General features: G+C 62.4%; 55 protein-coding genes and 1 tRNA gene (2 of these 56 only partly in view). 23 read left to right on the top strand and 33 right to left on the bottom strand.

Annotated elements, in window-relative coordinates; translation table 11 throughout:
- From ygfZ to NKH02_RS05090, 3 genes are all read left to right on the top strand, one after another.
- A protein-coding gene (gene ygfZ, locus NKH02_RS05100) for a CAF17-like 4Fe-4S cluster assembly/insertion protein YgfZ (protein ID WP_352876831.1) crosses the window boundary here: on the top strand, nucleotides 1–697 show its 3' portion. The gene continues 164 nt to the left of window position 1, outside the view; only the last 697 of its 861 coding nucleotides appear in the window; its start codon lies off the left edge, out of view; the stop codon is at nucleotides 695–697.
- Nucleotides 697–1,332 (top strand): HD domain-containing protein, encoded by a 636-nt coding sequence (locus tag NKH02_RS05095; protein WP_352876828.1) that lies wholly within the window; start codon nucleotides 697–699, stop codon nucleotides 1,330–1,332. Before ygfZ ends, NKH02_RS05095 begins: the two co-directional genes overlap by 1 nt.
- A 61-nt stretch (nucleotides 1,333–1,393) precedes the next feature.
- Nucleotides 1,394–3,535 (top strand): putative bifunctional diguanylate cyclase/phosphodiesterase, encoded by a 2,142-nt coding sequence (locus NKH02_RS05090; RefSeq protein ID WP_352876826.1) that lies wholly within the window; start codon nucleotides 1,394–1,396, stop codon nucleotides 3,533–3,535.
- A 12-nt stretch (nucleotides 3,536–3,547) separates the two neighbouring features.
- On the opposite strand, the gene NKH02_RS05085 is transcribed toward NKH02_RS05090, so the two are convergent.
- From NKH02_RS05085 to rpoZ, 21 genes are all read right to left on the bottom strand, one after another.
- Entirely contained in the window at nucleotides 3,548–4,438 is an 891-nt protein-coding gene (locus NKH02_RS05085) for a fatty acid desaturase family protein (RefSeq protein ID WP_352876823.1), read from the bottom strand.
- Between the two features lie 215 nt (nucleotides 4,439–4,653).
- Nucleotides 4,654–6,117: a RimK family ATP-grasp domain-containing protein gene (locus tag NKH02_RS05080; RefSeq protein ID WP_352872680.1), complete on the bottom strand. Its 1,464-nt coding sequence runs from the start codon at nucleotides 6,115–6,117 to the stop codon at nucleotides 4,654–4,656.
- Nucleotides 6,118–6,122: 5 nt separating this feature from the next.
- The gene (locus NKH02_RS05075) at nucleotides 6,123–7,220 is read right to left on the bottom strand and encodes a peptidase C39 family protein (protein WP_352872681.1); all 1,098 of its coding nucleotides are present in this window, start codon (nucleotides 7,218–7,220) and stop codon (nucleotides 6,123–6,125) included.
- A 204-nt stretch (nucleotides 7,221–7,424) separates the two neighbouring features.
- Nucleotides 7,425–8,216, bottom strand: coding sequence for an anti-sigma factor family protein (locus NKH02_RS05070; RefSeq protein ID WP_352876821.1), 792 nt, complete (start codon nucleotides 8,214–8,216; stop codon nucleotides 7,425–7,427).
- On the bottom strand, nucleotides 8,213–8,731 hold the full coding sequence (locus NKH02_RS05065; protein ID WP_352876819.1) for a sigma-70 family RNA polymerase sigma factor: 519 nt from the start codon (nucleotides 8,729–8,731) through the stop codon (nucleotides 8,213–8,215). The genes NKH02_RS05070 and NKH02_RS05065 overlap by 4 nt, the downstream gene beginning before the upstream one ends.
- Before the next feature lie 161 nt (nucleotides 8,732–8,892).
- Complete coding sequence (locus NKH02_RS05060) at nucleotides 8,893–9,309, bottom strand: type II toxin-antitoxin system VapC family toxin (RefSeq protein WP_352876816.1); 417 nt, start codon at nucleotides 9,307–9,309, stop codon at nucleotides 8,893–8,895.
- Complete coding sequence (locus tag NKH02_RS05055; protein WP_352872685.1) at nucleotides 9,309–9,551, bottom strand: type II toxin-antitoxin system VapB family antitoxin; 243 nt, start codon at nucleotides 9,549–9,551, stop codon at nucleotides 9,309–9,311. Before NKH02_RS05055 ends, NKH02_RS05060 begins: the two co-directional genes overlap by 1 nt.
- Before the next feature lie 47 nt (nucleotides 9,552–9,598).
- Nucleotides 9,599–12,379 (bottom strand): DUF2339 domain-containing protein, encoded by a 2,781-nt coding sequence (locus NKH02_RS05050; RefSeq protein ID WP_352876814.1) that lies wholly within the window; start codon nucleotides 12,377–12,379, stop codon nucleotides 9,599–9,601.
- Between the two features lie 82 nt (nucleotides 12,380–12,461).
- A complete protein-coding gene (locus NKH02_RS05045) occupies nucleotides 12,462–12,980 on the bottom strand; it encodes a PaaI family thioesterase (RefSeq protein ID WP_352876812.1) in 519 nt (172 codons plus the stop codon).
- On the bottom strand, nucleotides 12,977–13,753 hold the full coding sequence (recO, locus tag NKH02_RS05040; protein ID WP_352876810.1) for a DNA repair protein RecO: 777 nt from the start codon (nucleotides 13,751–13,753) through the stop codon (nucleotides 12,977–12,979). Before recO ends, NKH02_RS05045 begins: the two co-directional genes overlap by 4 nt.
- Nucleotides 13,754–13,890: 137 nt before the next feature.
- Nucleotides 13,891–14,985, bottom strand: coding sequence for a porin (locus NKH02_RS05035; RefSeq protein WP_352876808.1), 1,095 nt, complete (start codon nucleotides 14,983–14,985; stop codon nucleotides 13,891–13,893).
- Nucleotides 14,986–15,664: 679 nt separating this feature from the next.
- The gene (locus NKH02_RS05030; RefSeq protein ID WP_352876807.1) at nucleotides 15,665–16,558 is read right to left on the bottom strand and encodes an aminoglycoside phosphotransferase family protein; all 894 of its coding nucleotides are present in this window, start codon (nucleotides 16,556–16,558) and stop codon (nucleotides 15,665–15,667) included.
- 52 nt (nucleotides 16,559–16,610) lie between these two features.
- Nucleotides 16,611–17,537: a GTPase Era gene (era, locus tag NKH02_RS05025; RefSeq protein ID WP_126068544.1), complete on the bottom strand. Its 927-nt coding sequence runs from the start codon at nucleotides 17,535–17,537 to the stop codon at nucleotides 16,611–16,613.
- Entirely contained in the window at nucleotides 17,534–18,289 is a 756-nt protein-coding gene (gene rnc, locus NKH02_RS05020) for a ribonuclease III (RefSeq protein ID WP_352876805.1), read from the bottom strand. Before rnc ends, era begins: the two co-directional genes overlap by 4 nt.
- Complete coding sequence (lepB, locus tag NKH02_RS05015; RefSeq protein ID WP_352876804.1) at nucleotides 18,289–19,038, bottom strand: signal peptidase I; 750 nt, start codon at nucleotides 19,036–19,038, stop codon at nucleotides 18,289–18,291. Before lepB ends, rnc begins: the two co-directional genes overlap by 1 nt.
- A 77-nt stretch (nucleotides 19,039–19,115) precedes the next feature.
- Nucleotides 19,116–19,529, bottom strand: coding sequence for a holo-ACP synthase (acpS, locus tag NKH02_RS05010; RefSeq protein WP_352872693.1), 414 nt, complete (start codon nucleotides 19,527–19,529; stop codon nucleotides 19,116–19,118).
- On the bottom strand, nucleotides 19,526–20,125 hold the full coding sequence (locus NKH02_RS05005; RefSeq protein WP_352872694.1) for a DUF2062 domain-containing protein: 600 nt from the start codon (nucleotides 20,123–20,125) through the stop codon (nucleotides 19,526–19,528). The genes acpS and NKH02_RS05005 overlap by 4 nt, the downstream gene beginning before the upstream one ends.
- A 257-nt stretch (nucleotides 20,126–20,382) precedes the next feature.
- Nucleotides 20,383–20,763 (bottom strand): VOC family protein, encoded by a 381-nt coding sequence (locus NKH02_RS05000; protein WP_352876802.1) that lies wholly within the window; start codon nucleotides 20,761–20,763, stop codon nucleotides 20,383–20,385.
- Nucleotides 20,764–20,828: 65 nt separating this feature from the next.
- Nucleotides 20,829–21,407 carry an orotate phosphoribosyltransferase gene (gene pyrE / locus NKH02_RS04995; protein WP_352876800.1) on the bottom strand — a complete coding sequence of 193 codons (579 nt, stop codon included), beginning with the start codon at nucleotides 21,405–21,407 and terminating at the stop codon, nucleotides 20,829–20,831.
- 103 nt (nucleotides 21,408–21,510) lie between these two features.
- Nucleotides 21,511–23,739 (bottom strand): RelA/SpoT family protein, encoded by a 2,229-nt coding sequence (locus tag NKH02_RS04990; RefSeq protein ID WP_352872700.1) that lies wholly within the window; start codon nucleotides 23,737–23,739, stop codon nucleotides 21,511–21,513.
- Nucleotides 23,740–23,953: 214 nt separating this feature from the next.
- The gene (gene rpoZ, locus NKH02_RS04985; protein ID WP_095086596.1) at nucleotides 23,954–24,355 is read right to left on the bottom strand and encodes a DNA-directed RNA polymerase subunit omega; all 402 of its coding nucleotides are present in this window, start codon (nucleotides 24,353–24,355) and stop codon (nucleotides 23,954–23,956) included.
- A 328-nt stretch (nucleotides 24,356–24,683) separates the two neighbouring features.
- On the opposite strand from rpoZ, the gene NKH02_RS04980 reads away from it, so the two are divergent.
- Nucleotides 24,684–25,265: a LabA-like NYN domain-containing protein gene (locus NKH02_RS04980; protein ID WP_352872701.1), complete on the top strand. Its 582-nt coding sequence runs from the start codon at nucleotides 24,684–24,686 to the stop codon at nucleotides 25,263–25,265.
- A gap of 11 nt (nucleotides 25,266–25,276) precedes the next feature.
- On the top strand, nucleotides 25,277–25,933 hold the full coding sequence (locus tag NKH02_RS04975) for a uracil-DNA glycosylase (protein ID WP_352876798.1): 657 nt from the start codon (nucleotides 25,277–25,279) through the stop codon (nucleotides 25,931–25,933).
- 41 nt (nucleotides 25,934–25,974) lie between these two features.
- Here NKH02_RS04975 and NKH02_RS04970 read toward each other — a convergent pair whose 3' ends face one another.
- Genes NKH02_RS04970 through dapA form a run of 3 tightly spaced genes read right to left on the bottom strand, consistent with a single transcriptional unit; the run spans nucleotide 25,975 to nucleotide 28,105 of the window.
- Entirely contained in the window at nucleotides 25,975–26,685 is a 711-nt protein-coding gene (locus NKH02_RS04970; protein WP_352876795.1) for a glycoside hydrolase family 25 protein, read from the bottom strand.
- A gap of 33 nt (nucleotides 26,686–26,718) precedes the next feature.
- On the bottom strand, nucleotides 26,719–27,198 hold the full coding sequence (gene smpB / locus NKH02_RS04965) for an SsrA-binding protein SmpB (RefSeq protein ID WP_013532594.1): 480 nt from the start codon (nucleotides 27,196–27,198) through the stop codon (nucleotides 26,719–26,721).
- 25 nt (nucleotides 27,199–27,223) lie between these two features.
- Nucleotides 27,224–28,105: a 4-hydroxy-tetrahydrodipicolinate synthase gene (dapA, locus tag NKH02_RS04960; protein WP_352876793.1), complete on the bottom strand. Its 882-nt coding sequence runs from the start codon at nucleotides 28,103–28,105 to the stop codon at nucleotides 27,224–27,226.
- A gap of 291 nt (nucleotides 28,106–28,396) precedes the next feature.
- Between dapA and NKH02_RS04955 the strand changes: the two genes are divergently transcribed.
- Nucleotides 28,397–30,448, top strand: a complete 2,052-nt coding sequence (locus NKH02_RS04955) for a lytic transglycosylase domain-containing protein (protein ID WP_352876792.1) — start codon at nucleotides 28,397–28,399, stop codon at nucleotides 30,446–30,448.
- Nucleotides 30,449–30,737: 289 nt separating this feature from the next.
- Entirely contained in the window at nucleotides 30,738–31,637 is a 900-nt protein-coding gene (locus NKH02_RS04950) for an alpha/beta fold hydrolase (RefSeq protein ID WP_352876790.1), read from the top strand.
- 58 nt (nucleotides 31,638–31,695) lie between these two features.
- Here NKH02_RS04950 and NKH02_RS04945 read toward each other — a convergent pair whose 3' ends face one another.
- From NKH02_RS04945 to NKH02_RS04935, 3 genes are all read right to left on the bottom strand, one after another.
- Nucleotides 31,696–32,784, bottom strand: a complete 1,089-nt coding sequence (locus NKH02_RS04945) for a tyrosine-type recombinase/integrase (RefSeq protein ID WP_352871941.1) — start codon at nucleotides 32,782–32,784, stop codon at nucleotides 31,696–31,698.
- A gap of 242 nt (nucleotides 32,785–33,026) precedes the next feature.
- Complete coding sequence (locus NKH02_RS04940) at nucleotides 33,027–34,142, bottom strand: porin (RefSeq protein WP_352871943.1); 1,116 nt, start codon at nucleotides 34,140–34,142, stop codon at nucleotides 33,027–33,029.
- Between the two features lie 148 nt (nucleotides 34,143–34,290).
- Nucleotides 34,291–34,381: transfer RNA gene (locus NKH02_RS04935), tRNA-Ser, on the bottom strand.
- Nucleotides 34,382–34,833: 452 nt separating this feature from the next.
- On the opposite strand from NKH02_RS04935, the gene NKH02_RS04930 reads away from it, so the two are divergent.
- Both NKH02_RS04930 and NKH02_RS04925 read left to right on the top strand, forming a co-directional pair.
- Nucleotides 34,834–35,997 carry a porin gene (locus NKH02_RS04930; protein ID WP_352871945.1) on the top strand — a complete coding sequence of 388 codons (1,164 nt, stop codon included), beginning with the start codon at nucleotides 34,834–34,836 and terminating at the stop codon, nucleotides 35,995–35,997.
- A gap of 137 nt (nucleotides 35,998–36,134) precedes the next feature.
- Nucleotides 36,135–37,247, top strand: a complete 1,113-nt coding sequence (locus NKH02_RS04925; protein ID WP_352871946.1) for a pyridoxal phosphate-dependent aminotransferase — start codon at nucleotides 36,135–36,137, stop codon at nucleotides 37,245–37,247.
- 38 nt (nucleotides 37,248–37,285) lie between these two features.
- Here the strand turns inward: NKH02_RS04925 and NKH02_RS04920 are convergent, their stop codons facing one another.
- Complete coding sequence (locus NKH02_RS04920) at nucleotides 37,286–38,278, bottom strand: bifunctional helix-turn-helix transcriptional regulator/GNAT family N-acetyltransferase (RefSeq protein ID WP_352871948.1); 993 nt, start codon at nucleotides 38,276–38,278, stop codon at nucleotides 37,286–37,288.
- A gap of 165 nt (nucleotides 38,279–38,443) precedes the next feature.
- Between NKH02_RS04920 and NKH02_RS04915 the strand changes: the two genes are divergently transcribed.
- The 6 genes from NKH02_RS04915 (at nucleotide 38,444) to NKH02_RS04890 (ending at nucleotide 44,984) form a co-directional block, all read left to right on the top strand.
- Complete coding sequence (locus NKH02_RS04915) at nucleotides 38,444–38,725, top strand: acylphosphatase (protein WP_352876787.1); 282 nt, start codon at nucleotides 38,444–38,446, stop codon at nucleotides 38,723–38,725.
- A gap of 71 nt (nucleotides 38,726–38,796) precedes the next feature.
- Entirely contained in the window at nucleotides 38,797–39,447 is a 651-nt protein-coding gene (locus NKH02_RS04910; protein WP_352871951.1) for a TetR/AcrR family transcriptional regulator, read from the top strand.
- A gap of 59 nt (nucleotides 39,448–39,506) precedes the next feature.
- Nucleotides 39,507–40,670: an isovaleryl-CoA dehydrogenase gene (locus NKH02_RS04905; RefSeq protein ID WP_352876784.1), complete on the top strand. Its 1,164-nt coding sequence runs from the start codon at nucleotides 39,507–39,509 to the stop codon at nucleotides 40,668–40,670.
- A gap of 1 nt (nucleotide 40,671) precedes the next feature.
- Entirely contained in the window at nucleotides 40,672–42,279 is a 1,608-nt protein-coding gene (locus NKH02_RS04900) for a carboxyl transferase domain-containing protein (protein WP_352876782.1), read from the top strand.
- A gap of 1 nt (nucleotide 42,280) precedes the next feature.
- On the top strand, nucleotides 42,281–42,808 hold the full coding sequence (locus NKH02_RS04895) for an O-acetyl-ADP-ribose deacetylase (RefSeq protein WP_352876780.1): 528 nt from the start codon (nucleotides 42,281–42,283) through the stop codon (nucleotides 42,806–42,808).
- A gap of 193 nt (nucleotides 42,809–43,001) precedes the next feature.
- The gene (locus tag NKH02_RS04890; RefSeq protein WP_352876778.1) at nucleotides 43,002–44,984 is read left to right on the top strand and encodes an acetyl/propionyl/methylcrotonyl-CoA carboxylase subunit alpha; all 1,983 of its coding nucleotides are present in this window, start codon (nucleotides 43,002–43,004) and stop codon (nucleotides 44,982–44,984) included.
- Between the two features lie 90 nt (nucleotides 44,985–45,074).
- Here the strand turns inward: NKH02_RS04890 and NKH02_RS04885 are convergent, their stop codons facing one another.
- On the bottom strand, nucleotides 45,075–46,196 hold the full coding sequence (locus NKH02_RS04885) for an ABC transporter substrate-binding protein (protein ID WP_352876775.1): 1,122 nt from the start codon (nucleotides 46,194–46,196) through the stop codon (nucleotides 45,075–45,077).
- A 458-nt stretch (nucleotides 46,197–46,654) separates the two neighbouring features.
- A complete protein-coding gene (locus NKH02_RS04880; RefSeq protein WP_123167916.1) occupies nucleotides 46,655–46,921 on the bottom strand; it encodes an SEL1-like repeat protein in 267 nt (88 codons plus the stop codon).
- 449 nt (nucleotides 46,922–47,370) lie between these two features.
- Between NKH02_RS04880 and NKH02_RS04875 the strand changes: the two genes are divergently transcribed.
- The 5 genes from NKH02_RS04875 to NKH02_RS04855 all read left to right on the top strand — a co-directional run bounded on the left by NKH02_RS04875 (nucleotide 47,371) and on the right by NKH02_RS04855 (nucleotide 51,071).
- Nucleotides 47,371–47,712, top strand: a complete 342-nt coding sequence (locus tag NKH02_RS04875) for a DUF2147 domain-containing protein (RefSeq protein ID WP_352871959.1) — start codon at nucleotides 47,371–47,373, stop codon at nucleotides 47,710–47,712.
- A gap of 205 nt (nucleotides 47,713–47,917) precedes the next feature.
- Nucleotides 47,918–48,076 (top strand): hypothetical protein, encoded by a 159-nt coding sequence (locus NKH02_RS04870; protein ID WP_352871960.1) that lies wholly within the window; start codon nucleotides 47,918–47,920, stop codon nucleotides 48,074–48,076.
- A gap of 40 nt (nucleotides 48,077–48,116) precedes the next feature.
- Nucleotides 48,117–48,311, top strand: coding sequence for a hypothetical protein (locus NKH02_RS04865; protein WP_352876773.1), 195 nt, complete (start codon nucleotides 48,117–48,119; stop codon nucleotides 48,309–48,311).
- 159 nt (nucleotides 48,312–48,470) lie between these two features.
- On the top strand, nucleotides 48,471–49,934 hold the full coding sequence (locus NKH02_RS04860; RefSeq protein WP_352876771.1) for an AMP nucleosidase: 1,464 nt from the start codon (nucleotides 48,471–48,473) through the stop codon (nucleotides 49,932–49,934).
- Nucleotides 49,935–50,036: 102 nt separating this feature from the next.
- Nucleotides 50,037–51,071 (top strand): endonuclease/exonuclease/phosphatase family protein, encoded by a 1,035-nt coding sequence (locus tag NKH02_RS04855; RefSeq protein ID WP_352876770.1) that lies wholly within the window; start codon nucleotides 50,037–50,039, stop codon nucleotides 51,069–51,071.
- 4 nt (nucleotides 51,072–51,075) lie between these two features.
- On the opposite strand, the gene NKH02_RS04850 is transcribed toward NKH02_RS04855, so the two are convergent.
- The 3 genes from NKH02_RS04850 to NKH02_RS04840 all read right to left on the bottom strand — a co-directional run bounded on the left by NKH02_RS04850 (nucleotide 51,076) and on the right by NKH02_RS04840 (nucleotide 53,706).
- Nucleotides 51,076–51,675 (bottom strand): DUF922 domain-containing Zn-dependent protease, encoded by a 600-nt coding sequence (locus tag NKH02_RS04850; RefSeq protein ID WP_352876767.1) that lies wholly within the window; start codon nucleotides 51,673–51,675, stop codon nucleotides 51,076–51,078.
- Nucleotides 51,676–51,816: 141 nt separating this feature from the next.
- Nucleotides 51,817–53,496 carry an electron transfer flavoprotein-ubiquinone oxidoreductase gene (locus NKH02_RS04845; protein WP_352876766.1) on the bottom strand — a complete coding sequence of 560 codons (1,680 nt, stop codon included), beginning with the start codon at nucleotides 53,494–53,496 and terminating at the stop codon, nucleotides 51,817–51,819.
- Nucleotides 53,497–53,559: 63 nt separating this feature from the next.
- Nucleotides 53,560–53,706 (bottom strand): hypothetical protein, encoded by a 147-nt coding sequence (locus NKH02_RS04840; RefSeq protein ID WP_352871968.1) that lies wholly within the window; start codon nucleotides 53,704–53,706, stop codon nucleotides 53,560–53,562.
- A gap of 10 nt (nucleotides 53,707–53,716) precedes the next feature.
- On the opposite strand from NKH02_RS04840, the gene NKH02_RS04835 reads away from it, so the two are divergent.
- The 3 genes in view from NKH02_RS04835 to NKH02_RS04825 are tightly spaced (at most 48 nt apart) and all read left to right on the top strand, a layout consistent with a single transcriptional unit that may run on beyond the window.
- Complete coding sequence (locus NKH02_RS04835) at nucleotides 53,717–54,361, top strand: hypothetical protein (RefSeq protein ID WP_352871969.1); 645 nt, start codon at nucleotides 53,717–53,719, stop codon at nucleotides 54,359–54,361.
- Between the two features lie 48 nt (nucleotides 54,362–54,409).
- Nucleotides 54,410–55,291 (top strand): uracil-DNA glycosylase, encoded by an 882-nt coding sequence (locus tag NKH02_RS04830; RefSeq protein ID WP_352876765.1) that lies wholly within the window; start codon nucleotides 54,410–54,412, stop codon nucleotides 55,289–55,291.
- Nucleotides 55,292–55,338: 47 nt separating this feature from the next.
- Nucleotides 55,339–55,882 carry the 5' portion of a helix-turn-helix domain-containing protein gene (locus NKH02_RS04825; RefSeq protein ID WP_352876763.1) on the top strand. 269 nt of this gene lie beyond the right edge of the window, so only the first 544 of its 813 coding nucleotides appear in the window; the start codon lies at nucleotides 55,339–55,341; its stop codon lies off the right edge, out of view.

The raw sequence follows: 55,882 nt of genomic DNA, 5'->3' as shown, positions 1-55,882 counted from the left end.
CCTCATCTTACGCGCCGGCGAGAATGCATTCCGGCTCGAATGCCGTGCCGATATCTCAGACGATTTCATGCGCCGGCTGACGCTCTACAAACTGCGCGCCAAGGTCGAGATTGCCAAATCCGATCAGGCGCTTGTCACCGTCGCGTGGGGACCTGAATCAACGCCCTCACAATCTGATTCAACGGCGGCCGTCGACACGCGCTTTCGCAACGGCGCCGTCACTCGTTCCTATGGCGAAACTGAAGAGCGCGGCGACCTTGCCGCGTGGCATGCATTCCGCATCGCCGCCGGCATTGCCGAAAGCGGCAGCGACTACCAGCTTGGAGAAGCCTTTCCGCATGACGTGCTGCTCGACGAAGCCGGTGGTGTCGGCTTCAAGAAGGGCTGCTATGTCGGCCAGGAGGTCGTCTCGCGCATGCAGCATCGCGGCACGGCCAGGCGGCGCGTGCTGATTGTTTCGGCCGACAGGCCCCTGCCCGCGCCGGGCACCGAGCTAACCGTCGCGGGACGGCCGGTTGGCACGCTCGGCTCGACCGCCGGCGCGACAGGCCTCGCCATTGCCCGCATCGACCGGGTCAAGGCGGCGCTCGACGCCGGCCGGGCGATCATGGCTGGGGACGCCACCGTTTCACTCGCCATCCCGGTCTGGGCAAAATTCGCTTTCCCGCGGGAAGCCGTCGGCGCGGAGGAGGCCTGATGGCGGCCGACCGCGTCGGCGCGCCGGCACGCGCCTGGCAGCGCATGCTGTCGGGCCGCCGGCTCGACCTGCTCGACCCTTCACCGCTCGACATAGAGATTTCAGACATTGCGCATGGGCTCGCTCGCGTTGCGCGCTGGAACGGCCAGACCAGCGGCGAACATGCCTTTTCGGTTGCCCAGCACTCGCTGCTGGTGGAGGCGCTGTTCTGCGACTTGGTGCCTGAGGCTTCGGCCGACGCCCGGCTGGCGGCGCTGCTGCACGACGCCCCCGAATATGTCATCGGCGACATGATCTCGCCGTTCAAATCGGTGATGGGCGGCAGCTATAAGGACTGTGAGTTGCGGTTGCAGCGCGCCATCCATCTGCGCTTCGCGCTGCCGCCCGAACCAGCTGCCGCGCTGCGCAAGGAGATCAAGCGCGCCGACCAGATCGCCGCCTATTTCGAGGCGACGCTGCTCGCTGGCTTTTCGACCGCCGAGGCGACCGAGTTCTTCGGCCGTCCGCGCGGCTTCAATGCCGACCGCTTCGATTTCACGCCACGCTCGGTGACCTGGGCGCAGAATGCGTTCCTGAAGCGGTTTTCCGCGATCGAGAGGTCGCGGCATCGGGCTTCGGCGCCCGTGGTCGGCTAAAACGCTAAATTAACCGGCCGCGACCACAGTAGCTCGTTCGATGACGATCCGCAGGCGCCTCATGCCCGTCGCTGATGCCAAGGGTGGTTCGGCCGTCCCTGAACGGGAGGCCGAAGGCATGGATCGCTCGCGCCATATGGAAGACGAACTGCGCCAACAGAACGAGCGTTTTTCGGCTGCGGTCGAGAACATGTCGCATGGCCTGTGCATGTTCGACGCCGACGAGCGGATGATCATCTGCAACGGCAATTATATCAACATTTTCTGTCTCGACGCCAAGGTGATACGGCCCGGCATCCGGTTTCTCGACATTCTGCGCCATAGCGTCGACATCGGCATCGCCTCGGAAAGCGCCGATGAACTCTACGCCATCCGCAAGCCCTATATCGACCAGGCGAAACCTTCGACCTATGAGGAGACGTTGTCGGATGGTCGTATCATCAACATCTCGCATCGCCCGCTGGCTCTGGGCGGCTGGGTCTCGATCTACGAGGACATCACCGAACAGCGGCGGGCCGAACAGGAGCTCAAGGAGCAGCACCGCCGCTTCGACGCCGCGCTCGCCAACATGTCGCAAGGCCTGCTGATGTACGACGCCGACGGCAAGATGATCGTGCGCAACGGGCGTTTCCTGGAGCTCTACAACGTCACCGCGGCGGACTTCCCGCTCGGAACGACGCACCGCGACGCACTCGAACGATTGCTGGAACTCGGCATCTATACGAAGATCGATGTCGACAGCGAAGTCGCCAAAACCGAAGCCTGCCTGGTGGCGGGAAAAATGCATTCGGCGTATCGGCATCTTTCCGACGGGAGGACGATTCTGGTCACACGCCAGCCGATGGGCGGCGGCGGCTGGGTTGCGACTTTCGACGACGTCACCGAACGCCGCCGCGCCGAAGAGCGCATGACGCATCTTGCGCATCACGACACGCTGACCGGGTTGCCCAACCGCCAGATGTTTCGCGAACGGCTCGAGCTTGCGTTGGAAGACCCGGCGGCCACGTCGCTGGCAATCTTCTCGCTCGACCTCGACCGCTTCAAGGCCATCAACGACACTTGGGGCCATCCGGCCGGCGACTGGCTGCTGAAGAGCGTGGCCGACAGGCTGCAGCGTTGCCTGCGCAATGACACAGACATCGTCGCCCGTTTCGGTGGCGACGAATTCGTCATCATCGAGTTCAATCTCAAGCGCATCGCCGATGCCGAGAAACTGGCAAAGCGGATCGTCGAGGCAATCGCAAAACCGTTCCGCTATAAGAACCGGGACATGCATGTCGGCATCAGCCTGGGCATCGCCGTCTTCCCCGACGATGGCAACGACGCCGATACGCTGTTGAAAAACGCCGATACGGCGCTCTACCGAGCGAAGAGCGAAGGGCGCAACCTGTATCGCTTCTTCGAGCCCGGAATGGACGCCATGGTGCTGGCACGACGCGCCCTCGAGACCGACCTCGAGGCAGCGCTGCCGCGTCAGGAATTCGATCTCGATTTCCAGCCCATCATGAACATCGCCTCCGGTGAGATCGTCGGTGCCGAAGCCTTGATGCGCTGGCATTCGCCGGAGCGGGGCACGGTGGCGCCGGACAAGTTCATTCCGGTCGCCGAAGAAACCGGACTGATCGTGCCGCTAGGCGAGTGGGCGTTGAGGAAGGCTTGCACCGCTGCGGCAAGCTGGCCCGCGGGCCTGCGCATCGCGGTCAATGTCTCGGCTGTGCAGCTCAAAAGCGGCGGCTTTGCCCGCAGCGTTATCTCGGCCCTCGCCTTTTCCAGCGTATCCGCCGGCCAGCTGGAACTGGAAATCACCGAAACCGTGCTGATGGACGAGAGTGAAGCCGTGCTGAGGACATTACGGCAGTTGCGCGGATTGGGCATTCGCATCGCACTGGACGATTTCGGCACCGGCTATTCCTCGCTCGGTTACCTCAGGCGTTTTCCCGTCGACAAGATCAAGATCGACCGTTCGTTCATCCACGACCTGGACAATCGCGATACCAAGGCGATCGTTCGCACCGTCATCGGGCTGGGTGCCGAGCTCGGCATCACCGTCACCGCCGAGGGCGTCGAGACCGAGGCGCAGCTCGACATCCTGCGCCGCGCTGGCTGTACCGAGGCGCAGGGCTATCTGATCGGCGTGCCGTCAAAGGCGGCGGATATTCAGCGTCTCTTGAAATCTCGTGCCTTGCACAGCCAGACCGGCTGAGGTCGGCCACCATCAACGCAGTGTCTCGATGTATTTGCCGTGGAAGCTGACATAGCCCGGCTCGACCACCTTCAAATGCCGCTCGATCAGCGCATGAAACCGCGGCAGTTGATGAAACGGCACGCCGGGATAGGCGTGATGCTCGGCATGGAACGGCATGTTCCACGCCAGCTTGCGGACCAGCCAGTTGGTCAGCGTGGTCCTGGTGTTTTCCAGCATGTTGGCGACGAACGGACAACGGCCGTGCTCGGCCAAGAGGTAAAGGCGCAGAAACGGCTGTCCCAATAGCGCGGGCAAGATCCAGACATAGAGAAGCACCGAGAGCCGGAAATAGACGGCCAACAGAATAACCACGGCATAAAAGGCAATCATGGCGCGCGCCTCGATGCGCACCTTGTCATAGCCTTTGGGCGGAACGTAGCTTTCCCGGCCACGCCCCATCGCGTTGGCATAGAGCGTCTTGAGATGGCCCCACCACAAAGGGATGCCGGATATGTGGACGAGGTACTGCCGCCATGTCTCCGGTTTGGGGAAGGCCAGTTCCGGGTCGTTCTGCGGGTCCTGCGTGTATCGATGGTGGGCGAAGTGGAAGTAGCGAAACCAGTCCGCCGGCAGCGCGATCGCCAGGCCGCATACCCGGGCCACGGCATCGTTCAGCCATTGCGTTTCGAAAGCCGTGCGATGAACCGTCTCGTGCAGCAGCGTGAACAGGAACACGATCAGGATACCCTGCGGCAGCATCAGCAGCGGCCAGAACGGCACCTTCGCCGCGATCAGCGATCCGATGATCACGATCGCACCCCAATGAGCGGCAAGCTGACCGAGGCCCGTGACATCAGACTTGGCGGTCAGGCGGTTGCGCTCTTCCTGCGTCAACGATGAAATTACGTCGCGATGATCCATGGTCTCGGTTCAGCCTGAGAATTCGATAACTCATCCTGGCAAAACCCTCTCCAAAAACCAGGATTTCTGCAATGGGTAAAGGTAGCCCTATGCGGCTTATGTGAGCGGCGATGTGGTGCACGAGAAGTTCGTCCGGCTTCAGGCGCCCCCGGCCGCGAAAGCGGCGGTAGATCTCCTTGCGATCGCAGCCGGCAAAATTCTCGACGCCCGGTTGACTACCGCCCCGGCCGATCCAGCCGCTCCAGGAACCACTGCGTCAGCCGCACCCAGACCTCGTCCTTCTCGCCGGAATCCTCCCAGCCATGGTCGAGGTTCGGGTTGTCGTTGACCTCGATGACGAAGACTCCGTCCTTGGTTTCCTTGAGGTCGACGCCATAGAGCCCGTCACCGATACAGCGCGCCGCCTTCACCGCCGTCTCGACGACATGCGCTGGCGTTTCCTTTAGCGTGAAGGTCTTGATGCCGCCCTGGTCGGGCTTGCCGTTGGCCTTGTGGTTGACGATCTGCCAGTGCTTCTTGGCCATCAGATAGTGCACGGCAAACAATGGCTGGCCGCCGAGCACGCCGACGCGCCAGTCATATTCGGTCGGAATGAATTTCTGCGCGATCAGAAGGTCGGAATCCTCCAGCCATTCGGTGGCGAGCGTCTTCAGTTCCTCGAAATTGGCGCATTTCTTGACGCCGCGCGAGAATGACGAATCCGGGATCTTCAGCACCAGCGGAAAGCTCAGTGTCTGCGCCGCCAGTTCGAGATCCGAAGTGCCGGCGATCATCACCGTCGGCGGCACCGGGACCTTGTTGTAGGCCATCAGCTCGTTGAGATAGACCTTGTTGGTGCAGCGGATCATCGACAGCGGATCGTCGATGACCGGCATGCCTTCCTGCTGAGCGCGGCGCGCGAAACGATAGGTGTGGTTGGAGATCGAGGTCGTCTCGCGGATGAACAGCGCGTCGTAATTGGCGAGCTTGGCGAGGTCCCGCTTGGTGATCGGCTCGATTTCGACGCCCATCTTCTCCGCGATCTTGGCCCAGTAGCGCAGCGACGAGATCTCCGAGGGCGGCAATTCCTCATGAGGATCGACCAGCGTGGCGAAGGTATAGCGTGCCGGCGTGCGGCCCTTGGTGTCGCGCCACTCGCGGTTGGTGTAAGTCTCCAGGCACTGGATGAAGCTTTTTTCCTCATCCTCGGTCATGCGCGCCAGCGGATGGAAGCCGATCTTGCGGATCGAGGCCCATTCGGCGCTGTCCTTGATGTGGACCTCGAGCGCCGGCGCGCGGAACCAGTCGAACAACAGCTTGGCGAAACGGTCCCAGATTTTCGACGGGCCGATGCCGAAGAAGATGCAGACTTTTTGCGGGAAGGCGCCGCCGAGGTCCTTGCGGCATTTGTTGAGCGCAAGCTCCAGTTCCGGCAGGGCGTGCTCATAGAGCTTGCGCTCCGACAGGTCGATCATCGTCTCGACGGTCGGGATCACCTTGTGGCCGCGCGAGCTTGCCAGCAGCGAGGCATAGTAGCCTCGGCTCTGGTAGGCGTAGTTGTTCGACAGGTTGATGACCTTCGGGCGCTGGCCGCGAAACAGCGAGGGATGCGCGAGATAGTCGCGATTGGTGATGATCTTGTGTGGTGTCGCCACCTGGTCGAGATCGCTCTGCCTGCCTGTAAGAATAACCCAGGTCATTGTTATCAGCGCTTTCCCAGAGTGATGGCGGCACGCAGTCCGTCGCGGCCAAACTGCGCCATGTTCATGAAGATGCCGTAAGGCACGGGAATGTTGGCGGCATCAAGGATGGTCTCCTGCCTTTCGTCCTCGACCCAGGGGTCGTGGATCAGGATATGGTCGCCGTCATCGCCGATCGCCAGCACCCAATGCGGCACCTTCTTTCCGAACATCAGGAAGCCGCTGATCAGCACCAGCACCAGTTTTCCCCCAGCGATCGCGGCCCTGATATCGTCGATGGTGAACGGACGGTAATTCACCGGGATGCCGTAAAGTTCCGCGCGCCGGCGAAAGTCGACCTGGGCCAGTTCCATCACCCGGCGCTTGTCCTCGCTGCGCACCGATTGCAGGAACAGCGCGCCGTAGAAGGAGACGTAGATCTCCGCCGCAAGCCCGCTTTCGTACCCCGAGACAGCAAGACCGAACGGCTCGCACCCGCCTGGCCCCGACATCATGAACACGGTCGTCGCCTCGCGCCACAGGCGAATTTCCATGACCGGATCCGGCACGAAGCCGCGATCGAAGTTGGCCATGGCCATCATCAGGCAGCACGGGCCGCAAGTGAATTCGCATGTCTGCTGATAGAATGGCACTTTGGTGGCGATCGGAACGTCGCCGCGCAAGGTCTTTTCGTAGCGCAGCGCCGTCTCGCCATCCTCATAGTAGCCGGGTTCGCGGCCGATCTTGCGATAGCCGGCCTGTTCGTAGATGCGGATCGCGCGGCTGTTGTCCTCGCGCACCTCGAGACGCAGCATCATGCGGCCATGCTCGAAAGCGCCCTCTTCGGCGGATCCGAGCAGCATGCGGCCCACACCAAGCCCACCGAAAAACGGACCGGTGGCGATCGAGTAGAGGCGCGCGACCCCACTGCCCTTGCGAAACAGCACGATCGCATAGCCGGCCACGCGGCCATCGACTTCGGCGACCAGCGTCTCGGCGGTTTCACGTTCGATGAACAGGCGGAAGGAGCGGCGGGAAATACGGTCGCTCGAGAAAACGGCTTTCTCTATGGCGGCGAGATCATCGACGTCAGACGCGCGGGCCGTGCGGATCTCGGCAGGCATGCGGCTTCAGAGAACCTCGATTGGTGGTGGGAAATGCCCTACTCGAAACGTTCAAGACATCAGTCGAAATACTGACGGTCAGGAAGCGCTATCGCACCTCGAATAGGGCCGAATTGTGACAGATTCGGCAACGTTCGGCGATGTAAAAACGCGTTGAACGAGATCACCGATATAGATCGGTGTCGCCATCAAAAGCGGCACCTTTCAACTGGCCAGGCCGGCCAGAAGCTGAACATAGGCGCTCTTTGCCACAATGGCCAATTGCTCGCGCGGAAGCGAGCCGACGACGGCGCAGCCATAGCCCTTGTCCAGCCAGTAGACGGCCTGGGGACCGTCCTGCGCCGATGCATAAGTTCCCTTGGCATTCTCCGCCGATTCCGCCGTAACGAAGAGAGATATGCGCTGGCCCTTGTCGTCCTCGTAGAGCAGCATCGCGGCCTTGCTTTCTCCGGCCGGCAGCAACCGGCCGCCGACCAACTGGAAACCGTTCGCGGTCAGGTCCGGCGCCACCAGCTTCAGCCCTACCCGGTTGGACAGCCAGGTCTCCAGATGATCCTTGTCGCTGGCCGGCACTTCGACCGCATGCTGCTTTTCAGCAGCGAAGACGACATGGGCCGCGATTGCCTGCTCGGCCAGCCGGTCTTCCGCCGGGTTCTCCTGCCCAATGCCATCGATGCCGGCAAGGTAGCCGCCAAGCCCGCCGGCGACCACAAACACGGCTGCGGCAGCGGCAAGCCACCAGCGCGAGCGTGGCACCGCGGCCTTGACCGGCGCCTCGCCGAGCACGACCTTACGCAATCGCGCAGGCACGGGTTCGTCCAGCACTCCGGCGAAGGCGGCCTGCAATGCCGTCCGATCGGCGGTGAAGCGGACGCTCTTGGCCTTCATCTCTGGATTGGCGTCGAGCCAGGCCTCGTAGGCGGCGCGCTCGTCGGCGGGCAGTTCGCCGTCGAGCGCCATGTGGATGTCACGTTCGGAAAAGTCGCGGCGGATCATTTCTCGACAATCCTTATCGCGCGGCGACGCGCCGTGTCGTCCAGCAGTCCGCGCAATTCCTCACGCCCGCGCGCGATGCGCGACATCAGCGTGCCGGCAGGGACGCCCAGAATGTTGGCGGCTTCGGCATAGGAGAAACCTTCGATGGCAACAATGACGAGGGCTGCACGGCGGTCGGGACTGATCGCCTGCAACGCGTCGATGATCTCGCGCGAGGCGATGCTCTCCATCTGCTCGGCCGGCTGGGCAACTGCCTCAGCGGCCTCTAATGGCAGCATCGCAGCCTCGCTGCGGCGGTTCACCTTGCGCATCTGGTCGATGAACAAATGATGCATGATCGTAAACAGCCACCTCCGGGGGCTTTCTCCTGTCTGCCAGTTTTCGAGCCGCACAAGCGCCCGCTCGAGGCAATCCTGGACGAGATCGTCGGCAGCGTCGCGGTCGCGCAAGAGCGAGCGTGCGTAGCGGCGCAGGCGCGGTATTTCGCCAAGGATTGCTGCCTTCTTTTCGTCCATGACCGCTGGTTTCGAGGTCGCCCTTGTTGATCCGATTGAACGCGCCTTCCGGGCGCGGCGCAAGCGGCCAGCGCGAAGCGGTCCGCCGCCCCGGTCACCCAAGCAATGAGATAACGACATGACCGGCTAAATTATTCCCACCGATCAAGGTGAAAGCCGAATTATCCCAAATCCGTCAGCAGGAAATCATTGCCCTTGTAGAGCAGCGGAACATCGAGTTTTTTTGCACAGGCATAGGCGAAACAGTCGCCGAAATTGAGATCGGCTTGATGACCAACGGCCTTGCCATAGCGAGCGCTGGCATTGATGGCGTGGAAACCGATCTCTTCGCCGATCACCACATTTTCTCCGCCAATTTCCACAATGAACTGATCGACCAGATCGCGAGCCTTAAGGAGGGCTTCAGCCGTAGGTTTGCGGGAGCCAGCGGCTGCGCGCGCCAGCGCCTGTGTCGCTTCAAAACGCACCAGTGGAGACACGTAGGACAGGCCGGCAAAACCAGAAAGCCGCTTGATCAGCTCCTCCCAACCCGGTTCCCGGTTGAGAATGGCGACAATCACCGACGCATCGACAAACATCAGTCCTCCCACATCTCGTCGGTGAATTTCTTCATGTCGAAATCTGGATTTGGCAGGCCCATCTTCGTCGCTTCCGCCTGCAGCCTCGCTAGCCGGTCGCGCAGCGGCACTTTGGCGCGATTGCGCTCGAGTTCGTGCACAAGTGCGGTCCTCACCGCCTCTGTCTTGCTCGGAGCGTTCGTCTCGCGCTGCAATTTGGCGGCCAGCGCATCCACTTCGTCGTCACGGATATAGAGCGGCATTGGATATCTCCTGGCGGATATCAAGATATCCTATGTTGAATATCCTTTCAAGAGGCTTCGACACCCTCCTTCGCCGCCCGCGTCAGCAGCCGCTGATAGAACAGACCGATGCCGATCAGCACGGCGCCGAGGCCGATGAAGGACAGTGCCCTGAGCACGCCTTCCAGCTCCGACATGTCGAAGATGAAGACCTTCAGCACGGCGATCGCGATCAGCGCGGCGGAGGCAATGCGCAGCACCTGCGACTTCAGCCATACGCCGGCGGTGAGCAGTGCGACGCCGATGATCAGCCAGAGCGCCGAATAGGTGTAGGTCTCCAACTGGCCGAGCCCGCTCCACAAGCCGATGAACTCGCCCTTGAACAGCCGCCTGACCGACAGTGTGGCATAGGCCAGGGCAAGGACGGCCGCCACCACGGCCAGCATCTGCGCATACCATTTCGGCCGCTTGTCCCTGGCATAGAGCGCTAGCCCGCCGGCAGCGATGGCCGGCAAGAGATAGGCGAGGAACAACAGGTTGAACACCGGGATCCGGCCGGTCGATTCGTCCGACAATAACGGGTTCAGCACCACGAAGTGCTGAATGACGATGAAAACGACCGAGGCCACACCGGCGGCCATCGAACCATAGCGCAGCACCGAGCTTGGCGAGCGCATGTCGATGGCGACCAGGATGGCGCCAGCGCCGATGGCGATCAGCGTGTAGATCGCCTGTTCGGCCAGCGTCATAGCACCCGTGTCGATGACGCCGCCATGCATGGCATGGCGCACCAGCATGGCGAGCGTGAGCAGCGCAAACAGCGCCGCCGCCGCTTCCATGGCGAGGCGCGGCCGGCCATTGCCAGCCCTTGGTAGTGTGGGAGTGGTGCGCGCGAGCTGCCAGGCGGCAAAGCCGAAGGCGAGCGCCGGCACGCCATAGCCCGGCAGCAGCCAATTGAACACCGGTGTCGTCGACAGAAACTCGGCGCCGACGATGGTCGGGTCAAAGGCGACGCGGCCAAGCACCGCGATCACCGCACCAACCGAAATCCAGCCTAGCACCGGATAGGAGCGCCAGCGCGTGGCTAGCGCCGGCACGATGGCCGCCGCACCGAGCAGGATGGTGGTCCAGCCGGAATCGAAAGCCATATGCAGCAGCAGCAGGCCGGCGATGGCCGCGCCGCCCAAGGCAAACGACACCGCGATACCGCCGGTGAGCGGCGGCCCTTCGGCCCGTGCGATCCACTCGCCGCCGGCGGCGAAAACGACGACCAGCAGGGCTGCGACGGCGGCATAGACAAAGTCGCGGTCGAGATTGCCGAAGGTGAACCAGAGCGCCAGCAGGATGACCAGCGGAACGATGACGCCCCATGCCGCCCATGAGGCGGCGCGGATCTGCGTCCCGGGGGCGAATCTGCGCGCGGCCCAGAAGCCGGCGCCGATGAAGACTAGGCCAAGTGCGATGCCGATGCGCACTGTCAGCGCATTGGACGTGGCCACAGGCAGCCCATCGACGCCCAGCGCTCCGCCCGAAAGGTCGGAAACGATCGATGTTGGCGGGATGATGCCGAGATAGATCAGCACCGTGACCAGTCCGGCGGCATAAAGCAGCGGCAACGCCAGCGGGAGATAGAGCGCGACGGCCACCATTGCGGCGATCACCACCGCGCCCTGCAAGGCATAGCCGGCGGCGGCAAAGGCGGGGTCGACCGACAGGCCCAGCGCCGAGAATGCGACGAGCAGGCCAGGCACGATGGACGGCCAGTCGAAAACCGTGGCTGGCCCGGTTTCATCGCCACGGCGGGCGAGCCAGACAAGGGCGAGCACGGCCAGCGTGACCGCGTCGATGAACAGGATGGCGGAGAGGTTCGCCCCCGGCGCATCGGTCATGTAAAGGATGGTCCAGACACCGGTGCCGAAAAAGGCCGCCGCCATCAGCGCCTTCCAGTCGCGCATGCGGGCGATGACGCCGGTGGCGGCGAGCACGATCGCGAGGTAGCCGAACAGCGCCCAGGGGTTGGGCGCCTGCGAGGCGATCAGCACCGGCGTCACCATGGCGCCGACGAGGCCGATGCCGGCCAGCGCCTGGCCATGGACCAGGGCTGCCGCGATCGTCGCCACGCCGATGGCGCCGAGCAGCGTGAAGGCGAGTGCCGGGCCGATGAAGCCGTAAATGCCATGCGCGGCATAGACGGTGCCGAACAGGATGAAGGCACCGGCAGCCGTCAGGATAGCTGGAATATAGGCGCCGGCAGCGCCTTGCACCGGCACTTTGAAGCCGGTGCGGCGGATGAACTCGCCGCCGGCGACCAGCACTAGGCCGAGTACCGCGGCCATGGTCAGCCGTACGCCGGGGCCGAAAATACCGGCCTCTATGGTGTAGCGGATCAGGAACAGGCCGCCCAGCGCCAGCGCGATGCCGCCGACCCAGACCGCCCAGCGGGTGCCGAGTGCCGTTTCGACATCTGACTGGCGGGCGGCTTTCGGCGGAGCGGTTGGCTCCGCAGGTTCCGCTGGCTTCGGTGCCGCCTCGCTTGGCGCCCATGGCCCGGACACGACCTCACTTATCGGGGCTTCCGCTTCTGTAGCTGGCGCCTGTGCGGCGCCCGGTTCGCTTATCGCTGGCGAGGGAATGTCGGCCGCGACTGCCGCGGCCGGAGCCACATCGGCGGGCGCGCCATCGGGCGCCGCCTGTTCGGACGGCTTGGCCACAGGCGGCACGGCGCCGGAAAGGACCAGGCTGCGCAGCGCGCCAAGCTCACGCTCGATAAGGCCAATGCGGCTCTGCTGACGCGAAATGATGACGAACAAGGCGATGATGGCGACAAGGCCGATCAGGCTTTCAAACATGGCGGTTCCCCCAAACCAGGCCAGTTTTCACTGACGTTCAGTCTCACTGACACTCAAATGCGGCGGCCAAACGGCCACAAACTCAACGCGCCGCCAGATTGGCGGCCGGAAAGATCGAGCATGTTTCGGTGCCGAAAGCCAGCAGCTTGCCGCCGGCATCCTTCAGCGTCGCTTCCGACACGGCCAACGTGCGGCCTTTGTGGACGACCTTGCCCTCGCAGACCACCTCGCCGGTCTTCGGCGTGATGGGCCGCGTCAAATTCACCTTGAACTCCGCCGTCGTATAGGCCTCGCCCTTTTTGAGCAGCGTCTGCACGGCGCAGACCAGTGCCGAATCGAGCAGCGTGGCCGCCCAGCCGCCATGCACGCTGCCCAGCGGGTTGAGGTGGCGCTCGTTGGGCACGCCGCGGAACACGGCTCGGCCTTCCGACACTTCAGTCAGCGCGAAGCTGAGCTGAAAGGAGATTGGCGGCGCCGGGTACTTGCCGTCGACGATGCGCTGCAGCAATTCCAAGCCGGTATATTTCAGGATGTCGGCATGCGGAACGGTGCCGAGGCCGAGCGGCGAGACCCGGCCCGGATAAAGCTCGACCTCGCTCATGTGATGATTTCTCTGGCCGCATCCTCGCCGGCTATGGTCTTGTCGCGCGCGTGATGCTTGCGCAATGCGGCGAGGAAGCCGGCGCGGGCGTCGGGCGGCTCGATGCCGCGCGGCTCATAGACGTGGCGGGTGAAGAAGAAACCGGTCAGCCGGAAGGCGTCCTCGACCGCCGCCGCATCCGCGCGCAGGCCGGAGCCGCGCTGCAGGAAGGCCGGCAGCGCCAGCATCTTGTCGCGCCATGGTGCGCCTGCTTCACGCGATACCGCGCGACCCGATTTTGGCGAGACATAGACTAGGTCCTGCCGCGTGCCGGTTGCGGCGCATTGACTGAGATCGAGGCCAAAGCCGAGTTCGTCCAGCACCAGAAGCTCGAAGCGCGCCACCAGTTCGCCGGCGGCATCTGCATCGTCGAGATGGACGATCATCACGGCAAGCGTTTCGTAGAGACCCTCATGCGCGTCGCGCTCGGGCAACAGCCGCAGATGCGCGGCCATGGTCTGCAGCCCATAGACGGCGACGGCGCTGTCCATCAGGCGGGCCGCGTTCATCTCGATCGCCTCGGCCTGGAACGTGCCGAGATGCTCGTCGAGCCGCGCCCGCCACAACAGATCGACGCGATTGCCCGGCTGGAGCACAGGCTGCCGCTTGCGCGAACGGCCGCCACGAACGAGGCCTAGATGACGGCCATGCGCACGCGTCATCACCTCGAGAATGGCGCTGGTTTCGCCATGCTTGCGGGTGCCGAGAATGATTCCCTCGTCGCGCCATTCCATGCCTTAAGCATTTCACCGGTTGGGTGGCGAAATCAAGGGTTGGGTTTGGTGCCCGGCAGGTCGATATCTCACGTCAGCATACAAAAAGCCGCCCGCAGCGATGTGCCGCGGGCGGTCTGGTAAGGTCGGTCGATGCGTTAGAACGAGCGCTGGAAGCGAACGATGCCGCCGACGCCATCCTCGAACTTGTCGTCGAAATTCTTGAAGTAATCGACTTCGGCCGTGATCGTGTAGCCGGGGACGATGGTGTAGGCGACGTTCGCGGCAACCGCGAAGTCCTGGAAGTCCGTGTAGGAGACCTGGGCGTTGAGCTGGACCTTCTTGTTGACGGTGTAGGTACCGCCGCCCCAGACGGCGAAGTTGCCGGTCCATGGCTTGTAGAAGTTCGTCGCCTTGTTGTCGTCGGTCCCGTAGCCCACCATGGCGAACAGGGTCAGGTCCGAGGTCGCCTTGATGTCGAGGCGAGCCTTGCCGGCCCATTCTTCCCAGTTGCTGTTGTAAGCGCCGACCGCGGTGATCGCACCCCAGTCGCCCTTGTACTTCACACCGCCGACGATATGCGGAACGTAGCTGTCGATGGTATCGGCGCCCGAACCTTCTTCGAGTGAGGCCACCGCCGAGAAGCCGTTGCCTGCATCGAAGTAGTAGCTGATCAGGTTGGTGTCCTTGAGGCCGTAGGGAATGATCGTATCCTGGACGACGTTGCCGGCATAGCCGATGAAGGAGTCATAGGCCGTTTCGTCCTTACCGACGCGCAGCCCGCCAAGCTGGATCCAGGCGAAATGCAGATCGGCGGCCTTGTTGCCGGCCTCGCTGTCGATCGGGAAACCATCGGCGCCCTTGGCCGTGGTAACGCTACCGAAGTTGAAGCGCGTCTCGGTGTAGGTCTTCAACGTGCCGAGTTCGGTTTCCTGGCCCGTCCAGGTCTTCAGCGTGAAGCGCGCGTTCTTGTTCCAGGTGTCGTTGATGCCGCCATCCTGGGAATCGATGGCTTTGGTGCCGTCCAGCACGCGATTACCGTCGCCGAAGCTGGCGTCATAGCGAACGTAGCCGCCGATGCGCAGGCAGGTCTCGGTGCCCGGAATGTAGAAGTAGCCGGCGCCGTAGACGTCGCAGATCTTGACGTATTCGGCCGGTTCCGGTTCGGCGACGACGACAGCGTCCGCGGCGCGAGCGCCGGATACCGCGATCAGCGCCGCGGCTGAGCCGAGAAGGAGCCTCTTGATGTTCATTTTCTGACCTCTCCAGTCATAATTTTTAAAATGGCTTCGGATTTGTGGTTGGCGGCAATGTTTTCCCGCCTCACCCCCACACTGAAAAAGGCTCGCACCGCTCCCCCGTTTCGGTGGCGAACATACCCATCGATCTTCTGCCTTCAATGACGATTTTTGAAATAACTCCGATTCCACCAACAGAATAATGCTGTGTTGCACAAATAACACTTATGCACACTTCGAATGGCACAATCGGCACAACGTCATATATTCAATATATACCCGGATCTTTCGCGGCTAAGTATACTTTCAACGCATCACATTTCTGCCATGGCGGTCAAAATTCGCAATATCTACCTCGTTTTCATGGAAATCGGACCGATTCCTGCCGCTGCTCTCCATCACCAGATGACATTCATCTGAATGATCGCGCTCTGTCGTCGTGATAAAGCATCGATAGTGCCCGCCAGGCCGGCCGGCATTTTGCCGAGGCGATCGAAACTCCCAAAGTGCTGTCGCGTCGCCGATTGTGACAGCGGCCAAGCGCCGAATACGATCTACGTGAGTTGGTTGCGCGCCAATGGAAACAGATCGTACCCGCAACGGCGAGGCCGCCGAACAATATCGGCCGCCCTATGGAGATATCGGAAATCTTTCAGAAACCGCTCGGGGTTTTTGGCCGCATCGCCCCGGCGCCTCAGGCCCGCTGAGCGTGATCGGCAAGCACTTCATCGATCACATGCCGGGATTTTTCAACCTCGACCGGGTTGACGTCTATCCGCCCGGCGGCGGTGATCAACGCCTTCCACAGCGTCCAGCCACGACCGCGCGCCCACATCGCCTCATCGGCCGGAACGCCGGCGCGAAACGATTCCCGGCTTTTGCCTTCGAAAAGCGTCCACGCGATCGCCAGATCGCAGGCGGGATCGCCGACGCCCGAGGTTCCGAAGTCGATCACCGCGCTCAACCGGCCTTGCCTGACCAGCAGGTTTCCCCAACTGACGTCACCGTGGAACCAGACCGGGGCGCCGTGCCATGTTGCGGCAAGCGCTGCTTCCCAGACCGCGCTGGCTGCGTCGGTATCGATCTTGCCGTTGAGGGCAGCAATCGCTTGCCGCGCTTCGTTGTCATAGACGGTCAGCGGTCCGCCGCGAAAGAAGTTGTGCTGTCCAGGCGCCGGTCCGCCAGTGGGATCGATACGCTGCAAGGCAACCAGGAACCCGGCCAAATCCGTCGCGAATTGCGGCAGGCTGGCGATACGCTCCCGCTTTGCCGTCTCGCCTTCGATCCAACGGTAGATGGACCAAGGCCAGGGATAGTTTTCAGCCGGAACTCCCATCGCCAGCGGCACGGGGATCGGCAGCGGCAGCAATGGCGCCAGGCTTGGCAGCCAGCGGTGCTCCTTTTCCACTTGCAGGGAATAGGCCGCGGCGCTCGGCAACCGCACGGTCATCTCGTCGCCAAGATGGAAGGTCCTGTTGTCCCAGCCGCCAAATTCAACCGGCATGACGGCAAGATCCTTCCAGCGGGGAAATTGCGTGGCGACCAGCCGGCTGACAAGCGCTGTGTCGATGCTCAGCCTGCTGTCCATGGACCGGGAGCGGATTTGTTGAGCATAGTCTGTTCCGGGTCGGGATCTTGCTTTAGCGCGGAAACTCGAGCCCCATCTCGCGGTAGCGTTCGGGGTCGTCGCCCCAGTTCTCGCGCACCTTGACGAACAGGAACAGGTGCACCTTCTGTTCGAGGATACCGGCTATCTCCATGCGCGCCGCTTGGCCAATGGCGCGGATGGTCTCGCCCTTGTGGCCGAGCACGATCTTCTTCTGGCTGTCGCGCTCGACATAGATAGTCTGGTCGATGCGCACCGAGCCGTCCGGCTTCTCTTCCCATTTCTCGGTTTCGATATGCGAGGAATAGGGCAGTTCCTGATGCAGCCTGAGATAAAGTTTTTCGCGGGTGATCTCGGCGGCGAGCTGGCGCATCGGCAGATCCGAGATCTGGTCTTCCGGATAATACCAGGGGCCGGCCGGCAGAGCCTCGGCCAGATAATCGAGCACGTCCTTGCAACCGGAACCGGTCAGCGCCGAAACCATGAAGGTGCGCTTGAACGGCACCCTTTCGTTCGCCGCCGCCGACAAGGCCAGCAGCGCCTCGTGCTTGACGCGGTCGACCTTGTTGAGGATCAGCACCATCGGCTGGCGCACATCCTTCAGCCGTTCGAGGATGGCGTCCGCGTCGCCCCGTATACCGCGCTCGGCGTCGATCAAAAGCAGCACGATATCGGCGTCCTTGGCGCCACCCCAGGCGGTGGTCACCATCGCCGTATCGAGCCGCCGCTTCGGCTTGAAGATGCCGGGGGTGTCGACGAAAACGATCTGCGCATTGTCATGCGTGGCGATGCCACGCACGATGGCGCGGGTCGTCTGCACCTTGTGCGTGACGATCGACACCTTGGCGCCGACCAGCTGGTTGACCAGCGTCGACTTGCCCGCATTGGGCGCGCCGATCAGGGCGACGAAGCCGGAATGCGTGGGGGCAGCTTCCGTTGCCGGCTCTTCGGTAGCGGTCATGCCGCGCTCCCTTCTCTAGAGTGCCCCGCACCCTCCGTTTTCTGAGCCGATGCGGTGGCCCAGACGCCTTCGCGCAAAAGAAACGCCGAAGCCGCCGCTTCTTCGGCGGCCCTGCGCGAGCCGCCGGTGCCGCTAATCGGCGCAAAGCCGCGGACCTGCAAGGACACCGTGAAGATGGGTTGATGGTCCGGGCCTTCGCGCCTTTCGATCACATATTCGGGACGTGCATCGCTGGTCTTGGCAATCCATTCCTGCAAATCGGATTTCGGGTTGAGCGGCTTTGTCACCACCGTCCGCGAGCGCGGTTCCCAATAACGCAGGACAAACCGCCGCGCGGCCTCGATGCCGCCGTCGACGTAAACCGCGGCGATCAGAGCTTCGACCGCATCCGCCAGATAGTTTCCGCCCGAGCCGCGCGACCGCATCTTCAAGGCAGCGTCGGCCCGGACCAGGTCCTCGAGCTGCATTTCGACGCCGATCTCGGAGCATGTCTTCGCATCGACCAGCGCGTTGAAGCGCGGCGCGATTTCACCCTCAGGGGCGTCAGGGAACTTTTCGAAAAGCATATCGGCGACGACAAGCCCAAGCACGCGATCGCCAAGGAATTCCAGACGCTGATTGTTGCTAGCCGCCTTGACCGCACTGGAATGCGTCAAGGCGGTCTCAAGCAAGCGGATATCCTTGAAGACGTGGCCGGTCTTGGCCTTCACCAAACCGGCCAGTGTTTCGCCTGTCGGGCGCTTCAAAGCCATCAATTGACGAAGTGGAACAGGCGCGAAGCACGCATCAGCGACGGCCATTTCCAGATTTCGAGCGGGCTCGCCTTGCCGGCGATCGAGAAGAAAACAAGATTGGCGCGGCCAACCAGATTTTCCGCGGGAACGTAGCCGACGGTGAAACGGCTGTCGGCGGAATTGTCCCTGTTGTCACCCATCATGAAATAGTGGCCGGGCGGCACGTCGAATTCGCGCGTATTGTCGCCGATCGAGTTCGAATTCAAGTCGAGCGTGTCGTAGCTGACGCCGTTGGGCAAGGTCTCGCGATAGACGTCGATTGGGCGCGATTCCTCGGTGATGTCGGGATTGTCGATCTGGCCGGTTTTCACGCGCGGCACGCCCGCGCCGTTGATGAACAACTGGCCGTCCTTGACCTGGATCTTGTCGCCGGGCAGGCCGATGACGCGCTTGATGTAGTCGACGGACGGATCCGGCGGGAACTTGAACACCACCACATCGCCGCGCTTGGGCTCGGAGCCCCAGATGCGGCCCGAAAAGATGTCGGGGCCGAAAGGCAGCGAATAGCGCGAATAGCCGTAGGACCATTTGGTGACGAACAGATAATCACCTTCCAGAAGCGTCGGCCGCATCGATCCCGACGGGATCGAAAAAGGTTGGAACAACAGCGTGCGGATGACCAGGGCGAGCAAAAGCGCCTGCACGATGACGCTGACGGTCTCGCCAAGCCCGCCGGATTTCTTCACAGTTTTTTCAGCCACGCTCATGTCGTCCTCGATTGTGCGTTGGATGGTATAGAGTCTCGGCGCGCGCTGGGCAACGTCATGCCGGTCGTCAGATGCAATCAATGTGGCGCTTCTTCGACGGGCAACGCCTCGATGATCACAAAGGCTTGTGCGAGCGGGAAATCATCCGTGATGGTGAGGTGGATTGCCGCCCGGTGGCCCTTTGGCAGGATTTTGGCCAGCCGCGCCTGTGCCCCTCCGGTCAGCGCCATGGTCGGTGCGCCGCTGGGCAGGTTGACGACACCCATGTCGCGCCAGAAGACCCCCTGCGCCAGACCGGTGCCCAGCGCCTTGGCGCAGGCCTCCTTGGCGGCGAAGCGCTTGGCGTAGGACGCCGCACGCGCCCGGCGGTTCTCGGAGCGGGCCTGTTCGACCTCGGTGTAGATTCTCTGGATGAAGCGCTGGCCGTGACGTTCCAGCGACTTCTCGATGCGTCTGATATCGATCAGGTCGCTGCCGATGCCGATGATCATCGTGCGGCGGAACCGATGCTCGCGCTAGGATGAGACGATTGCTGATGCCGGCTTGCGCGCTCGGCCAGGCGCTTGCGCCGCTGCTCGCGGAAAGCGTTCATGCCCCAACGCGTGATGCCATAGAACAGCAGTCCGAACACTAGCCCGAGCGGAACCGCGCCGATCAGCATCGGCTCAAGGATAGGTTTCCACAATTGCGCGAAGGACAGGTTGTGCAGCATCTCGCCCAAATGCGCCGGCGGCCCGTGCCGCGGCAGGCGGTCATGCAGGATGAGCTTGCCTGTTTGCCAGGAGGCGCCCCACAGCAGAGGAAATGTCAACGGATTGCCGAAGAACACCGCGCCGAGTGCCGCCGCGACCAGATTGCCGGCAATCACCCAGCACAGGACGGCGGCGATGATGAAATGGAAGCCGACGGGAAAGAACGAAGCGAAGACGCCGGCAGCGACGCCGGCCGCCACCGCGTGCGGTGTGGCCTTCAGCCGCAGGATGCGTTTGGAAAAATACTGAAGCGAGCGCGAAAACGAGCGGCGCGGCCAAAGGTAGGTGCGCACCCGCTCGAAAAGGCCATCAGGCTTGCGGCGTCGAAAAAGCACTCTGTTCCCGTTCCACAGCTTCCGTGCCGGCACTTTCAGCCGGACGTGACAGCCACATATTGCGCTTGACGATCACCCTATGGCAATCGCAACCTTGATATAGCGACGCGCTGGCGGGAGAACAACCAAACACCGTCCGTGCGGTGCGCGCTTGTTGCCGCCTTCGCGATGGCAGTACTTGCTTCGAACATTGGACAATCGCGGCGAATTTAAGGAACCGGCGGTCGGATCTCCGAAAGGCGCAGCGTCGCCGGCGGCTACGGCAGGTATTCGCTGACTTCGACTAGGTTGCCGTCCGGGTCGCGGAAATAGACCGACATCATCGGTCCTCGGGCCCCGACACGTTCGACCGGACCGAGTTCCACCACCACACCATTGGCCGCAAGGCGGGTGCTGACTTCGCCCAGCGGCCGGTCGGCGATCAGGCAGAAGTCCCCCGAGCCCGGCGTCGGCGCCTTGGCCTTCGGCTCGAAGGTGCGGCCGACCTCATGCACATTGATCTTCTGGGTGCCAAAAGCCAACGCCGTCGGCCGGCCCGGCGTATCGATGCGTTCAAAGCCCAGCACGCGCTGATAAAAATCACAGGTCACTTCAAGCGAAGCCACCGTCAGCACGAAATGATCGATGCCGGCGATCATATCCAATTGCTTTCATGCATGTCGTTACTCCAAAACCGCTGCACACTTCTGGGCGACATGGATGGTCAGATGTTGCGGCTGCCGGGCTTGATCGGCGGGATGGCGGCCAGCTCCGGCGGCAGGCGATCGGCCGGATAGGCCGGAACCTCATATTCGGCGAGCGCGATCAGCGGCACGCCGACATCAGTCTTGCCGGCCGAACGGTCGATGATGCAGGCCGCGGCAACCACTTCGGCGCCAAGCTCGCGCAGGCACTCGATGGTCTCGCGGATCGACAGGCCCGTGGTGACGATGTCCTCAACGATGACGACACGCGAACCTCTGGCGATCTCGAAGCGGCGCAGGCGGAACTCGCCCCCTTCCCGCTCGACCCAGATCGCCGGCACGCCGAGGTGGCGCGACGTCTCGTAAGCCGGGATCAGCCCGCCGATCGCCGGGCCGACGACGTAGTCGATCTTGCCGGGCACGCCAGCGCGAATCTTCTCTGCCAGCGCCTTGCACAGAAGCTCGGTCTTGTCGGCATGCATGAACACGCGCGCCTTCTGTAGGAAGACCGGACTGCGCAGGCCCGAGGTCAAAATGAAATGCCCTTCCAGAACAGCACCGGCCTCGCGGAAAATCCCCAGCACTTCATCAGTGTTCATTGTTTGCTCCGTGGTGAATGGTGAATGGTGAATGGTGAATGGTGGCAGTGAGCACCTTCTTTCACTATTCACTATTCACTATTCACTATTCACTATTCACTATTCACCCGTTCACACGCCGTGCATCGCTGACGCTCGAATTGTCCTTGAGCTGCGACAGCAGCCGGTTGAGGTGCTTCAGATCCCAGACTTCGAGATCGATCAGCATTTCGGTGAAGTCGGGCGCGGTGCGCACCATCGACAGCGTGTGGATGTTGGCGTCGTTCGACGCAACCACCTGGGCGATATCGGCCAGCGAACCCGGCGCGTTGATGGCGGTGACCGAGACGCGCGCCGGAAAGCGCTCCTTGGTGCGCTCGTCAATGTCCCAGCGCACGTCGATCCAGCGCTCGGGCTGGTCGTCGAAGGCCTGCAGCGCCGGCGACTGGATCGGATAGATGGTGATGCCGGTGCCCGGCTGGACGATGCCGACGATTCGATCGCCAGGCACCGCGCCTTCCGGCGCGAAACGCACCGGCAGGTCGCCGCGCACGCCGCGGATCGGCACGGCGCCATCACGTGGCTGGTCCTTGTCCTTGCGCGCGGCGCGGCCCGGAATCTGGAACAGCATGCCGGCGGCATTGCGGATCTTCGACCAGCCCTCCTCGCGCGGCTTGGGTGCGGCCGTGGTGACGCGCTCATCCTTGTAGTCGGGGAATACCGCCTTCATGACGTCGGCGGAGGCAAGCTCGCCACGCCCGACCGAGGCCAGCACATCCTCGATGTCCTTGCGCGCCAGCCGGTGCAGCACCTGCTTGAGGCTCTCCTTGGTGAAAGTCTTGCCGGCGCGCTCGAAGGCGCGTTCCAGGATGCGGATGCCGAGACCCGAATATTGCTTGCGGATGGCGTTCTTGGTGGCACGGCGGATCGCCGAGCGCGCCTTGCCGGTGACGACGACCGATTCCCACGCCGCCGGCGGCACCTGTGCCTTGGAGCGGATGATCTCGACCTCGTCGCCGTTCTTCAGTTCCGTCATCAGCGGCATGATGCGGCCGTTGACCTTGGCACCGACGCAGGTGTCGCCGACATCGGTGTGCACGGCATAGGCAAAGTCGATCGGCGTCGCGCCGCGCGGCAGCGCAATCAGCATGCCTTTGGGTGTGAAGCAGAACACCTGGTCCTGGAACAGCTCCAGCTTGGTGTTTTCGAGGAAGTCCTCGGGATTGTCACCCTCGGCAAGCTGCTCGATGGTGCGCCGCAGCCAGGCGTAGGCGTTGGTCTCTTTGGAGATCGCATGGGCGGCACCGTTCGTCTTGCCGCCGGTATCCTTGTAGATCGAATGGGCGGCGACGCCGTATTCGGCGATCTTGTTCATCTCTCGGGTGCGGATCTGCAGCTCGACGCGCTGACGCGACGGCCCGACGATGGTGGTGTGGATCGATCGGTAGTCATTCTGCTTCGGCGTCGAAATGTAATCCTTGAAGCGGCCCGGCACCATCGACCATGTGGTGTGGATGGCGCCAAGCGCGCGGTAGCAGTCCTCGATGGTGTCGACGACGACGCGGAAGCCGAAAATGTCGGACAGCTGCTCGAAGGACAGCGCCTTGGCCTCCATCTTCCGGAATACCGACCACGGCTTCTTCTGGCGGCTTTTCACGCTGGCATTGATCGCATGCTTCTCGAACAGCGCCGACAGCGCCTTCTCGATCTCGGACAGCACATCCTTGTTGCGCTCGAAGATTTCGGCGAGCCGGGCGGTGACGGCGCGATAGGCCTCCGGATTGATGAAGCGGAATGCGATCTCCTCGAGCTCTTCGCGCATGCCTTGCATGCCCATGCGCCCGGCCAGCGGCGCATAGATGTCCATCGTCTCCTCGGCGATGCGCAGGCGCTTGGCCTCCGGCATATGGTCGAGGGTTCGCATGTTGTGCAGGCGGTCGGCGAGCTTGACCAAAAGCACGCGGACGTCTTCCGAAATCGCCAGCAGAAGTTTGCGCAGGTTTTCCGCCTGCTCGGCCTTCTTCGACACGAGGTCGAGCTTCTTGAGCTTGGTCAGTCCCTCGACCAGCTTGCCCATTTCGGGCCCGAACAGCTCGTCAATTTCGGCCCGCGTCGCCGTGGTGTCCTCGATCGTGTCGTGCAGCAGGGCGACCGCGATCGTCGCTTCGTCCATGTGCATTTCGGTGAGGATGGCTGCGACTTCGAGCGGATGCGAGAAATAGGGATCGCCGGAAGCGCGTTTCTGGTGGCCATGCTTCTGCATGGCATAGACATAGGCCTTGTTGAGCAACGCCTCGTTGACGTCAGGCTTGTAGCGCTGGACGCGCTCGACAAGCTCATACTGACGCATCATGGGCGGAATCTCGCGGTGCTGAAATGAATCATGCGCCGCACGGCTGTACGGCGCATGTCCGGTACCAACTGTCGCAAATACCAGATTAATGCATTATGCCAAGCGCGGCCCAAACCTGCATCTGGTATTTGCGACAGTTGGTACTAGATAGCCACGAAACTGCCGATACGGAAGTGCTGAAGATTGTTCCAGCGACCTCCGGACCCGAGATCGCTTAGTAGTCGTCGCTCTTTTCCGGCGGCACCAGACCCTCGATGCCGGCCAGGAGGTCTTCCTCGGTCATCCGGTCGAAGGTGATGTTCTCCTCGGCGTCATCGGCGTCGGTGGCCGCAACGGCGGCGCCGGTCTGATCGGCGATCGCCTCGCCATCGGCCTCGGGCTCGTCGACCTCGACATGCTTCTGCAGCGAATGGATCAGATCTTCCTTGAGGTCGTCGGGCGACAACGTTTCATCGGCGATCTCGCGCAGCGCCACGACCGGATTCTTGTCGTTGTCACGCGGCACGGTGATCGGCGCGCCCTGGCTGATCTGCCGGGCGCGGTGGCCGGCCAAGAGCACCAGCTCGAAGCGGTTGTCGACCTTGTCGATGCAATCTTCAACGGTTACGCGGGCCATGGATGCCCCTTTCATGCGATGGATTTGATGGAAAACAGGCGCGGTCCATAACCCGAACGTCGCCAAAATACAAGCATCATAGCAATGGCGGGGCTGCAGGGCGCTCAATCCTTGGTTCGAACACCCGATTTGGCAAAACCTGTCTGTACTTATGCGTTCGGCGTCCCGATCACAATTGCTTGCAACGCCGCAACACGCCCTTGGATTGCCGCGAAACTGGCGCTATCTCGGATAGCGTAGAGGTCAGCCGGTTTATTATGAGCCTGACCGAACGTCGCTATCGCATTTCGTTTAGACGGCCGTTTATTTCGAGAAGGAATAATTTTCCATGTTCGACCCTCGTGAAAAAATCGCCCTATTCATCGACGGCGCCAATCTCTATGCGACGTCGCGCGCGCTCGGCTTCGACATCGACTACCGCAAGCTTCTGGCGAGCTTCCAGAAGCGTGGCTATCTGCTGCGCGCCTATTATTACACGGCGCTGGTCGAGGATCAGGAATACTCCTCGATCCGTCCGCTGATCGACTGGCTCGACTATAACGGCTACAAGGTGGTCACCAAGCCAGCCAAGGAATTCACCGACTCGACCGGCCGCCGCAAGATCAAGGGCAATATGGACATCGAGCTCACGGTCGATGCGCTGGAACTTGCCGATGTCGTCGACCACTACGTCATCTTTTCCGGCGACGGCGACTTCCGCACGCTGGTCGAGGCGCTGCAGCGGCGTGGCCGCAAGGTGTCGATCGTCTCGACCATGGCCTCCCAGCCGCCGATGATCTCCGACGATCTGCGCCGTCAGGCCGACCATTTCATCGACCTGACAACGCTGAAGAACGAGGTCGGCCGCGATCCGTCCGAGCGGCCGGTGCGCCGGCCCGAGCCGGCCGAAGTCGATGAGGACGACTACTGAGGCCGGTCGTCTTGACCGCCCTTTCCGCCTCCGAACCCGGCCGCGATTGCCCGCTCTGCCCGCGGCTGCATGATTTCATCGCCGAGTGGCGGCAGCGCGAACCATCATGGTTCAATGCGCCGGTGCCGACTTTCCTGCCCCCCGAAGGTGACGCCGCGGTTCAATTGCTGATCGTCGGGTTGGCGCCCGGCCTGCGCGGCGCCAACCGCACAGGGCGTCCCTTCACCGGCGACTTTGCCGGCGACCTGCTCTACTCGACGTTGATTTCGCACGGTTTTGCGCGCGGTGAGTTCAAGGCGCGGCCAGATGACGGGCTGGAGCTGGTCGGCACGGCGATCACCAACGCGGTGCGCTGCGTGCCGCCGGAAAACAAACCTGTAGGCGCCGAGATCGCCACGTGCCGGACGTTCCTGGTGCCGACGATCGCCCGGTTTCATAACCTGCGCGCCGTGCTGGCACTGGGATCGATCGCGCACCAGTCGACCGTACGGGCGCTCGGCGGGCGCGTCGCCGCCTATCCGTTCAAGCATGGCGGACAGCTACCGGCCGGGGACATCACGCTGTTTTCGAGCTATCACTGCTCACGCTACAACACCAATACCGGGGTGCTGACCGAAGCGATGTTCGTCAGGGTGTTCAGCGAGATAGCGATGTTTTTGCAGAAATAGAGGATGTTTCTGCGGGAACAGAGTTGGGTGCCGGCAGACTGTCAGCGTGGCGGCGCAGACAGCGCATTCAACACCGCCGGCCCGCCCTGCAGCACATTCAGGTCGACATCGCCGTTGATGCCGTCGACGCGGCCCCTGTTGTGGTACTGCCAGTAGACCCAGTCGCCACGGTCCGGCTCCAGGAGCAATGAGCGAAGCCAGAGCGGACGGGCAGCGATGCGCCCGGCATAGGCCTCCGCTGCCTCATCGGTCAGATAGACAATCGCGGGCTTGCCGAACGCCGCCTCGACTGGAGCGAGGAACGCGGCCAGTTCGGCGCTCAGTTGCTCGGGCGTTGGCCGCTGCGGACAATTGCCGCCGAACTCGATGTCGACAACCGGCGGCAGCAGCGGCTGATCGTGCGGCACCACCGAGATGAAATTCTTCGCCTGGTCGGCACCTGGCCGGCAGAAGGTGAAGAAATGATAGGCGCCGACGGCGAGACCGGCCGCGCGGGCCTCTTCCAGATTCCTCGCGAAGGCATCGTCGACATGATCGCCGCCTTCGGTTGCCTTGATGACAGCGAAAGCGACATCGTCGGCGGCAACACGCCGCCAATCGATCCAGCCCTGATGATGGGAGACGTCGATGCCCCTGACCGGATATTTATCGCGGTCCGGCGAGAATGTGCTGAAATAGAGATAGCCGCCTGCCGCGACGAAACACACCAAGACCAGGCTGGCCAAACCAAAGAGGACAATTCGGTTCTTCAAACGAATGGCCCCAGCCTACCTACGCTGTTTTACCTATCCACGCTCTTTTAAGAGCCGACCCTTCTCACGCGACCAGTCGCGCTGCTTCTCGGATTCGCGCTTATCGTGCAGCTTCTTGCCGCGACCGACGGCGAGCAGCAGCTTGGCGCGGCCCTGATCGTTGAAATAGATTTTTAGCGGCACCAGCGTCATGCCTTCGCGGTCGACGCTTTGCGACAGTTTCGCCATTTCGCGCTTGTTGAGCAGCAGCTTGCGGCGCCGGCGCGGCTCGTGGTTGAACCGGTTGGCCTGCAGATATTCCGGCAGATAGGAATTGATCAGCCAGATCTCGCCGCCCTCGACCGAGGCATAGCTGTCCTGGATGTTGGCCTGGCCCTGGCGCAGCGACTTGACCTCGGTGCCGGTCAGCACCAAGCCGGCCTCGACCGTGTCGAGCACCTCGTAGGAAAACCGCGCCTTGCGGTTTTCCGAAACGGTCTTGTTGTTGGGATCGGCTTTTCTGACTTGATTCATGATGTGGAGAGGTGGCGCCTCATCGCTAATTAATCAAGCCGGCGTGCTTCATGGCCGCGTCGATCTTCTCGGCGGTCGACTGTTCGACCGTGACCAGCGGCGAGCGCAGCACATTCTCGACCTTGCCCAGCTGCGACAGCGCATATTTGGCGCCGGAAACGCCGGGCTCGATGAAGATCGCCTTGTGCAGCGGCAGCAGACGATCCTGCAAGTCCAGCGCCTTGGTGCTGTCGCCGGACAGGGTCGCCTCCTGGAATTCTGCACACAGCCGTGGCGCGACATTCGAGGTCACCGAGATGCAGCCGACGCCGCCATGTGCATTGAAACCAAGCGCCGAAGCATCCTCGCCCGAAAGCTGGATGAAATCCTTGCCACATGTCGCGCGCTGCTCGGAGACCCGTTCGACCTTGCCGGTCGCATCCTTGACGCCGACAATGTTCTTGAAGTCGTGCGCGAGCCGGCCCATCGTCTCGGGCATCATGTCGATCACCGAGCGCGGCGGGATGTTGTAGATGATGATCGGCAGCTTGGTCGCCCTGGCGACAGCCGCGAAGTGCTCGTACAAGCCGCGTTGTGTCGGCTTGTTGTAATAGGGCGTGACGACCAGGGCGGCATCGGCGCCGGCCTTCTCGGCATATTGCACCAGGCCAACGGCTTCCTCGGTGTTGTTGGAACCGGCGCCGGCAACGACCGGAACGCGTCCCTTGGCAACCTCGATGCACACCTTGACCACTTGGCGATGCTCGTCATGCGACAGCGTCGGCGACTCGCCGGTCGTGCCCACGGGAACCAGTCCTGTCGTGCCCTCCGCGAGTTGCCATTCGACGAACGCGCGAAAGGCTTTCTCGTCGAAACGCCCGCTCTTTTCGAACGGTGTCACGAGCGCGGTAAGCGAGCCTCTCAGCATGTCGTCCAACTCCTTGGGACTTCTTTGTTTATGCAGGCCACCGTCCCAAAACCGGTATCCAGTTTTTGGGCGACATGCATCGGTGTTTTGTCGTGCGCGCCTTCTAGCCGAAAGCGAAGCGGCGCACCATAGTCTCGACATTGTTGCGCGGCAAGCATTGCCATGGTGCCAGCAAGCGCAATTCGAACGGCCTCGCTAACTCTTTGTTTACGGGCTCTTCACGACCTAAGTTTAGGCTTCGAGCTTCTCGGCGTACGGTAATATGCCAGGACAAGGAAAGACATAGAGATCATGCCGGGCAGTCGGCCTCACCTCTTCGCGCTGCTTGGCGCCACGCTCGCGCTGATGCCGGGCATGGCAATCGGCGGCAGCGTCGATGTGCGGGTCACTTCGGCCATTCCGTTGCCGGGCTCGGCCATTCCGATGCGGGGCCTACGGGACAAAGCGCAAGAAGATGCCTCACCCGGCGTCGCCCTGTTGAAGAGCGGGCTGGACGCGCTGGCGGCTGGCGATAGTCCCCGCGCCCGTGCGGTGCGCGATGCGCTTCCCGCTCATTCGCTCGACCAGCACATCCTCGCCTGGGCGATCGCGCTTTATGGCGGTGACAAGGTTCCGAGCGGCGACATTGCCGCCGCTGCGAAGATGCTGCCGAATTGGCCGGGCACCGTCGCCCTGCGCAAGAACAGCGAGCGCGCGCTCTATCGCGAGAACCCCGCCCCCGACATCGTCGTTGCGGCATTCGACGGCAGCCAGCCGCAGACATTCGAAGGCGTGACGGTGCTTGCCCGCGCCTATGTGGCGTCGGGCAACGTCAAGGCTGCGCGTTCGGTGCTGTCGCCATTCTGGCGCACCGCGATCCTGGAGGCCAAGGACGAGACGGCGCTGATCAAGGAGTTCGGCGGCCTGATCCCCACCGCCGACCACCGTTTTCGCATGGAGCGCATGTTCTATGCCGACCGCGCGAATTCCGCGCTGCGTGTTGCCGGCCTCGCCGGTGCCCAGCAGCTTGCGGACGCCTGGGCAGCGGCCGACAAAGGCGACAAGAACACCGCCAAACTGCTGAAAGCGGTGCCGGCGGCACAACGTTCGGCTGGATATTTCTTCGCGCAAGCCGAATATCTGCGCAGGCAAGAGGATTTTACCGGCGCCGCGGCCATTGTGATGCAGGCACCGACCGACCGCGAAGCTCTGGTCGATCCGGATGCCTGGTGGGTCGAGCGCCGAGTGCTGTCGCGCGAACTGGTCGACCAGGGCGACATGAAGACGGCCTACCGGATCGTCGCCACACACGCCGCCGAAAGTGCCACCAATGCCGCGGATGCTGAATTCCATGCCGGCTGGTACGCGCTGCGCGGCCTGAACGACCCAAAAACCGCGGCAACGCATTTCGCGCGCATCGCCGACCTTGCCCAAGGGCCGATGACGCTGTCGCGTGCCTATTACTGGCTCGGCCGCGCGGCGGAAGTCGGCGGCCCGGGCAACGCGAAGGACTATTTTGGACGCGCCGCTGCCTACGGCACGACATTTTACGGCCAGCTAGCCGCCGAGCGGGTCGGCCGGCAGGCGCTGAACATCGTCTATCCCTCGCCAAGTGCCGCCGACCGGCAGAATTTTGCCGGCCGTGAGGCCGTCAGCGCCATCAAGCGGCTGCAAGAAGCGGGCTACGACCGCTATGCCGAGACGCTTTATCGCGATCTTGCCGGACAGTTGACCAGTCCGGGCGAGCTGGCGCTGCTGGCTGTCCTGGCGGAAAAGCAGGGCAACCACTTCATGGCGCTGAAAATCGGCAAGATCGCCGGCGCGCGTGGCATCGATGTCGGCGCGCTGTCGCATCCGCTCGGCGTCATTCCTGATTCGGCCGACATTTCGGGCTCGGGCAAGGCGCTGGCCTATGCGATCGCCCGCCAGGAAAGCGAGTTCAACATCGGCGCCGTGTCCAGCGCAGGCGCGCGCGGGCTGCTGCAGCTGATGCCGGGCACCGCGAAGCAATTGGCGAAGAAGGCCGGATTGCAGTTTTCGCAGACACGACTAACCACCGACGCCGGCTATAACGCGACGCTCGGTTCCGCCTTCCTCGGCGAGCAGCTCGATCGCTTCAACGGCTCCTACGTACTGACCTTCGCCGGCTACAATGCCGGCCCCAACCGGGCCAGCCAGTGGGTGGCCAGATACGGTGACCCACGCGGCAAGGACATCGATGCGGTCGTCGACTGGATCGAGCGGATTCCCTACACGGAAACAAGAAGTTACGTCCAGCGCGTGATGGAGAATTACGAGGTCTACAAGATGCGTATTTCGGGCAAATACGACATCGTGGGCGATCTGGTGAACGGGCGGAGCTGAAGACCCGATAAAGCGCTTCGCCAAAGCTGGCGATCTCCCTCCTTGCGGGGGAGATGTCCGGCAGGACAGAGGGGGGTGTGAAGGATCGCCGGCTTTCGAGTGGCTCACCTCTACTGGCAATGGGCGCCAGTGAATTGGTTTGACAGGCCGAGGGGCAGCACCCCCTCTGCCTTGCCAGGCATCTCCCCGCAAGGGAGAGATCGGCAACTTCAGCGTCGAGCCTTCCGATTTGACCACTCCCGCACTCGGCTGTAGCAGTCGCTGACGCACCAGCGGGAGAGACATCCAGATGTCGAGCAAGGAAGGCCTTTCCGACTTTTTCTATACCTCGACGGACGGGCTCCAGCTCCACGCACGTGTCTACGGCGAAGCAAGTCCCGGCCACTGGCCGGTCGTCTGCCTGCCGGGCCTGACCCGCAATGCCCGGGATTTTCATGAGCTGGCGCTCTATCTGTCGACGCATGCGGCAAATCCGCGAAAGGTCATTGCCTTCGACTATCGCGGGCGCGGGCAATCCGCCTACGACCCCGATATCAGCCACTATAATGTCGGTGTCGAGGCCGGCGACGTCCTTGCCGGGCTGGCGGCGCTGAACATCGAAGACGCAGCCTTCATCGGGACGTCGCGCGGCGGGCTGATCATCCATGTGCTCGGGATGATGCGGCCGGCTGTCCTGAAAGCCATTATTTTCAACGACATCGGACCGGTGATCGAGGTGGCTGGGCTTGCCCATATCCAGTCTTATCTCGAGCGCGACCCGATACCGAAAACCCGCGCACAGGCGGCTGCCGCCCAGCGCGGCGTGCACGGCAAGGACTTCTCCGCCCTTGCGGGGCCGGATTGGGATCGGATGGTCTGGGCTCTCTACCGTGAAACGGACGGTGGCCTGGTGCCGGATTTCGACCCGAAGCTGGTCGACACCGTTGCCAGTCTCGACCTGGCGCAGCCGCCGCCTGTTCTATGGCCGCAATTCGAGGCGTTGGCAGCCATTCCCTTGCTCGCCATTCGCGGCGCCAATTCGAGACTGCTGTCCATAGACACCCTGCAACAGATGAGAGAGCGCCATTCCATGATGGAAGCGTTCACGGTCGTGGGCCAGGGCCACGCGCCATTCCTTGAGACTGGTAGCCTGCCCAACGACATCGCAGGTTTTCTTGAACGCGCCGAGCGGCGGAACAGCCTGAAGTAGATCCCAAGACCAAACGAGGTCCTGGGATTGCCACATAGTATAGGTCGGGCTCGCCAGCCTACTTGGCTTTTGAACTTTTCCTGGGCGCTTTCTGCGATTCCTTTGCCGCGGTGGCCTCGTTCACTTGTTTCCGCTCTGCCTTCGGCGACGAAGGCGTCGTCACGGGCGATGAAAACATGGAGCCTTGCGCGCAGTTGCCAGCCGGCTGGCACGATCGAGGCGTTTCCAGCACGATGACGCAGCCATCGAGATCGTTGGTGGCCAGATGCGCGTAGCGCATGGTCATCGACAGTGTCTGGTGGCCGAGCCACATCTGCACGCGTCTGATATCGATGCCGCCTTGGACAAGACGCGAGGCGCAGGTGTGGCGCAGGATGTGCGGCACCACCTGGTCGTCGGCGCCGAGGCCGACTTCGGCCTTCGCGTCGTTCCAGATGGCACGGAACTGTGCCTGGCTGAGCTTGGTGAACGGTCCCTTGGGCCGGCGGCCTTCGGCGGGCGGCAGCTTGATGACCTCCTTGACCCGCTCGGTCATCGGAATGGTGCGGCTGCGGCCGGATTTGGTGATCCAGAAACTGACGCGATGCTCCTGGATGTCATTCCAGATCAGCCCGAGCGCCTCACCGAGACGGCATCCGCTATCGACCAGGAAGACCGAAAGCCTGTAGGCGTCCTCGCTGCGGCTCTTGATGGCGGCGAACAGCCTGGCCTCTTCGTCCCTCTCGAGGAAGCGAATCCGTCCCGCCCGCTCTTTCTGGCGGCGGAACTCGGGCAGGCTGTGGATATCCCCCATCTTGTGAGCCTTGCGCAGCAGTTTGCTGAGAGCAGCCATCTTTCGATTGATGGTTGCGTTGCTGTTGCCGCGCTGGCGCAAGGTGCCGATGAGATTGTCCAGGGTACTCTGGTCAAAGGCGCTGAACCGCTCCCCAAGGAGAAGCTCATCTATCTCGCCGATGAATGAGCTGACATTATATTTATGCCGCCCATCATCCCAAAGTATATCCCGATATGCTGAAAACAGCTCTCCGACCCTATACGATTTTACTTCTCTGATCTTATTGTAACTGTATCGTATCGTCGAATTTTGAGAAGAAAACATCGTAAAATGATCAGAGGGCCCACCCTCTTGAATCGCTTCGTTTGTCATTATTTGCCACACCCCCGAGTGGATAGATTCAGCCCTATCCGTTTGGAGGCGTCCTTTCAAGAGTTTAAAATCGTGCGGCTGATTTCATCCGCCGGGCGGCGGATCCCACGAAATCATTCCTCGGATTTTATTCAGCTACCGAATCCCCCTTTTCCTTCTGTCTGACCAAGCCCAGTCACGAAACAAAAACAGCCCGGGCGTAGAAGCGCCCGGGCTGGATTTCACTTGTAAGGAACCAGCCCTTAGAACGAGCGCTGGAAGCGGAGGATGCCGCCGACGCCGTCGCTGCTGTCGTGCCAGTCGCTGTCAGCCTTGTTGAAGTAGTCAACTTCGGCCGTGACCGTGAGGCCGGGGACGATGTCGTAGGCAACGTTGGCAGCCAGACCAAAGGTCTTGCCTTCGTCATACTGCGCCTGGACGTTGAACGAGGTCTTCTCGTTGATCTTGTAGGTGCCGCCACCCCAGATCGCCCAGTTGCCATCCCACAGCTTGAAGAAGTTGTAGTCGGCATTGCTGTCCGAGCCGTAGCCGCCGATGATGAACAGCGACAGGGCGTCGGAGGCATTGACGTCCAAGCGGACCTTGCCCGCGACTTCTTCGTAGTTGCTGTCATAGGCGATAACGCCCGTGATCGCACCCCAGCCCTGCGTGTACTTCACGCCGCCGACGACATGCGGAACGTAGCTGTCGATCGTGTCGGCGCCAGCGCCCTCTTCGAGCGAGACCACGGCCGAGAAGCCGTTGCCAGCGTCGAAATAGTACTGGATGACGTTGGTGTCGAACGAGCCGTAAGGAACCAGCGTATCGTCGATGACGTTGCCGGCATAGCCGATGAACGTGTCGAAGGCCGATTCGTCCTTACCGACGCGCAGGCCACCAAGCTGGATCCAGGCGAAGTTCAGCGAGACGCCTTTGTTGCCAGCCTGCCAGCCATCCGGGTTGTAGCCGACCGGGTAGACGCCATCCTGATCAGCGTAGTCGCCGCTGCTGTTGGCGAAATTGAAGCGGGTCTCGGAGTAGGTCTTCAAGGTGCCGAGTTCGGTTTCCTGGCCGGTCCAGGTCCTCAGGTTGAAGCGGGCCTGCTTGTAGTAGGTGTCGTTGTCGCCATCACCCATGTGGTCCGGAACGTTCTGCACGCCTTCGCGATCACCCACGCCGATGGTGTAGCGGATATAGCCGCCGATGCGCAGGCAGGTCTCGGTGCCGGGGATGTAGAAGTAGCCAGCGCCGTAGACGTCGCAGATCTTGACGTATTCAGCGGGTTCCGGCTCGGCGACGACGACGGCGTCGGCGGCGCGCGCACCGGAAACTGCGATCAGGGCCGCAGCGGAGCCGAGGAGAAGGCTCTTAATGTTCATTTTCTGACCTCCAGTCAGAATCGAACAAAACAGCGGTGTTTCGGGAGCATTTTGGCGCCGAATCGCGCGGCGATGACAGTGGGATATCCAGCTATCAGCCTGTTTTAATGAAGTAATTTTCGGAAGCCCTTCTTCAAGCAGGCAGAAGTGGCGGAGAGGATGGGATTCGAACCCACGAGAAGCTTTTGACCTCTACTCCCTTAGCAGGGGAGCGCCTTCGACCACTCGGCCACCTCTCCGTTGCGCCGCTGGATAGAGAAAAGCATCGGCACAATCAACAAACCCGCGTCACTATATGGAAAAGTCCGAGCGCGCCGAACATCGGCTTTTCCTCGGATGCGGCGGATCCGTGGCGATTCCCTGGCGGATGACTCGTGGTCTTGTCACGATTCCGTCGGCCGATCGCCGGATTCGGCGGTAAACAAGGGGTTGCGGCGGTCCGGATAGTTAACGAGAGCTTTCTAAGTGAGGCCAAATCGTGACGTTTCTGCAACACAGGCCGGGCATAGCAGCCGAATAGCCCTTTCGCCGGTACGATCGTGGTTGAACGCCGCCGCCTCATGGGTAATGTCGGTTTCGAGGAAGCGGCGCGGTGCGCATCTTTTTCGGTAGTGGGGATGGGGCAGGGAACGCTGTCCTTCAGCAAAGAATACCCAGACCCGTTTTTTAACTTTTGACTGGAGGTCAGAAAATGAACATTAAGAGCCTTCTCCTCGGCTCCGCTGCGGCCCTGATCGCAGTTTCCGGTGCGCGCGCCGCCGACGCCGTCGTCGTCGCCGAGCCGGAACCCGCTGAATACGTCAAGATCTGCGACGTCTACGGCGCTGGCTACTTCTACATCCCCGGCACCGAGACCTGCCTGCGCATCGGCGGCTATGTCCGCTACGACATTGGCGGCGGCGACGTCGGCTCGTTCGACGGCGCTCGCAGCTTCGATCACGAAGACGGTTCCGAAAACGACACCTGGTACAAGAATGCCCGCTTCACGCTGAAGACCTGGACCGGCCAGGAAACCGAGCTCGGCACCTTGAAGACCTACACCGAGACCCGCTGGAACTTCGGCAACCGCAACGGCTACGGCGCCTTCGACGCCGACGGCTTTCCCATTGGCAATACTGCCGGCAACAAGGGCACCTCGCTGAACTTCGCCTGGATCCAGCTCGGTGGCCTGCGCGTCGGTAAGGACGAATCGGCCTTCGATACGTTCATCGGCTACGCCGGCAACGTCATCCAGGATACGCTGGTTCCCTACGGCGATTTCGACACCAACGTCATCCAGTACTATTTCGACGCTGGCAACGGCTTCTCGGCCGTTCTCTCTCTCGAAGAAGGCTCGGGTGTCGTTGGCACCATCGACAGCTACGTTCCGCATGTCGTCGGCGGCGTGAAGTACACGCAGGGCTGGGGCGCCATCACCGGCGTCATTGCCTATGACAGCAACTACGAAGAAGTCGCCGGCAAGGTCCGCTTGGACGTGAACGTCAATGACGCCATACAGCTGTGGGTCATGGGCGGTTACGGCACCGACGACAACCTTGACGACGGCACCTATGCCATTCCGGCTGGCGGTCGCGGCTTCTACAAGCAGTGGGGCGGCAACTGGGCAGTGTGGGGCGGTGGCACCTACAAGTTCAACGAGAAGACCTCGTTCAACGCCCAGATTTCGTATGACGACTGGAAGAACCTCGGCGTCGCGGCGAACATCGCCTACGACATCGTTCCCGGCATGACGATCACGGCCGAAGTCGACTACCTCAATGCAGGCAAGTTCGACGACGCCGACTTCTCCAACTGGACTAATGCTGACAAGAAGAGCAGTGTCGGCGGCCTCCTCCGCTTCCAGCGCTCGTTCTAATAAATTTCGCTTCGGCGAAATTGAAAACCCGGCGGGCAACCGCCGGGTTTTTTGCATCGAAGACAGGCCTCGCGGCAACTTGCGCCCACCCACCCGGCGCGCTAGCAAGAAGCCCCCTTTTCAAGCGAGCTTCCGCCATGCGCCAACGCCCTCCCCTAACGCCGCTTGTCGACGCGCTTCCGTCGACGGTGCCCTTTGTCGGACCCGAAGCGCAGGAGCGCGAGCGCGGCCGCGCTTTTCGCGCCCGCATCGGCGCCAATGAGAGCAGCTTTGGGCCTTCGCCGCGAGTCATCGCCCGCATGGCCGAGATCGCCGGCGACATGTGGATGTATTGCGATCCCGACAATCATGATTTGAAGGTGGCGGTCGCCGCGCATCACCGCGTGAAGGCCGAGAACGTTGTGGTCGGCGAAGGCATAGACGGCCTGCTCAGCCTGGTGGCCCGCATGTATGTGGCGCCAGGCGATGCCGTGGTCACGTCGCTCGGCGCCTATCCGACCTTCAACTTCCACATTGCCGGTGTTGGCGGGCGGCTGGTTACGGTCCCCTATGAGAACGACAGGGAAAGCCTGGACGGCCTGCTGGCGGCGGTGCGCAAGGATAAGGCGCCGCTGGTCTATCTGTCCAACCCGGACAATCCGATGGGCAGCTGGTGGGAGGAGAACGAACTCGTCCGCTTCATCGAGGCATTGCCGGAAACCACCATGCTGGTGCTCGACGAGGCCTATGGCGAACTGGGCCCGGCCTCGGCGCTGCCGCCGATCGATATCTCCAGGCCAAACGTCATCCGCATGCGCACCTTTTCGAAGGCTTATGGGCTCGCCGGCATACGCTGCGGCTATGCGATCGCCGAGGCCCAGGTGATTCGCGACTTCGAGAAGATCCGCAATCATTATGGCGTCAGCCGCATGGCGCAGATCGCCGGCGTCGAGGCGCTTGCCGATCAGGACTATCTCAGGAGCGTGGTGGCGCGGGTGGCTGCCGGCCGCCGGCGCATCGCCGGCATTGCCGAGCAGAACGGGCTGATGCCGCTGGCGTCGGCGACCAACTTCGTCACCATCGATTGTGGTGGCGACGGCGCCTTCGCGCTGAAAGTGCTGCAGGGCCTGCTGTCGCGCGACGTCTTCATCCGCAAGCCGATGGTGCCGGTGCTCGACCGCTGCATCCGCGTCAGCGTCGGCCTCGATCACGAGCTCGATATTTTTGCCGAGGAACTTCCCGGTGCTTTGGCGGCAGCGCGCGGAAACTAGGATCCGCCAGCAGGCAAACCAGATCACAAGGCGCGCGCTTACAAATCCAGTTCCCAGGTCTGGCCGGTCAATTCCTTGCCGAAACTGTGGTGATGCTGCTCGGAAACCAGCCTGAAGCCGGCGCGCTCGTAGATCGCGCGCGCCGCGACGAGAACGTCGTTGGTCCACAGCACCAGCCTGCTATAGCCACAAGCCCGAGCCTGGTTGACGCATTCCGCGACCAGGCGTTTGCCTATGCCAAGGCCGCGCGCCGTCGCCTCGACATGCAGCAGCCTCAGCTTGGCCACCTCGTCATCCTGATGAACAAGGAACACCGCGCCGACCGGCTGTCCACCACGTTCGGCGATCCAGCAGAAATCGCGGCCGGGCTCGAAATTGCGGATGAAATCGGCGCCGATCTCGGCGAGCATGGCCTCGAACTCGATGGTCCAGCCATATTCCTCGGCATAGAGCTGGGCCTGCCGCTGCACGACCCAGCCGACGTCGCCGACGCGGTGCGGCCGCAGCGTCACCTCGCCGTTCTCACAGGCGGGATCACCCAGCAATTCCCCCACCTTGCGCAAGGCGCTGCCCAGTTCCTGCAATCTGTGGTCAGGCAAATTCTCGATAAGCCGCGCCGTATCGCGATCCGCCGCGGCCTGGAGCCCTGAAAGGGCTGCCTCGCCTCTTGCCGTGAGCGACAGAATCCGCCGGCGCTTGTCGGCCGGATCGGTCCGGGTCTCGGTCAGCCCTTCGCCGGCGAACTTGCGCAGAATTCGCGTCAGATAGGCGGCATCGACACGCAGTTGCCTGGCGATATCGGAAGCAGTGGGGCCTATCTCCAGATGAAAAACCTTGGCAAGAAAACCCCGCTCCCCAACGGCTTCAGAAGCCGCCGGACGATTAAGGTGGCCAAGTTCGAAAAGCACGCGCGCCTCGGTCAAGGTGAATGCGCTTTGTGTCAGCGTCTCGTCGAGAAGACCAACGGTGCGCGTATAGAAGCGATTGAAGTGCCTGATATCGGCCACCAGTGCTTTTCGTTCGTCCAACATTTGCGTCCAACTCCCAATAGCCAGCCCCATTTTCCAAAATTAATGGACTGAGTCAATTAAATTTCGAAAGCCAGAGAGCCCAGTTATTGCTTTGTGCGCATAATTCCCAGGTTGCTTTCCCCGGGCCATGCGCCAGATTCCAAGGAGACAGGCTTGGAGACAGTCATGACTGATCCTCGGGAAGTGCGGGCGCGCGTCTACGGCAATGTGCAAGGCGTCGGATTCAGAATCTGGGCCCGGGACGAGGCCACAAGCCTCGGTCTTGCGGGTTGGGTTCGCAATGAAGCGGACGGGTCTGTAACGACCCAGATGTCAGGCCTCGATGAGGCGGTTTCGACAATGATCGAACGACTGTGGAAAGGGCCGTCCGGGGCTTCCGTCTCCAGGGTCGACGTCGAGGAGTTGGCACCCGGAAACACATCTGTCGAGTTCAGGATTGTTACATGATGGTGGATTTGGTTTAGCGCTCTTGAATTAATTGAACGTTCGTTTTATTATTGTCCCGCGAAGGGGCAGACATGGCGCGTACGACCGGATCAGATGGTGAAAAGACCGAGGCAGCCATCCGCGAGGCGGCGGTCAACCTGATCGCCCGTTTTGGCTACGAGGCGATGTCGATGCGCCAGCTCGCCGCCGAAGTCGGCGTCCAGGCGGCCGCGCTCTACCGCTATTTCCCGACCAAGGAAGAGCTTCTGTTCACCCTGATGCGCGAGCACATGGAAGGTTTGACCGATACGTGGGAAGCAGCCCGCCCTATCAGTGGGGATCCCGTGCAACGGCTGTCAGCCTATGTCGAGAATCACATCGCCTTTCATATCGAGCGCCGGCACGCCACGCATGTGTCGAACATGGAATTGCGCAGCCTGTCGCCAGAAAGGCTGACGCAGATCCTGCGGATGCGTACGGCCTACGAAAAGGAACTGCGAGCCATCCTGCGCGACGGCGCCGAGACGGGCGCCTTCAGCATCGACGACACCGGGCTGACGGCGATGGCGCTGATCCAGATGATGACCGGCGTCATCGTCTGGTTTCGACCGGGCGAGCGGCTGTCGATCACTGAAGTGACGGCGACATATCTTTCGATGACAATGCGGCTCGTCGGCGCGAAGATCGACGCCTACAGCGCCGCGCGTGCCTTCGGACGCGCAAAGGACGCTGTAGCATTTTGATTTCGCGCATGACCCCGACAATCGAAGTCGATTTTCGGGGTCATGCGGCAGGAGGAACCATGTACACGAACACGCTCGGCTTCGGGCATGACGAGGATATCGAGGCGTTGCGCGATCTGGTGCGACGCTTCGCGCAGGACAAGATCGCGCCGATCGCCGCCGATATAGACCGCTCGAACGAATTCCCGGCGCATCTGTGGAGCGAACTCGGCGCACTTGGCCTGCTCGGCATCACCGCCGATCCGGATTTCGGCGGCAGCGGCATGGGCTATCTCGCGCATGTCATCGCCGTCGAGGAGATCTCGCGCGCCTCGGCATCGGTCGGCCTCTCCTACGGCGCCCATTCCAATCTCTGCGTCAACCAGATCAATCGCTGGGCGACGACCGCGCAGAAGGAAAAATTCCTGCCGCCGCTGTGTTCGGGCGAACGCGTCGGCGCGCTGGCGATGTCGGAATCCGGCGCCGGCTCGGATGTCGTCTCGCTCAAGCTGCGCGCTGAAAAGCGTAACGACCGCTACGTGCTGAACGGCACCAAGATGTGGATCACCAACGGGCCGGACGCCGAGACGCTGGTCGTCTATGCCAAGACCGATCCGGAGCGAAACTCGCGCGGCATCACCGCTTTCATCGTCGAGAAGGCGATGGCCGGGTTTTCCGTGGCGCAAAAGCTCGACAAGCTCGGCATGCGAGGCTCCAACACTGGCGAACTGGTATTCGAGGACGTCGAAGTGCCGTTCGAAAACGTGCTGCACGAGGAAGGGCGCGGCATTGAAGTGCTGATGTCGGGCCTCGACTATGAGCGCGCCGTGCTGGCCGGCGGCCCGATCGGCCTGATGGCGGCGTGCCTCGACGTGGTAATCCCCTATGTGCACGAGCGCAAGCAGTTCGGCCAGGCGATCGGCGAGTTCCAGCTGGTGCAGGGCAAGCTGGCCGACATGTACACGACGATGAATGCCGCGCGCGCCTATGTCTATGCCGTCGCCGCCGCTTGCGATCGCGGTCAGACGACGCGCAAGGATGCCGCCGGCTGCGTGCTGTTTGCCGCCGAGAAGGCGACGCTGATGGCGCTGGACGCCATCCAGCTGCTCGGCGGCAATGGCTATATCAACGACTATCCTACCGGCCGCCTGTTGCGCGACGCCAAGCTCTACGAGATCGGCGCCGGCACCAGCGAGATCCGTCGCTGGCTGATCGGGCGCGAGATCATGGCGGAGGGAGTATAGTATGGCGGTACTCCAAACCCAGATCTCCCCCTCCTCCGAGACCTTCCGCGCCAATGCCGAGCGCATGCGAGCCTTGGTCGCCGACATCGCGGAAAAAGCCGCGACCGTGGAGCGCGGTGGCTCGGACGAAGCGCGTGAGCGCCATGTTTCGCGCGGCAAGCTGTTGCCGCGCGAGCGCCTCGCCCAGCTGCTCGATACCGGCTCGCCCTTCCTCGAGATCGGTCAGTTCGCGGCATGGTCGATGTATGGCGAGGAGATTTCGTCGGCCGGCATGATCGCCGGCATCGGCCGCGTCGAAGGCACCGAGGTGATGGTCGTCGTCAACGACGCCACGGTGAAGGGCGGGACCTATTATCCGCTGACGGTGAAGAAGCATCTGCGCGCGCAGGAGATCGCGCTGCAGAACAATCTGCCTTGCATCTATCTGGTCGACAGCGGCGGCGCCAATCTGCCCAACCAGGATGAGGTGTTTCCCGATCGCGAGCATTTCGGCCGCATCTTCTACAACCAGGCCAACATGTCGGCCGCCGGCATTCCGCAGATCGCCTGCGTCATGGGTTCCTGCACGGCGGGCGGCGCCTATGTGCCGGCGATGTCGGACGAAACGATCATGGTGCGCAACCAGGCGACCATCTTCCTCGGCGGCCCGCCGCTGGTGAAGGCGGCCACCGGCGAGGACGTCAGTGCGGAGGATCTCGGCGGCGCCGATGTGCACACCAGGCTTTCCGGTGTCGCCGATCACTACGCGCTGGACGACGACCATGCGCTCGCCATCTGCCGGCGCATCGTCAAAAACCTGAATCGGAACAAGACTGTAAGCCTGAACTTACAGAAGTCGATTCCGCCGCTTCATCCGGCGGATGAACTCTACGGCATCGTGCCGACCGACCTGCGCCAGCCCTATGACGTGCGCGAGGTGATCGCACGCATCGTCGACGGCTCCGAGTTCGATGAGTTCAAGCAGAACTACGGCATCACGCTGATCACCGGCTTTGCCCACCTCCATGGCATGCCGGTCGGCGTCATCGCCAACAACGGCGTGCTGTTTTCCGAAAGCGCGCTGAAGGGCGCGCATTTCATCGAGCTGTGCTGCCAGCGCAAGATCCCGCTGGTCTTCCTGCAGAACATCACCGGCTTCATGGTCGGCAGGAAATACGAAGCCGGCGGCATCGCCAAGGATGGCGCCAAGCTGGTGATGGCTGTCGCCACCGCCAGGGTGCCGAAGGTGACCATGATCATCGGCGGCTCGTTCGGCGCCGGCAATTATGGCATGTGCGGCCGCGCCTACTCACCGCGCTTCCTGTGGATGTGGCCGAACGCCCGCATCTCGGTGATGGGCGGTGAACAGGCGGCGACGGTGCTGGCCATGGTCAAGCGCGAGGGCATCGAGCGCAAGGGCGGAGAATGGAGCGCCGAGGAAGAGGCGAAATTCAAGAAGCCGATCCTGATGAAATACGAGCATGAGGGCCATCCGCTCTACTCGTCCGCTCGCCTCTGGGACGACGGCATCATCGACCCGGCGAAGACGCGCGACGTGCTGGCACTCAGCCTGTCAGCCTCGCTCAACGCCGAGATCGAGGAGACGCGCTTCGGCGTGTTCAGGATGTGAGATGAACGAACGCCCGCGAATTCAGGTTCATACCGGCGACATCACCAAGCTAGCGGTCGACGCCATCGTCAATGCCGCCAATACCTCATTGCTCGGCGGCGGCGGGGTCGATGGCGCCATTCACCGCGCGGCCGGCCGCGAGCTTGAGTTCGAATGCCGGATGCTGAACGGATGCAAGGTCGGCGACGCGAAGATCACCAGGGGTTACAAACTGCCGGCTCGACACATCATCCACACAGTCGGCCCAGTCTGGCAGGGCGGCGGCAAGGGCGAAGCCGAGTTGCTGGCCTCCTGCTATATCAGGTCGCTCGAACTCGCCGCCGCCAATGACTGCCGCACAGTGGCGTTCCCGGCGATCTCGACCGGTGTCTACCGCTACCCGAAAGACGAGGCGACCCGTATCGCCGTCAGCACGGTGGCTGACTTCATGAACCAAAACATAGTGCCGGGAACCGTCATCTTCTGCTGCTTCGATGAGCCGACGGCGGAATTATACCGGCAGGTCGTTGCTGCCCTCGGCGGAGGGTAGACTACATGGGCAAGGTGATCCATTTGCGTGGCGAAGTGCGAATTTCGGTTACGGAACTGGCGGCGCCAGGGAAAGGTCGCCGAGTCGCTGCTGATACCCTGTCTGACCATCGGCGAACGCGAGCACGGATAGGCTGGCGGGACAGCGCTCCCCTCTGTCCTGCCGTCGCCAGATTCTCGGTTGTGGAGGCTCCATGTTCGCCAAGATCCTGATCGCCAATCGGGGCGAGATCGCTTGCCGTGTCATCCGTACGGCCCGCAGGCTTGGCGTGCACACCGTCGCCGTCTATTCGGACGCCGACGCCAGGGCCCTGCATGTCGAGATGGCCGACGAGGCCGTGCATATCGGCCCCTCACCCGTCGGCGAAAGCTATCTGCGTGGCGACAAGATCATCGCCGCGGCCCTGGCGACGGGTGCTGAAGCCATTCATCCCGGCTATGGCTTCCTGTCCGAAAACCCCAATTTCGTCGACCAGGTGGTAGCGGCGGGGCTCATCTTCATCGGGCCGGCGGCGGGCTCGATCCGTGCCATGGGGCTGAAGGACGCCGCCAAGCGGCTCATGGAAAAGGCCGGCGTGCCGGTCGTGCCGGGCTACCATGGCGAGGCGCAGGAGATCGTGCTGCTTGCGTCCAAAGCACGCGAGATCGGCTATCCCGTACTGATCAAGGCGCGTGCCGGCGGCGGCGGCAAGGGCATGCGCCGCGTCGAGCATCCCGACGAGTTTTCCGAAGCGCTGTCCAGCGCGCGGCGTGAGGCGAAAGCCGCCTTCGGCGACGACCGCGTGCTGGTCGAGAAATATGTCGACAAGCCGCGCCACATCGAAGTGCAGGTGTTCGGCGATAGCCTCGGCAATGTCGTGCATCTCTACGAGCGCGACTGCTCGGCGCAGCGCCGCCACCAGAAGGTGATCGAGGAGGCGCCCGCCCCCGACATGACACCGGCTTTGCGCAAAGCAATGACGGACGCGGCGGTAAAGGCCGCCAAGGCGATCAATTATTCCGGCGCCGGCACCATCGAATTCATCGTCGATGCCTCGCAGGGCCTGAAGGCCGACCGCTTCTGGTTCATGGAAATGAACACCCGCCTGCAGGTCGAGCACCCGGTCACCGAAATGGTCACCGGCATCGATCTGGTCGAGTGGCAGTTGCGGGTCGCCAGCGGCGAAGAGCTACCGAAGACGCAAAGCGAGATCGCGCTCGCCGGTCATGCCTTCGAAGCGCGCATCTATGCCGAGGATGCGGCAAAGGGATTCCTGCCAGCAACGGGCACCTTGCATCATCTGAAATTTCCGGATGCAGCCCCCGAAGGCGCCACGATGCGCGTCGAGACCGGCGTGCGGGCGGGTGACGCCATCTCGCCCTATTACGACCCGATGATCGCCAAGCTGGTCGTCCATGCGAAGGACAGGCAGGCGGCACTCGAAGCGCTTGGTGCGGTGCTGTCGCGAACCGAGGTCGCCGGTTCCACCGTCAACACCGCCTTTCTTGCCGCTCTGGCCGCCGATCCGGACTTTGCCGCAGGCGACGTCGACACCAGCCTGATCGGCCGGCACCAGGAGACATTGACGATCATCCCGCCGCCGACCGGCGAAACCATTGCCGCCGCCGCTGTCGCAGCCTCGGCTGCCGGAGCATCGCCGCCATCCGACGATCCCTGGTCATCCCTTCCCGGCTATGCGCATTTCCACAGCGTGGCGCGGCGCACACGGCTGAAGTTCGGCGAAGACGATATCGCGGCAAGGGTTTCGGTGCGGCCGGATGGACGGTTCCAGGTGGCGCTGGATGCACCCTATGACAGCACAAATTCGCATGATTTTCGTGCTGCACCACGCCTCGCCCGCTGGCCAGGCCACATCACCGTGTTCGAAGACGCCGTCGGCTATACCTTCGCTGTGCCCGACCCGCTGGCGCGGGCGGACGAAGTAGCGGCCGGCTCCGGCAGCCTGCGTGCGCCGATGCCGGGATTGGTCAAGCTGGTGCGTGTGGCAAAAGGCGACGCGGTAACCAGGGGCCAGCCGCTGCTGATCCTCGAGGCGATGAAGATGGAGCACACCATCGCCGCGCCGCATGACGGCGTGATCGCCGAGATCGCCACGGAGGGCGCGCAGGTCACCGACGGGACGGTGCTGGTGCGGTTCGTCGAGGACCAAGACGCCTCGACCGCGGTGGCGAGATGACGGCTCGGAAGACAAACGACAGGGCAAACAAGAAAATGGCCGGGACGAGCCCGGCCATTTGTCTATGCTATTCAGCCACCAAGGCGGCGATTACTGCGCGATCGGCGCGTATTTGCCGTCATGCCACTGGTTGATGTCGTAGCTGGCATTCTTGAGGTCGCCCTTCTCGTCGAAGGTGACATCGCCGACAACAGTGCTGATCGGAGTACCGTTCTTCAACGCTTCGGCAACCTTGGCCGGATCGTCGCTGCCGGCGCGCTTGATGCCTTCAGCGAAAGCCTGGATCACCGCATAGGAGAACAGTGTGAAGCCTTCCGGCACGAAGCCGCCGGCCTTGATCTTCTCGACGGCTGCCTTGGCTTGCGGCTTTGCCTGGGGGTCCGACGGGAACACGAACATGGTGCCCTCGCCGGCCGGGCCGGCAACCTGCCAGAATTCGGGCGAGGCAATGGAGTCCGGCATGATCAGCTGGAACTTGACGCTCTGTTCCGCCGACTGACGCAGGATCAGTCCAGCTTCAGGATGATAACCGCCGAAATAAACGACGTCGGCTTTCAAGTCCTTGAGCTTGGTGACGAGAGCCGAATAGTCCTTCTCGCCGGCGTTGATGCCGTCATAATAGACCTCCTTGAGGCCGCCGGCATTCATGGTTGCCCTGACGGCGTCAGCCACGCCCTGTCCGTAGGCGCTTTTGTCGTGCAGGACGACGACGTTCTTGCCGGCAAACTTCTTGGCGATCCATGGGCCGATGAAGGCGCCCTGCGCATCGTCACGCGTGTAAAGGCGCATGATCGTCGACCAGCCGGCCTTGGCCGCCGCGTCGGTCAGCACCGGGTTTGACGAAGCCGGGCTCATCATCAAAGCGCCGGCTTCGGCATAGACGGCCGAGGCCGGAATGCTGGAGCCCGAGCAGGCATGGCCGTCGATGAACTTGACGCCATCGGCGACGATGCGGTTGGCGACCGACACAGCCTGCTTGGGATCGCACTGGTCGTCTTCCATATCGAGCTTGATCATCGACCCGTTGACACCGCCCGCGGCGTTGATCGCGTCAGCAGCGGCCTGTGCGCCCTGCTTGAACTGATCGCCGATGGTGGCGAGCTGTCCCGTCATCGGGCCGACCACCGCAAAGGTGATGTCGTCGGCGAATGCGACCGGCGTGCTCATCATCAGGCCGAATATGGCCGCGTTCAAAATACTCAATTTTTTCATTGTAGTAGAACTCCTCCACTCACGCGCGGCCGCCCCGGCCGCACTTCTTCCAGAGAGGCGGGACAATTTCACCCTTCCTTGGGCCTGTCTAGGCGCATTGGCGCCGCTCGATTGGGCCTGCAAGACGTCATCCATGCAAAAAAGCCACGCCAGCCTTGTTCCGGCTGGTCGTGGCTTTTTTTGCCCGTCGAGCAATCTCCAGGCGCCCCCGCGCCTAATAATCCCGCTCGCCTTCCCCGTGTCGTGCGCGACTGAACCTTGCGGCCTGCCGCGTTCTCTTTCTTCAGAGCATGATCTCTGGACAAACGGTTTCCGTTAGTCCGAGAAAACCGAACTCCACATGCTCTGGGTTATCGACCGTCTTGCGCGGCCTTCTAATGTGCCGGGTCTGGCCGTCTGCGCGGTCTTGATCCCGGAGCTTCCCTGTCTTCAGTAGGCCTATCTGCGATCGGCAGATCTCAGTGGATGGTCATCCATTCGCGGGCTTCGCGAAGCGCCTTGGCAATCTCGACTTTCGACATTGCCGCCGACAGTTCGGAGCGCAGTTCCGCGGCGCGGGCCGAGCCCTTGATCGCGGCGATGTTGAACCATTTGTGGGCGGCAACGACATCGGTCTCGCAATCGCGGCCGGTCGCATACATCATGCCCAGTTCGAAAAGAATGTCGGCCTGGGCAGTTGCCCCCATGGCGCCGAAACCTGCTTCAAGCATTTCAAAACGTGCCATTTCAAATCCCCTGTTTCCGGCCCCTGTCAGGCTCCCGAGAGCTGCCTCTTTCGTGCTTGCCGGCTGCTCTTCCGATGCTTTCGAGAATGCCGTGCAGTCTTGAATCCGTCGTTAAATGGCGTGCTTAATTTGAGGAAAACAAAGCTAAAACAAGAGGTAAACGCGGAAATTCGTTAAGGATACAAAGCCAGCAATTCAGCCCGCTTGCGTCAAATTTGACGAAAATTTTAAACTGACAAATCAAGACTCCGCTAACCACGGAAACCAAAGGCACTGCACCGATCGTTTCATTTCCTCGCCGAGGAGGCGCATTCAGGCCTCTTCAAAATCGCAAAGTCTTCCGTCGCGGCACCGCTTTTGTTTTGTCGGGAGCTGGATTAGCTTACGTTTGCGTAAGCGGCAGACCGGCGAGGCGGAGCGTCCGGCCGTACATCCAAAGGGAGGAAGACATGTTTCGAAAAGCGAGCCTGGCCCTTGCGGCCACTTTGATCATGGCGGGCGCGGCGTGGGCCGACCCGATCGAAGGCAATTGGAAGACGCAGGCCGGCGACACCGCGGCCATCGCTGGCGGCGGCTCGTTTTCCATCACGCTCAAGTCCGGCAAATATGCCGGCAAGACCATCGGCTCGCTCAAGGCGGCAGGCGATAACAAATATGCCGGCAACATCACCGATCCGGCAAACGACAGGACCTATTCGGGCAAGGCGACCCTTTCGGGCAGCTCGCTCAAGATGAGCGGCTGCGTGCTCGGCGGACTGATCTGCAAGAGCCAGACCTGGCACAAGCTCTGATCGACTATATCCTTGTGACATGAAGACGGGGCCCGACGGGCCCCGTTTTCGTTTTGTCGCGGCGCAATGCCGGCACCCTGTCGAAACCGACGCCGGCGCCGCCAAAAATCCCGTCAATCATTTTGAACCGCAGATGAACGCCGTCATCAGAGCCGGTTCAGTTGCATCAGGGCATTCTCCGGCGTGCTGAAGGAGACCCGACCCAATGCTTGCTCGCCGCTTCACCATCGTCTGCCTGCTGATGAGCCTGTTTGGAATGTTCTTCGCCATCCTCGTCGCTGAAGCGGGCCGTCCAGCCCGCACCTGGGACGAAGCCAGTTCCAGAACCTGCCGCCTCGCCTGCCCCACCCATCTTCGCAACTGAACAAAGAACCCAAGACCTCGAAAAGAAAAGCTGAAACCCCATGAACCGCTTCGCCGCCAACGCTCTCAAGACCCTTCGGCTTCTGCCGCGGGCGGCGCTTATCCTGACGGCTCTTGCCGCTCCGGTTCTGGCCGTGCCGATGATGCGCGCCGATGCCGGCTCGACAATCGAAGCGCCAGCTTTGAAGAAGTCCGGCGTCGGCTTTGTGCTCCTGGTCAGCCTGCGGCGCGGATAAGAGATGTCTTGTGCATGTCGATATCCCGCGAGATGCATCGGAAAGAAACCCGACGCTTTGGCCACCTTCGGTCGCGATACCCCTCCCAAGTGCCGGTCCAAGTCTCTATATTGAGTCATGGAAAAGCGAATCTACCCTCAAGCCATCGAATCTGTCGTCATGCCGGAGCCTTTTGGCCGGCAAAGCTTTGATAGCGCCGAAAAGGCCGTCGCGGCACTGCAGGTGCTTTACGACCGCAACACCAAGTTCCTGCGCGACTCCTTTGCGGAACTGGCGGCAGCGGGCGGCGATAATGGCAAGCGCTACCGGGCCTTTTATCCGGAGATCGGCGTCACCACCAACTCGTTCACCCAGATCGACTCCCGCCAGGCCTATGGCCATATGCCGACGCCGGGGCATTTTGCCACCACCATCACCCAGCCGGATCTGTTCGAAAGGTACCTCGTCGAACAGCTGCGCCTGATTATGCGCAATCATGGGGTTGCGGTTACCGTGTCGGAATCGACCACGCCGATCCCGCTGCATTTCGCCTTTCTCGAAGGCACCCATGTCGACGGCGCGGCGGCCGAGCGCATCAAGCGGCCGATCCGAGACCTGTTCGACGTGCCGGATCTCGACGGCACGGACGACCAGATCGCCAACGGCACTTTCGAAGTGGCCTTCGGCGAGCCGAGGCCACTGGCGCCCTTCACGGCGCAGCGCATCGACTATTCGCTCCACCGCCTGTCGCACTATACGGCGACCACGCCGCAGCATTTCCAAAACTTCGTGCTGTTCACCAACTACCAGTTCTACATCGACGAATTCGTCGCCCGTGCCCGCGACCTGATGGCCAATGGCGGCGGCGGATATACCGAATTCGTCGAGCCGGGCAATGTCATCTCCTTGGCTGGGCAAAGCGCGCCCGGTGCCGGGATCGCGCCGCCGCGCCTGCCGCAGATGCCGGCCTATCACCTGAAAAAGCCGAACCATGGCGGCATCACCATGGTCAATATCGGCGTCGGTCCCTCCAACGCCAAAACGATCACCGACCACATCGCCGTGCTGAGGCCGCATGCCTGGGTGATGCTTGGCCACTGCGCCGGTCTGCGCAACACCCAGGCGCTGGGCGACTATGTGCTGGCGCATGCCTATGTGCGCGAGGACCACGTCCTCGACGACGATCTTCCGGTCTGGGTGCCGATCCCGCCGCTGGCCGAGATCCAGGTGGCGTTGCAGGAAGCCGTCGCCGAAGTCACCGGCCTGTCCGGCTACGACTTGAAGCGCATCATGCGCACGGGCACCGTTGCCACCATCGACAACCGCAACTGGGAGCTGCGCGACCAACGCGGCCCGGTGCAGCGGCTGTCGCAGTCGCGTGCCATCGCGCTCGACATGGAATCGGCGACCATCGCCGCCAACGGCTTCCGCTTCCGCGTTCCCTACGGCACGCTGCTGTGCGTTTCGGACAAGCCACTGCATGGCGAGTTGAAGCTGCCCGGCATGGCGACCGAATTCTACAAGCGCCAGGTGGCGCAGCATCTGACCATCGGCATCAGGGCGATGGAGAAGCTTGCGGAAATGCCGATGGATCGGCTGCATTCGCGCAAACTCAGAAGTTTTTCGGAGACGGCATTCCAGTAGGACGATCTGCGCGCTGCCGGAGCATCTCATCATCTTGATTGGGCCGCATTTCTGCCGATAAGCAGGCCGGTATTCTCCGGCAACCCGCGCGGACCTGACCCGATGAGACGCAGTCGACACATGGCGGCTTCACTGGCATTTATCGCGATGATGATGTTCTCGGTTGCGCTGGTCGCCGGGTTCTTGGGTACCTTGCATCCGGCCTTCGATTCCTTCTCGCATTTCCGCGTCCACCTTGCCGTGCTGATGGCGCTTTGCGCACTGCCGCTTCTGGCCACGACATTTCGCCTGCAAGCGGCCGTGGCACTGCTTTTTGCCGTGGCGGCCGTTGCCACGACCTTCAACACATTACCTAGTCCATGGCCGGTTCAGGCTGCCTATGAAGCCAAGATCGAAGATCGTGCGATCTACAAGTTGCTGCAGATGAACCTGCGCTACGACAATCCGACGCCGAAGAAGGTGCTGTCGCTGATCGGCCGGACCAATCCGGACGTGATCACCCTTGACGAAGTATCGGCGATGTGGGCGACCGAGCTTGGCTATATCAGCAGCGCGTATCCATACCGGATCCTCTGCCCTTATCCCAACGGCGTATTCGGTGTCGCGCTGCTCTCGCGGCGGCCCTTTGCCGCCGGCACCGAGGCGCGTTGCGAACGGCGCGGCGCCATGGCGACAGCGACTGTCGACTTCGGCGGCATCGACGTCGATGTCGCCGCGATCCATCTCAGCTGGCCGTGGCCACGCGAGCAGTACTGGCAGATCGGTGAACTTGCGGAATCGCTGTCCGCGCTCGGCGAGACGGCCATCATGGCGGGCGACTGCAACGCCGTGTCGTGGAGTGCCGCCGTACGGCGCGTCGCCTCGCTCGGCGGGCTGACCGTCATGCCGTCCGCCGGGCCGACCTGGATCCACATCAAGCTGCCGGATGTCCTGCGGCGCTTCGCCGGCCTGCCGATCGACCAGGTTTTCAGCAAGGGCGGCGTGACCATTCATTCCTCGACACGACTGGAGGACACCGGCTCGGACCACCTGCCGGTCATGGTGGAATTCTCGCTCAGGCTGGCACAACAGAAGCCGGTCGATGAGCATGAAACCGCGACCGCCGCGATAGTCCAGACCGGCAAGACGCCAGGCTAAAAGATCAAGGCTTGATCAAAGCGGTGATGAGATGTTCGACATGGCCACCGTCGCGATGCTCGCGGGCGTCGAAAGCGATCTGCTTCGCCTCATATGCGGCATAGGTGGCCCTGATACGCCGCTGCGCCTCGCGGCGCGTCTTGTAGCAGGACCGGTCGTCGGCAATCCTGAGGCCGGAGATCGATCTTTCAGAGGCCCGCATCATTTCCTTGGCTAGGCGGCCATGGGTTTCTTCGTGGGCGCGGACGCCGGCGAAGAACCGCGACCAGCGCTTCTGGAGCGCCGGCGTGGTGGCCGAGGCGGCACGTGGAAACGTGTAAAAGAGATTGAGCGTGCCGTTGGCGCGCCGCAGACGGCAGGAGCCATTGTCCTGGCCGGCGTCAAGGTCCCAATCCACGGTGTAGCCGGTCTGCGCGATAGCGTGCGTCATGAAGCCGTGCTTCGGCCCCTTGCGGTCCATCGCCTTCATCAGCGCCAGGCCCGTGGTCCCGGTGATGTCATAGGTCCGCGTCTTGACCAGCACCCTGGTGTCGGCCGAGGCCGCCGGAGCGGAACCGCACACCGCGCCGATCGCCACAAGGCATGCCAGAACCGCCACGCGCATTGGCCATCTCCCTATCGTCAGGCAATGGAACCACAAGCGCGTGACAGTTTCAACAGTTCTAATATTTCACATGCCCCGGTGGACCGGGCCTTCGCCAACATTTTGCTCGCGGCGGCCGAGATGGTCCGGCCACCGCGTGGCTTACATACCTTGGTAGACCGGGCCTTCGCCGCCTTGTGGCGGCACCCAGTTGATGTTCTGGTTCGGGTCCTTGATGTCGCATGTCTTGCAGTGGACGCAGTTCTGCGCGTTGATGACGAAGCGCACGTCCTTTGCCGCGGGATCGGCGGCGGCGTTGCCGTCCTTGTCGACCCACTCGTAGACACCGGCCGGACAATAGCGTGTCGAGGGCCCCGCAAAGACATCATGTTCGGACCGTTTCTGCAGTTCCATGTCACCGACAAGCAGGTGGACCGGCTCGTTTTCCTCGTGGTTGGTGTTGGACAGGAACACCGAGGACAGCCGGTCGAAGGTCAAAACGCCATCGGGCTTCGGATAGGCGATCTTCTTGTGTTGGGCGGCAGGCTCAAGTGTTGCGTAGTCGGCTTTGCCATGCTTCAGCGTGCCGAAGGGCGAGAAGCCGAACAGCGTATTCAGCCACATGTCGAGGCCGCCGAGGCCGACACCGACGATGGTGCCGAAGCGCGACCACAGCGGCTTGACGTTGCGCACCCTCTTCAGGTCCTTGCCGATGTCGGTCTCCCGCCATGCCGCCTCGTAGGAGGACAGCTCGTCATTGGCACGGCCGGCGCCGATCGCCTCGGCGACATGCTCGGCCGCCAGCATTCCCGAAAAGACCGCGTTGTGGGAGCCCTTGATGCGCGGCACGTTGACGAAGCCGGCCGCACATCCCATCAGCGCACCACCGGGGAAGGACAGTTTCGGCACCGACTGCCAGCCGCCCTCGGTGATGGCGCGCGAGCCGTAACCCAGGCGCTTGGCGCCCTCGAAGGTGCCCCTGATTGCCGGATGGGTCTTGAAGCGTTGGAATTCGTCGAACGGCGACAGCCAGGGGTTCTTATAATTGAGGTGGAGGACGAAACCGACCGCCACCTGATTGTCTTCGAGATGGTAGAGGAACGAGCCGCCGCCGGTCTTCATGTCGAGCGGCCAGCCGAAGGAATGCTGGACCAGGCCCGGCTTGTGGTTCTCCGGCTTTACCTGCCAGAGCTCCTTGAGGCCGATGCCATATTTGCCGGGCTCGCGGCCATCGGAAAGCTTGTATTTGGCGATCAATTGCTTGGCGAGGGACCCGCGCGCGCCCTCGCCGATCAGCACATATTTGCCCATCAGCGCCATGCCAGGTGCGAAGCCCGGGCCGTGCGTGCCGTCCTTCTCGATGCCCATGTCGCCGGTGACGACGCCGGTGACGGCGCCTTCTTCATTGTACAGCAAGCCGGCGGCGGCAAAGCCTGGATAGATCTCGACGCCAAGCGCCTCGGCCTTACCAGCCAGCCAGCGGCAGACATTGCCGAGCGAGACGATGTAATTGCCGTGATTGTTCATCAGCGGCGGCATCAGGAAGTTAGGCAGACGGAACGAGCCGGCAGGGCCGAGCACCAGGAAATGGTCCGCCGTGACCGGCGTCTTGAAGGGGTGGCCTTCCTCGTCGCGCCAGCCCGGCAGGAGCCGGTCGATGCCGATCGGATCAACGACGGCGCCGGAGAGGATATGGGCACCGACCTCGCCGCCCTTTTCCAGGACGACGACCGAGAGCTCGGGATTGACCTGCTTGAGGCGGATGGCGGCGGCGAGGCCGGCCGGACCGGCGCCGACGATAACCACGTCGAATTCCATGCTTTCGCGTTCGATATCGCTCATCAACCCCTCCGCACTGGCTTATCCCATTCGGGTATCTAGCTGGCTCCTTCGCTGCATAGCGCATCAATCGGCGACAGGAAACCGGCGCATATGTGACAATGCCTTTTTGGCCAAAAAGTCGCGCATTGCGAGGGCTCGGCGGTCGTTTTCGCCCGGCATGGCCCTCGGCGCCGACGTTTTTAATTGTTCGACGGCTTGCTTATCGGCCATACTTCACGCCATGCGCATTCCTGGGCCCGCCGGCTTTTCATCGACGCGCTTTCCTTTCACGCCCGGCCGGGTCCGCCGGGCGCTCCTTTTGAGCCTTCTGGTGCTGGCACCGGGTCGCGCTTTCGCGGACGAAGTGAAAGTCTGGGCGGCTGGCGCCTACTCCTTCTCCGACGAACTTGGCGGCTTCCACATCACCGGCGCTTCGGGCGTCGGAACCAGGGATGATCCGCTGGTCATCACCGAAGAGCTGAATTCCTCAACGCCGGTGACGCTGACCATCCGCACGACAAAGCCGATCCAGGCTTTCGGCCCGTCCGGCGAATTCGCCAATGGCATCATGTATATGCGCATCGAGGTCCTCAACAATAGCGGCCAGGCCTGGATCGAATTCCAGTTCGAGCTGCAGGAGATCCTGAACCGCCCGAGCGTGTTCGGCGACGGGCTTTCGTTCGACCAGCGCAACAAGACCCCCGACAACATCTGGTCGAGCAATTTCGCCGATTTCGATCGCGATTTCGAACCCTATGACCGGCTGCTGTTCAGGAATGGCAAGGTCGACCCGCTGAAAACCGCCAGGTTCGAATTCCTGATGACCGACTATACGCCGCGGTGGACCTTCTATCTGGTGCAGGATCCGCGCATACCAACGGGGTAGGAAGCGGCCAGTCTTGCAAATTGCCGCCACGCGGACGAATGTGCTGGCATGACTGCCGCTTCCCCAAACAACAGACCTGACATCGCCGACCTGCTGGCTTTTTATGCCAGCGTGGGGGTCGACGAGGCGCTTGAAGACCAGCCGGTGAACCGGTTCGCCGAGGTTGCGCCAAAGCCGATGGAACGAGCGCCGACGGCGACGCCTTCGGGCGACACCGCCGCTCCGCAGCGTTCGACGGACATGTCTCGCGCCGAAGCCGGAGAGAGAGCAAATGCGCCACCGGTTGTGCGCGCACCGTCGGCCACGGTTCCCGACGAAGCGCAAGCAGCACGTGCCCGCCAGCTGGCAACGACGGCAACGACCCTGGACGAGCTCCGCCAGCACATGGCGGCGTTCGACGGCTGCAATCTCAAGGCCACCGCCAAGAACCTGGTGTTCGCCGACGGCAACCCGCAAGCCTCCGTGATGCTGGTCGGCGAGGCGCCGGGCCGCGACGAGGATATCGAGGGCTTGCCCTTCGTCGGCCGCTCGGGCCGGCTGCTCGACCGCATGCTGGCGGCGATCGGGCTCGACCGCACTTCGGTCTATATCGCCAATGTCATTCCCTGGCGGCCGCCGGGCAATCGCACGCCGACGCCGCACGAAACCGAGATCTGCCGGCCGTTCATCGAGCGGCAGATCGAACTGGTCAATCCGAAGGTGCTGATCAACCTTGGCGGCCCGTCAGCCAAGACCTTGCTCAACACCTCAGAAGGCATCCTGCGGCTGCGCGGCAACTGGCGCGTCCACACGACTGCGTCAGGCATCGCCATACCCGCCATGCCGACGCTGCATCCCGCGTATCTCCTGCGAACCCCGTCGCACAAGAAACTGGCGTGGCGGGATTTTCTTGAGGTGAAGGCGAAATTGCAGGCGCTCACCCAGCGATAACCTCGCAGGTAATTGAAATGCGCCCCTCTCCGGCCTAGTCATCGCTGATGACAACAGCCCAAACCTCCGCTGGCAGTCTCATCCGCGAGTGGCGCACGCGCCGGCGCATGTCGCAGCTCGACCTCGCCATGGAGGCCGAGATCTCGCAGCGGCATCTGAGCTTCGTCGAGAGCGGACGGGCCGCACCCTCGCGCGATATGGTGCTGCATCTGGCCGAACAGCTCTCTATTCCGCTCAGGCAACGCAACCAGTTGCTTCTCGCCGCCGGCTTTGCCCCCAGCTTCGGCGAGCGCTCGCTCGGCGACGCGATGTTGGCGCCGGCGATGGCGGCGGTCGAAATCGTCCTCAAGGGGCATGAGCCGTTCCCCGCACTCGCTGTCGACCGCCACTGGAACCTGGTTTCGGCCAATGCCGCCATCGCTCCCTTCCTTGCCGATGTCAGCGAGGAGGCGCTGCTCAAGCCGCCGGTCAACGTGCTTCGCCTCAGCCTGCACCCCGGCGGCATCGCACCGCGCATCGTCAATCTCCAGGAATGGCGGGCGCATCTGCTTGAGCGCCTCAAACACCAGAACGACGCCAGCGGTGACGCGG

The sequence above is a fragment of the Mesorhizobium sp. M1396 genome (assembly GCF_040317725.1).
Lineage (GTDB): Bacteria > Pseudomonadota > Alphaproteobacteria > Rhizobiales > Rhizobiaceae > Mesorhizobium.
The sequence above is the reverse complement of the archived record's forward strand: the minus strand, read 5'-3'. Positions and strand labels throughout refer to the sequence as shown.

Bases quoted from the DNA above. Each gene is read 5' to 3' on its own strand.
- NKH02_RS04880 (WP_123167916.1), bottom strand. From the start codon at position 46,921: ATGGCACGTTTTGAAATGCTTGAAGCAGGTTTCGGCGCCATGGGGGCA.
- NKH02_RS04850 (WP_352876767.1), bottom strand. From the start codon at position 51,675: ATGCGCGTGGCGGTTCTGGCATGCCTTGTGGCGATCGGCGCGGTGTGC.
- NKH02_RS04990 (WP_352872700.1), bottom strand. From the start codon at position 23,739: ATGATGCGTCAGTATGAGCTTGTCGAGCGCGTCCAGCGCTACAAGCCT.
- acpS (WP_352872693.1), bottom strand. From the start codon at position 19,529: ATGATCATCGGCATCGGCAGCGACCTGATCGATATCAGACGCATCGAG.
- NKH02_RS04835 (WP_352871969.1), top strand. From the start codon at position 53,717: ATGCGCATTCCTGGGCCCGCCGGCTTTTCATCGACGCGCTTTCCTTTC.
- NKH02_RS04925 (WP_352871946.1), top strand. From the start codon at position 36,135: ATGCGCCAACGCCCTCCCCTAACGCCGCTTGTCGACGCGCTTCCGTCG.
- smpB (WP_013532594.1), bottom strand. From the start codon at position 27,198: ATGAATCAAGTCAGAAAAGCCGATCCCAACAACAAGACCGTTTCGGAA.
- pyrE (WP_352876800.1), bottom strand. From the start codon at position 21,407: ATGAACACTGATGAAGTGCTGGGGATTTTCCGCGAGGCCGGTGCTGTT.
- NKH02_RS04955 (WP_352876792.1), top strand. From the start codon at position 28,397: ATGCCGGGCAGTCGGCCTCACCTCTTCGCGCTGCTTGGCGCCACGCTC.
- NKH02_RS04875 (WP_352871959.1), top strand. From the start codon at position 47,371: ATGTTTCGAAAAGCGAGCCTGGCCCTTGCGGCCACTTTGATCATGGCG.
- NKH02_RS04905 (WP_352876784.1), top strand. From the start codon at position 39,507: ATGTACACGAACACGCTCGGCTTCGGGCATGACGAGGATATCGAGGCG.
- NKH02_RS04950 (WP_352876790.1), top strand. From the start codon at position 30,738: ATGTCGAGCAAGGAAGGCCTTTCCGACTTTTTCTATACCTCGACGGAC.
- era (WP_126068544.1), bottom strand. From the start codon at position 17,537: ATGACCGCTACCGAAGAGCCGGCAACGGAAGCTGCCCCCACGCATTCC.
- NKH02_RS04895 (WP_352876780.1), top strand. From the start codon at position 42,281: ATGAACGAACGCCCGCGAATTCAGGTTCATACCGGCGACATCACCAAG.
- NKH02_RS05050 (WP_352876814.1), bottom strand. From the start codon at position 12,379: ATGTTTGAAAGCCTGATCGGCCTTGTCGCCATCATCGCCTTGTTCGTC.
- NKH02_RS04830 (WP_352876765.1), top strand. From the start codon at position 54,410: ATGACTGCCGCTTCCCCAAACAACAGACCTGACATCGCCGACCTGCTG.
- NKH02_RS04855 (WP_352876770.1), top strand. From the start codon at position 50,037: ATGAGACGCAGTCGACACATGGCGGCTTCACTGGCATTTATCGCGATG.
- NKH02_RS04915 (WP_352876787.1), top strand. From the start codon at position 38,444: ATGACTGATCCTCGGGAAGTGCGGGCGCGCGTCTACGGCAATGTGCAA.
- NKH02_RS04910 (WP_352871951.1), top strand. From the start codon at position 38,797: ATGGCGCGTACGACCGGATCAGATGGTGAAAAGACCGAGGCAGCCATC.
- NKH02_RS04870 (WP_352871960.1), top strand. From the start codon at position 47,918: ATGCTTGCTCGCCGCTTCACCATCGTCTGCCTGCTGATGAGCCTGTTT.
- NKH02_RS05095 (WP_352876828.1), top strand. From the start codon at position 697: ATGGCGGCCGACCGCGTCGGCGCGCCGGCACGCGCCTGGCAGCGCATG.
- NKH02_RS05090 (WP_352876826.1), top strand. From the start codon at position 1,394: ATGCCCGTCGCTGATGCCAAGGGTGGTTCGGCCGTCCCTGAACGGGAG.
- NKH02_RS05065 (WP_352876819.1), bottom strand. From the start codon at position 8,731: ATGGACGAAAAGAAGGCAGCAATCCTTGGCGAAATACCGCGCCTGCGC.
- NKH02_RS04840 (WP_352871968.1), bottom strand. From the start codon at position 53,706: ATGGCCGATAAGCAAGCCGTCGAACAATTAAAAACGTCGGCGCCGAGG.
- NKH02_RS04865 (WP_352876773.1), top strand. From the start codon at position 48,117: ATGAACCGCTTCGCCGCCAACGCTCTCAAGACCCTTCGGCTTCTGCCG.
- NKH02_RS04945 (WP_352871941.1), bottom strand. From the start codon at position 32,784: ATGACAAACGAAGCGATTCAAGAGGGTGGGCCCTCTGATCATTTTACG.
- NKH02_RS05035 (WP_352876808.1), bottom strand. From the start codon at position 14,985: ATGAACATCAAGAGGCTCCTTCTCGGCTCAGCCGCGGCGCTGATCGCG.
- rnc (WP_352876805.1), bottom strand. From the start codon at position 18,289: ATGGCTTTGAAGCGCCCGACAGGCGAAACACTGGCCGGTTTGGTGAAG.
- NKH02_RS04885 (WP_352876775.1), bottom strand. From the start codon at position 46,196: ATGAAAAAATTGAGTATTTTGAACGCGGCCATATTCGGCCTGATGATG.
- NKH02_RS05045 (WP_352876812.1), bottom strand. From the start codon at position 12,980: ATGAGCGAGGTCGAGCTTTATCCGGGCCGGGTCTCGCCGCTCGGCCTC.
- NKH02_RS04980 (WP_352872701.1), top strand. From the start codon at position 24,684: ATGTTCGACCCTCGTGAAAAAATCGCCCTATTCATCGACGGCGCCAAT.
- NKH02_RS05070 (WP_352876821.1), bottom strand. From the start codon at position 8,216: ATGATCCGCCGCGACTTTTCCGAACGTGACATCCACATGGCGCTCGAC.
- NKH02_RS05060 (WP_352876816.1), bottom strand. From the start codon at position 9,309: ATGTTTGTCGATGCGTCGGTGATTGTCGCCATTCTCAACCGGGAACCG.
- NKH02_RS04920 (WP_352871948.1), bottom strand. From the start codon at position 38,278: ATGTTGGACGAACGAAAAGCACTGGTGGCCGATATCAGGCACTTCAAT.
- NKH02_RS04860 (WP_352876771.1), top strand. From the start codon at position 48,471: ATGCCGGAGCCTTTTGGCCGGCAAAGCTTTGATAGCGCCGAAAAGGCC.
- NKH02_RS04940 (WP_352871943.1), bottom strand. From the start codon at position 34,142: ATGAACATTAAGAGCCTTCTCCTCGGCTCCGCTGCGGCCCTGATCGCA.
- NKH02_RS04890 (WP_352876778.1), top strand. From the start codon at position 43,002: ATGTTCGCCAAGATCCTGATCGCCAATCGGGGCGAGATCGCTTGCCGT.
- NKH02_RS04900 (WP_352876782.1), top strand. From the start codon at position 40,672: ATGGCGGTACTCCAAACCCAGATCTCCCCCTCCTCCGAGACCTTCCGC.
- rpoZ (WP_095086596.1), bottom strand. From the start codon at position 24,355: ATGGCCCGCGTAACCGTTGAAGATTGCATCGACAAGGTCGACAACCGC.
- NKH02_RS05075 (WP_352872681.1), bottom strand. From the start codon at position 7,220: ATGCCTGCCGAGATCCGCACGGCCCGCGCGTCTGACGTCGATGATCTC.
- recO (WP_352876810.1), bottom strand. From the start codon at position 13,753: ATGGAATGGCGCGACGAGGGAATCATTCTCGGCACCCGCAAGCATGGC.
- NKH02_RS05030 (WP_352876807.1), bottom strand. From the start codon at position 16,558: ATGGACAGCAGGCTGAGCATCGACACAGCGCTTGTCAGCCGGCTGGTC.
- NKH02_RS05080 (WP_352872680.1), bottom strand. From the start codon at position 6,117: ATGACCTGGGTTATTCTTACAGGCAGGCAGAGCGATCTCGACCAGGTG.
- NKH02_RS04930 (WP_352871945.1), top strand. From the start codon at position 34,834: ATGAACATTAAGAGCCTTCTCCTCGGCTCCGCTGCGGCCCTGATCGCA.
- NKH02_RS05055 (WP_352872685.1), bottom strand. From the start codon at position 9,551: ATGCCGCTCTATATCCGTGACGACGAAGTGGATGCGCTGGCCGCCAAA.
- NKH02_RS05085 (WP_352876823.1), bottom strand. From the start codon at position 4,438: ATGGATCATCGCGACGTAATTTCATCGTTGACGCAGGAAGAGCGCAAC.
- lepB (WP_352876804.1), bottom strand. From the start codon at position 19,038: ATGAGCGTGGCTGAAAAAACTGTGAAGAAATCCGGCGGGCTTGGCGAG.
- dapA (WP_352876793.1), bottom strand. From the start codon at position 28,105: ATGCTGAGAGGCTCGCTTACCGCGCTCGTGACACCGTTCGAAAAGAGC.
- NKH02_RS05000 (WP_352876802.1), bottom strand. From the start codon at position 20,763: ATGATCGCCGGCATCGATCATTTCGTGCTGACGGTGGCTTCGCTTGAA.
- NKH02_RS04845 (WP_352876766.1), bottom strand. From the start codon at position 53,496: ATGAGCGATATCGAACGCGAAAGCATGGAATTCGACGTGGTTATCGTC.